The following is a 57303-nucleotide window of genomic DNA, read 5'->3' as shown; positions in this document are numbered from 1 at the left end:
TCAGCAGCTCGTCAACCACCTCTTCACAGGTTCCAATGGCTGACCCCATCAGCACAATTACCCGTTCCGCCTGCGGATGGCCGTAGTACTCAAACGGTTTGTACTCTCGGCCGGTTGCGGCGGCAAAGTCATTCATTGCCTGTTCAACATGATCGTAAACCGCGTTGTACCAGGGGTTCGTGGCCTCGCGGGACTGGAAATAGGTATCCGGGTTCGCCGATGTCCCGCGAATAACCGGGTGTTCAGGATTAAGAGCCCGGGCGCGATGCGCGTCGATTTCCGCCTGCGGCAGCAGATTCAGGATAGTATCGTCGGCCAGCGGGACGATTTTGTTGATTTCGTGAGAGGTGCGGAAACCATCAAAGAAGTGAATAAACGGCACGCGGCTTTTAAGCGTGGCGATATGCGAAATTAAGGCAAAGTCCTGGGCTTCCTGAACGCTGCTGGCGCACAGCATCGCGCAGCCGGTCTGGCGCACGGCCATCACGTCAGAGTGATCGCCAAAGATAGAGAGCGCGTGGGTGGCAACGGTACGCGCGGCAACATGCAGTACGAAGGGCGTCAGCTGGCCGGCGAGTTTGTAAAGCGTAGGGATCATTAACAGCAATCCCTGTGAGGAGGTAAACGACGTGGAAAGCGCACCGGTCTGAAGCGCACCGTGTACCGTGGCAATCGCACCGGCTTCAGACTGCATTTCAACCACTCTCGGGACATCGCCCCAGACGTTTTTTAACCCGTTACCCGCCCAGGCATCCGCCTGCTCGGCCATGGTAGAACTTGGCGTAATCGGGTAGATGGCGATAACTTCACTGGTGCGAAACGCGACTGAGGCAACTGCACCATTACCGTCAATAGTTTGCATAGGACAACACCCTTACATTGCGCAAAAAATAGGGGTCTGTATTACGGCAACAAACCCTGAATATTATCTGTGTATTCTAGCAAACGAGGGATTTTACGATTTTCGCTTTTGTGTCCTTGGTATTCTTGCCATCAATGAGTAGATCAAACTTTTGGCGAAAAAATTGCGAGAAATTGTTTCCGAAGCGCATAAATACGCACTTCCGCTCTCGACGACACGGGATGTGATGCCTATTATGCATAGGTTTCGCATTATTCATGGGGGAGAGAGCATGCGCTCAGCATTTTGGGTAGGGTGTGCCGCGTTATTGTTGTCGGCATGTAGCAGTGAGCCAGTCCAGCAGGCAACGGCAGCCCACGTGGCGCCGGGAATGAAAGCGGCAATGTCCAGTTCAGGTCAGGCCAACTGCGCGATGATTGGCGGTTCGCTGTCTGTCGCCCGCCAGCTTGATGGTTCTGCTATTGGGATGTGCGCCTTGCCAAACGGCAAACGCTGTAGCGAACAGTCGCTTGCCGTTGGAAGCTGCGGTAACTACTGATTATTCTACACGCTTAAACATCAGCGTTTTATCGGCTGTTGCCAGCGTTAACTGGTCCTCAGTCAGGTCGACCTGCGCCCCTTTGCGCAGCATGTCGCCGATGGTCTGATCCAGCTCATTCAGCTGCGGCTCAGTACAGAGCTTGCGGGTCATGGCCAGCGTTTTAACCTTCAGCTCGCCTTCGGACAATTTTCCCTGTCCGTTGAAGCGGTTACACATCTGGCCAGAAACGCTGATGTTATTCACCAGACTCATATCTGGCAGCGCGCTAAAACCGATCTCAGGTTGCGTTGTCGCGTTCTTCACGGTCTTACCGTTGACGTTTTCCAGCACAAAGCGATGGTTTTTAAGTTGCTCCGGCTGTACGGAGGCTTTGCCCGGATTAACGCACCCGGTAAGGACAAGACTAATAACGCTTAACGCAATGAGCTTTTTCATTTTTCTTCTCAAACTATAAAAACCGTGAATCTTTTTCCAGTGTAACGATACTCTGCCGTGCGTTAATGGGGTTTATCTGAAAGTGCGGGGAGAAGTACCGGGCAACGCAGCGGTTGCCCGGAATGACGTTAATGCGATTTAAATCCTGCCGCCGTCATCAGCATACGGAAGAGCATACTGACAGCAGCCAGCGCCAGTACGCTGCCGCCCCAGATAATGGCCAGCCACAGTAATCTTTTCCAGACCGGTTGTTGCATCAGTGATAACCCTCCCCATGCTGAACTTTGCCGCGAAACACGTAGTAGCTCCAGAAGGTGTAGACCAGAATAACGGGAATGATCAACAGCGCGCCCACCAGCATAAAGCCCTGGCTTTGCGTCGGGGCGGCGGCCTGCCACAGGGTGATCGACGGTGGAATAATATGCGGCCAGATGCTGATCCCAAGCCCGCTAAAGCCGAGGAATATCAGCCCCAGCGTCAGAATAAACGGACGGCTATGGCTGGCGGGATTATTCAGGCAGCGCCACTGGTACAGGCTAAAAATCACCACCAGAGCAGGGACCGGCAGCAGATAAAACAGATTCGGTAGCGTGAACCAGCGCGCAGCGATGGCCGGTTGCGCCAGCGGCGTCCAGAGGCTGATCGCCGCAATAAACGCCAGAAGGACGATTAACAGCGTTTTCGACACCTCACGCATCCGCTGCTGCAGCGCGTTTTCGCTTTTCATCACCAGCCAGGTAGAGCCTAACAGCGCATAAGCCACCACCAGCCCTACGCCGCAAAACAGGTTAAACGCGGTAAACCAGTCAAAGGGGCCGCCGGTATAGGCCCGGCCGGTGACGGTAAAGCCGTTAATGACGGCGCCTACCGTCACGCCCTGGGTGAACGTTGCCAGAATGGAACCGCCAATAAACGCCTTATCCCAGAAGGGGCGGTGGGCCGGCGTGGCTTTAAAGCGAAACTCAAATGCCACCCCGCGGAAAATAAGTCCGATCAGCATTAATGTTAGCGGAATGGTGAGGGCATCAACGATCACCGCATAGGCCAGCGGGAATGCGCCGAACAGGGCGGCACCGCCAAGCACCAGCCAGGTTTCATTTCCGTCCCAGACCGGCGCGACGCTGTTGACCATTACGTCGCGATCGTCGGCGTTCTGCGTGGCCGGGAACAGAATGCCAATCCCCAGATCAAAACCGTCCATCACGATATACATCAGCGTGGCGAAGACGATGATCACAAACCAGATAATGGAAAGGTCGATACCCATTATGGTTGCTCCTTATGTTCAGTTGTGACGGCAGAAAGCGGGCGCGCCGGACGTCCGTCGGACTCGGTAGCGAAAGTTTCATGCGGCTGCGGGCCTTTTCGGATGAGGCGCACCATATAGCTGTAGCCCACGCCGAATACCGAGGTATAGACGACGAAGAAGGCCAGCAGGCTCACGCTCATATGCAGGTCACCGTGGGCAGACACCGCATCCTTTGTTCGCTGGAGTCCGTAGACCACCCACGGCTGGCGGCCCACTTCGGTGGTGATCCACCCGGCCAGGATGGCAATCAGCCCGGTTGGCCCCATCAGCAGCGCAAACCACAGGAATGGGCGCGACGAATACACGCGTTTTTTGTAGCGCAGCCAGAGTGCCATCACCCCGAGCAGCAGCATCAGCATGCCCAGGCCCGCCATAATGCGGAATGACCAGAAGACGATGGTGGAATTCGGACGGTCTTCCTTCGGGAACTCTTTGAGGGCCGGAACCTGTTTATCCAGACTGTGCGTCAGGATAAGACTCCCCAGCGCCGGGATCTCCAGCCCAAAGCGGGTACGCTCCTGTTTCATATCCGGCCAGCCAAACAGCAGCAGCGGGGTAGGCTCACCCGGCGGATTTTCCCAGTGGCCTTCAATGGCGGCAATCTTGGCGGGCTGGTGCTTTAAGGTGTTCAACCCGTGCATATCGCCAACCATGGCCTGGATGGGGGCGACAATCAGCGTCATCCACAGCGCCATCGAAAACATTGCCCGTATCGCAGGGGTATTATTCCCGCGCAGTAGATGCCATGCCGCGGATGCGCCCACAAACAGGGCGCTGCTCAGGAATGCGGCTATCGACATATGCAGCAGGCGGTAAGGGAAGGAGGGGTTAAACACCACGGCGAACCAGTCCACCGGCACGACCTGACCGTTGACGATCTCATAGCCCTGCGGGGTCTGCATCCAGCTGTTCGATGAGAGGATCCAGAAGGTGGAGATAATGGTGCCCAGCGCCACCATACAGGTGGAGAAGAAGTGCAGACCCGGCCCGACTTTGTTCCAGCCGAACAGCATCACGCCGAGGAACCCGGCTTCGAGGAAGAAGGCGGTCAGCACTTCATACGTCAGCAGCGGGCCGGTAATGCTGCCCGCAAACTGTGAAAATCCGCTCCAGTTGGTGCCGAACTGGTAGGCCATCACCAGCCCGGAGACCACGCCCATGCCAAAGTTGACGGCAAAAATCTTCGACCAGAAATGGTACAGCGAGCGCCAGACCGGATTTTTGGTTTTAAGCCACAGCCCTTCGAGTACGGCGAGGTAGCTTGCGAGACCAATGGTGATGGCCGGGAAAATAATGTGAAAGGATACGGTAAAGGCAAACTGTATCCGTGCAAGGTGAAAAGCATCTAAACCAAACATGCACAGCCTCAATGTCAAACGGTGTGCTGTTATGGTATAGGGGCAACGTTCGGACTATCAGACGCAGAAAAGTGATTTTTAACCATAACAGTTGGCTTAAAACTCATGCTTTAGCCATCTGATATACCTCGTGTGAGGAATAAAAACCGTCTTTTTATGAATTTTACGCATAAAACTGCTTGCCTTGTCGTCTGCGTCGTGCGTTAATGACCCTCTGGTTTTGAGTCCAAATAAATATCTGACGTAGTTTTATAAAGCAGTTCTCATCACGTTGTGCCTCTCCGCAGCCTCTCTTGGGTCTTTATCTACTTTCCGATTCGTTTTGTTTAAAACCATTATTGCCCAATCGGCCCATTAGTAATTTACGTTTTTACGTTCACAGGAGAATCCTATGACTTCTTATATTCATTTCCGCTGCCCGTGCTGTCATGGCTCGCAGTACCGTACCTCAGTCTTTGATATGTCTGAGAAAAACCCTCTCGGGGCGAAATGCATCTTTTGCAAATCGTCGATGATCACGCTCGATCACCTGGCCGCCGCGCGTCAGGCGCAAAGCCACGTTACCGAGTACCGTAAGTAATTCGTTTCCCGAACCATAACAGTTAGCTAAATCTTCTCTTTTTCTCCTGCTGATATACACTGTCGGTCACAAGGAGAATTTGATGAAAAAATACCAGCGTCTGGCGCAACAAATTATCTCGCAGATTGAGCTTGGCGTATGGCTGCCGGGCGATAAGCTGCCTTCGCTGCGAGAGCAGGTGGCGAGCAGCGGCATGAGTTTTATGACCGTTGGCCACGCGTATCAGATGCTGGAAAGTCAGGGGCGCATTGTCGCCAGACCGCAGTCGGGCTATTACGTTGCCTCGCGCCCGACCGCACATCAGCCTGCTCCACCTGCCCAGGTGATGCGTGACGAAGTGGTGGATATTAATACCTACATCTTCGACGTCTTACAGGCCAGCCGCGACCCGTCCGTTGTTCCTTTTGCCTCCGCGTTTCCCGATCCCCGACTTTTCCCGCTGCAGCAGCTCAACCGCTCGCTGGCGAACGTCAGCAAAACCGCGACGGCGATGAGCGTGATTGAGAACCTGCCGCCGGGTAACGTCGATCTCCGCCACGCCATTGCCCGTCGCTACGCGCAGCAGGGGATGAACATCTCCCCGGAAGAGATTGTGATCACCGCAGGCGCGCTTGAAGCGCTCAATCTCAGCCTGCAGGCGGTAACCGAGCCGGGCGACTGGGTGATAGTCGAAAACCCATGTTTCTACGGCGCGCTGCAGGCGCTGGAACGCCTGAAGCTCAAAGCGTTGTCGATTGCGACGGATGTCCGCGACGGGATTGACCTCAATGCCCTTGAACAGGCGCTGAAGGAGTACCCGGTTAAAGCCTGCTGGATCATGACCAACAGTCAGAACCCGCTTGGCTTCACGCTGAGCGCGGAGAAAAAAGCGCAGCTTGTCGCGCTGTTAACGCAGCACAACGTCCCCCTGATTGAAGACGATGTCTACAGCGAGCTCTATTTTGGCCGCGAAAAGCCGCTCCCGGCGAAAGCATGGGATCGCCAGGACATGACGCTGCACTGCTCGTCCTTTTCAAAATGCCTGGTGGCCGGTTTTCGCATCGGCTGGGTTGCGGCAGGAAAACACGCGAGACGCATTCAGCAGCTGCAGCTGATGAGCACGCTCTCAACCAGCTCACCCGTGCAGCTGGCGCTGGTGGATTATCTGGCGACGAAACGCTACGACGCCCATCTGCGCCGCCTGCGGCGTACCCTCGCCGAGCGAAAACAGCAGGCCTGGCAGTCCCTTTTGCGCCATATGCCTGCCGGCGTCAAAATCCACCATAACGACAGCGGCTACTTTTTATGGCTGGAGCTTCCGGCGCAGCTGGATGCGGGTCTGCTCAGCGAAAAAGCCTTAACGCACCACATCAGCATTGCGCCCGGAAAGATGTTTTCCACCTCCGACGCGTGGACACCGTTCTTCCGGTTTAATACCTCCTGGGCCTGGGGAGAGCGGGAAGAGCAGGCGGTCATTCAGTTAGGTAAATTAATTAGCACGATGCTGGAATAAACTTTTCTACGTTATTTAAATAATCAATTCTTATCCTGATGACGGCGCTGCGAATATTTCGCGGTGCCCTGTCATAGGAAATCTGCATACCGTCTCTCGCGGCTAACTCCTTGTCTATAATCCAGTTAACGGGGAATGCGCCCTCGGTCACACCTTGATGAAATTTCCTGAAGCCGTACGGTGCGGCGCATTTGCGCGGTCTACGTTTAATAAGGGAGATATTTTTACGGCACGGCTGCCGCTAAATTTCATTGCGACAGGAGTAACTCTTATGAGCAAACATTTTGCCCGCAGCAGCCTGTGCGCGCTCGGCATGACTATCATGACAGCGCAAGCCGCAGAACCACCAAAGGCCATCGGCGACGGGGAAGGCCGGCTGGATATTATCGCCTGGCCGGGATACATCGAACGCGGACAGACGGATAAAAATTATGACTGGGTCACCCAGTTTGAAAAAGAGACCGGGTGTGCGGTCAACGTCAAAACGGCGGCCACGTCGGATGAAATGGTCAGCCTGATGGCGAAAGGGGGCTATGACCTGGTTACCGCCTCGGGTGACGCCTCCCTGCGCCTGATAATGGGTAAACGCGTTCAGCCCATTAACCCCGACCTCATCCCCAACTGGAAAACCCTCGACGCGCGGATTGTGAAAGGGGAATGGTTTAACGTCGGCGGGAAAGTCTACGGCACGCCGTATCAGTGGGGGCCAAACCTGCTGATGTACAACACCAAAACCTTCCCGACGCCGCCGGACAGCTGGAGCGTGGTCTTTACCAAACAGGATCTGCCGGACGGTAAAACCAATCAGGGACGCGTGCAGGCGTATGACGGCCCGATTTATATCGCCGATGCCGCGCTGTTCGTCAAAGCCACTCAGCCGCAGCTGGGTATCAAAGACCCGTACCAGCTCACCGAAAAACAGTATGCCGCCGTGCTGAAAGTGCTGCGCGACCAGCATGCGCTGATCCACCGCTACTGGCATGACACCACCGTCCAGATGAGCGACTTCAAAAATGAAGGCGTCGTGGCCTCCAGCGCCTGGCCGTATCAGGCGAATGCCCTGAAGGCTGAGAACCAGCCCGTTGCTACCGTCTTCCCGAAAGAGGGGGTGACCGGCTGGGCGGATACCACCATGCTGCACGCACAGGCAAAACACCCGATGTGCGCCTACAAATGGATGAACTGGTCGCTGACGCCGAAAGTGCAGGGCGATCTGGCGGCGTGGTTTGGCTCCCTGCCCGTGGTTGCAGAAGGGTGTAAGGCCAGCACGCTGCTGGGTGATAAAGGCTGCGAAACAAACGGTTATAACGAGTTCGACAAAATCATGTTCTGGAAAACCCCCATCGCCGAAGGCGGCAAATTTGTCCCTTACAGCCGCTGGACGCAGGATTACATCGCCATCATGGGCGGTCGTTAATTGCCCGGGAGCAGAACATGACGTACGCGGTAGAGTTTAACAACGTTTCCCGTCTGTACGGCGACGTACGGGCGGTGGATGGGGTCACCATTGCTATTCGTGATGGAGAGTTTTTCTCCATGCTGGGGCCTTCGGGCTCCGGCAAAACCACCTGCCTGCGTCTGATTGCCGGCTTTGAGCAGCTGTCAGGCGGCACGATTTCTATCTTCGGCAAAGAGGCGAGCGAACTGCCTCCCTGGGAGCGGGATGTGAACACCGTCTTTCAGGACTACGCGCTGTTCCCGCATATGTCGATTCTGGACAATGTTGCCTACGGGCTGATGGTCAAAGGCATCGACAAGAAAAAACGCCATGCGCAGGCCCTTGATGCCCTGGAAAAAGTGGACCTGAGCTTTGCCGTTGCCCGCAAACCTTCACAACTTTCCGGCGGCCAGCGGCAGCGTGTCGCCATCGCCCGGGCGCTGGTCAATGAGCCGCGCGTCCTGCTGCTGGATGAACCCTTAGGTGCGCTCGATCTCAAACTGCGTGAACAGATGCAGTTCGAGCTGAAGAAGCTTCAGCAGGAACTCGGCATCACCTTTATTTTTGTCACCCACGATCAGGGCGAGGCCCTTTCCATGTCAGACCGGGTGGCGGTGTTTAATAACGGGCGCATCGAGCAGGTGGATACCCCGCGCGATCTCTACATGCGTCCGCGCACGCCGTTTGTCGCCGGTTTTGTCGGCACGTCCAACGTCTTTGATGCAGGCCTTGCGCAGAAAATATGCGGCATGGAAGGCAGCTATTCCCTGCGCCCGGAACACATTCGCCTAAATGAGGGCGGAGACGTTCAGGTTCAGGGCATCGTGCAGGCCGTTCAGTATCAGGGGGCGGCCACGCGGCTGGAGCTGAAACTCGCCGATGGCGCCAAACTGCTGGTGAGCCAGGCCAATCTCAGTGAAACCTCGTCGCTGAGCGGCATTGCGCCGGGGCAGGCGGTGATGGCGTCGTGGTCACGCGAGGCGATGATTCGCCTGCACGAGGAGAGGTGAAATGGCTATGAGCGTTGCGCATCCTCCCGCCTCGCACGGCCGCTTAAGCCGCATGACGGCGCTGTTCTGGCGTAAACCGTCGCTCGGCCTGTTCCTGCTTCTGCTCGCGCCGCTCATGTGGTTTGGCATCGTCTATTTAGGATCGCTTCTGACCCTGCTGTGGCAAGGTTTTTACACCTTTGACGATTTCACCATGGCCGTCACGCCGGATCTGACGCTGGCGAACATTCAGGCGCTTTTCAACCCGGCAAACTACGACATCATCCTGCGCACGTTAACCATGGCGATTGCGGTGACGATTGCCAGCGCCATCCTGGCCTTCCCGATGGCCTGGTACATGGCGCGATACACCAGCGGCAAGTTGAAAGCGTTTTTCTATATCGCCGTGATGCTGCCGATGTGGGCGAGCTACATCGTCAAAGCCTACGCCTGGACGCTGCTGCTGGCGAAGGATGGGGTGGCGCAGTGGTTTCTCAACCATATGGGGCTGGAGCCGATCCTGACCTCATTCCTTACGCTCCCGGCGATTGGCGGCAACACCTTGTCCACCTCCGGGCTGGGGCGGTTTCTGGTCTTCGTCTATATCTGGCTGCCGTTTATGATCCTGCCCGTCCAGGCGGCGCTGGAACGCCTGCCTGCCTCGCTACTGCAGGCCTCAGCCGACCTCGGCGCGCGCCCTCGCCAGACCTTTCGCTACGTCGTTCTGCCGCTGGCGATCCCGGGTATTGCCGCGGGCTCAATATTCACCTTTTCCCTGACGCTGGGGGATTTCATCGTTCCACAGCTGGTGGGGCCGCCGGGCTACTTCATTGGTAACATGGTCTACTCGCAGCAGGGTGCCATTGGCAATATGCCCATGGCCGCCGCGTTCACGCTGGTGCCCATCGTGCTGATTTCACTCTATCTGGCGTTCGTGAAACGTCTGGGAGCATTCGATGCACTCTGAACGCGCACCGCTGTTCCTGAAAGTGGCAGCGTGGGGAGGCGTCATCTTCCTGCACTTCCCGCTGCTGATTATCGCGACCTATGCCTTTAATACCGAAGACGCGGCCTTCAGCTTTCCGCCGCAGGGGCTGACGCTGAAGTGGTTCAGCGTGGCGGCGGGGCGCGGCGATATTATTGAATCCGTGACGTTGTCACTTCAGATTGCCGCGCTCTCCACCGCGATTGCCCTTGTGCTTGGCACGCTTGCTGCAGCGGCGCTGTGGCGAAGCGAGTTTTTTGGCAAGAATGCGATCTCGCTGTTGCTGCTGTTGCCGATTGCGTTGCCGGGGATCATCACCGGTCTGGCGCTGCTGACGGCATTCAAAACGATTGACCTTGAGCCGGGCTTTTTCACCATCGTGGTCGGACACGCCACCTTTTGCGTGGTGGTGGTGTTTAACAACGTGATTGCCCGGTTCAGACGCACCTCCTGGAGCCTGGTGGAAGCGTCGATGGATCTCGGGGCCGACGGATGGCAAACCTTCCGCTATGTGGTGCTGCCCAATCTGGGTTCCGCGCTGCTGGCCGGGGGAATGCTGGCGTTTGCCCTGTCGTTTGACGAGATAATCGTCACAACGTTTACGGCGGGACACGAGCGCACGTTACCGCTGTGGTTGCTCAATCAGCTCGGTCGTCCGCGCGACGTGCCGGTCACCAACGTTGTAGCACTGCTGGTGATGCTGGTGACAACTATCCCCATTCTGGGAGCCTGGTGGCTAACCCGCGACGGCGAGAATATCGCCGGCAGCGGGAAATAACAGTGAATTCAACAGGAAAATGCTATGCAAACACAACTGCTGATAGAGGGAAAACTGGTAACCGGAGAGGGAGAAAAACAGCCGGTCTATAACCCGGCCACTGGAGAACTCCTGCTGGAGATTGCCGAGGCGTCAGCGGCTCAGGTCGACGCGGCGGTTCAGGCGGCCGACCGTGCTTTTGGTGAGTGGGGGCAAACCACGCCGAAAACCCGTGCCGAGTGCCTGCTGAAGCTGGCGGATGCGATTGAAGCGCATGGGGAGGACTTTGCCCGGCTCGAATCCCTGAACTGCGGCAAGCCGCTGCACTGTGCTCTGGGAGATGAAATTCCGGCGGTGGTCGACGTTTTCCGTTTCTTTGCCGGGGCCGCCCGCTGTCTGAACGGGCTGGCCGCCGGGGAGTACCTTGACGGCCACACGTCGATGATCCGCCGCGATCCGGTGGGCGTGGTTGCCTCTATTGCCCCCTGGAACTATCCGCTGATGATGGCGGCCTGGAAGCTGGCACCCGCGCTGGCGGCAGGAAACTGCGTGGTGATTAAGCCCTCAGAGATCACGCCCCTGACCGCGCTGAAGCTGGGAGAGCTGGCAAAAGATATCTTCCCGGCAGGCGTTCTGAACGTCCTGTTTGGCCGGGGGAAAACGGTCGGTGACCCGCTTACCGGGCATGAAAAAGTCCGTATGGTCTCGCTGACCGGTTCGATTGCTACCGGGGAACATATCATCGGCCATACCGCGTCCTCCATTAAACGCACCCACATGGAACTGGGCGGTAAAGCGCCGGTTATCGTCTTTGATGATGCCGACCTGGATGCGGTTGTCGAAGGGGTGCGGACGTTTGGTTTCTACAATGCCGGGCAGGACTGTACGGCAGCCTGCCGGATTTATGCCCAGAAGGGCATCTATGCCGCGCTGGTGGAAAAGCTGGGCGCAGCGGTCGCTAGCCTCAAAATGGGTGCGCCGGAGGATGACTCTACCGAACTGGGACCACTCAGCTCGGCCGCCCATCTTTCACGCGTCTGTCAGGCGGTCGATGAGGCGAAAGCGCTCGGTCATATCCGCGTTGTCACGGGTGGGAGCAAAAAAGAGGGGGCGGGCTACTACTTCCAGCCAACCCTGCTGGCGGGTGCAAAGCAGGACGACGCTATCGTTCAGCGCGAGGTGTTTGGCCCGGTGGTGAGCGTCACCGAGTTTGATGACGAGGCGCAGGTGCTGGCCTGGGCGAACGATTCGCAGTATGGCCTGGCGTCATCGGTCTGGACCAAAGACGTGGGCCGCGCCCATCGTCTGAGCGCGCGCCTGCAGTACGGCTGCACCTGGGTGAATACCCATTTTATGCTGGTGAGCGAAATGCCGCACGGCGGCATGAAATTATCCGGCTACGGCAAAGATATGTCGGTCTACGGGCTTGAGGATTATACGGTCGTGCGGCATGTCATGATCAAACACTAAGCCCGTCATGCCTGGTCGTATTCGCGGCCAGGCATTCGCCACGCCCGCCAGAAGTGTTATGCAAGATACTCAATTGTTATTACCCATAAGTTTTAAGTGGTTATTCTGTAACGAAAAAACTTGATCTGTATCAACATATGACGCATATTGCGTGCGGTTATTTTTTCGGCTCTGGTATACAGAATGACGTTGTATCAAAAGATGTTGGTTTTTTACGCAATCATGGCTTCCATCTGCGCATTAATTACCTGGTTCCTCTCTAAAGACCGCAAACGTATCCGCCTGCTCAGCGCTTTTCTGGTGGGGTCAACTTGGCCAATGAGCTTTCCCGTTGCGCTGCTGGTCTCGCTTTTCTGAAGTACGCTTCCATTTTTAAAAGATGAATATGGCATTCCAGATACGGTAACTGTATAAATACACAGTGCATCGTAAAAGGAGTGCTTATGAACAGTTTTTACTCGCAGCAGGCCGGTTGTACCGTGCGCTGGCATGACCTGCCCGGCACCGGCGATCCCGTGGTGTTCATTCACGGGCTGGGCTGCGCCTCTTCCTATGAATATCCCCGTGTCGTTCATGACCCGCTGTTTGGCGCGCGCAGAGCGATCCTCATCGACTTGCCCGGCAGCGGCTACAGCGACAAGCCTGAGCACTACAGCTATAAAACCACCGACCAGGCGCACGTTGTGGCGGAGCTGATTGACCACCTTAAGCTGGATGCTTTCTGGTTATACGGCCACAGCATGGGCGGCAGCATTGCAATCGAAACGGCGGGGCTGCTGGCATCGCGCGTGAAGGGGCTGATGGTGTCAGAGCCCAATTTTCATGCGGGTGGGGGGATGTTCAGCCGGTCTATTGCAGCGCAAACCGAGCAGCAGTTTCTGACGCAGGGCTATGACGCCATGCTCAGCGCGGAAAAAACGGCGTGGGCGGGGTGTCTGCAGAGTAATGCGCCGTATGCCGTCTGGCGGGGTGCATCGAGCCTGGTGGCGGGCGTTGAGCCCGAATGGGAATCGCAGTTCCTGTCACTTCCTTGCCCGGTAACGTTGATTTTCGGCGAGCTGTCTCTGCCGGATGACGATGTGGACAATCTGAAGCAAAAGGGCGTTGAGGTAAAAATCATCCCTGCGGCGGGGCACTCGATGTCGTGGGAGAATCCGTCTGCACTGGCACAGACGTTAGCCGGGTGTATGACGATGTGATTATTGTGCAATTTATCATCGTTGCGAAATGTAGGCCGGGTAAGCGCAGCGCCACCCGGCAACAAGGGCGGCTACTTTATCAAAGCCCGTAGTGCCTGGCGAGCGTCAGGCTGAACATCATGCGGATGCTGGTAATCAATGTTCTCTATCGCGCGGCTATAGAGTGCGACCAGCCAGTCGTATACGTACGCGGTGGCCGCATGCACAGGCTGTTCTCCCAGGCGCGTCAAGCGAGGCTCGGTGCTGCTGACCACTGGCGTGACGAAGATTGCCTGCCCCTTGCGGATGCGGCTTGCCGGACGTGTTGCCACAGGCGTCTGGTCGTAACCCAGCCAGCCAATGAAATTGCCCATCACGGCATGCAGCTGTGCCGCGCTGCTTTTATCCGCTTCGACGATACGCTGAAGCTGTTGAGGCAGATCGAGCCGGTAGCTGGTGACCACCAGCACATCCGCGATTTGCTGTAACACCGCAGGCTCCAGCCCAAGGCGCGCGGCTGTGGCCTCATTGCGGCTCCACTGACGCAGATGATTTATCCAGACTCTGTGCGCCAGACGCGCTTTGTCTTTTGTCTGGAACAGGCCGGTGCTTTCCTGGGTATTCTCGGCAAACAGGTCAATAGTGTCCGTAAACAGCCCGTTCACCTGCTCCTCGCGCGGCTGCTGAACGGCGAGCAGCGTTTCAAAGGCTTTCAGCGGCGGCAGGAGGCCTTCAAGCAGTTCGCCGTGGCGGGCGGCGCTGTTTTGCAGCGTGCGCACCATGCTTTCGGCCTGAGCGCGTCTTGTCCCCGGTTCTTCAACCAGCGGTGCCAGATAGCTCTGCATCAGCGATGAGAGCTCCTGTCGCAGCAAGCCTTTCAGCGTGCTGAGACGCTTCTGTCGCTGGGCGGGCAGCGTGGCCTGAGACAGCCATTCGATGACGCGCTGCATGCTGTGGCTGTCCAGCGCCTGAAGCGTGCCCCAGCGTAAACCCGGCTTTCCGAGCAGATGCTGTACGGCTTCATCGAGATTCTGTCGGGTGGTAAAGCGGGCGTCGTGAGGGGTAATCGCCCATACCAGCCCCGGCAGGGCAGATTCTTCAGCAGGCTGCGTCTCCTTGACCCAGTTCATCAACACTTTTGCTTTTTTTGCCGTCTGCTCGTGCTGCGCTGTCGCATTGCAAATCACCAGCACATCCGGCTGAAGCTGTTGACGGTAATGCTCGAGCAGCCACTGGGACTTCGCCTGACGTAGCGGGTCGGCACGGTTATCTTCAAAAACAGGAATATCAATAATATCGACGTTATCCAGCGCGCCGTTCTCAACCGGCAGCACCAGCTCGCGGGTCAGGAAGGCCAGCACGTCGACGGGGATGCTGATGGCGTTAAGCATTTCACCGCTATTCAGCGGATGAAGCAGCGTCTCCTGCGCGTCCTGAAGATCTAACGTGCCGTCGTGCGTCAGGAACCCTTCACCCGGCAGGCCAAAGCTGTCCACCAGCAGGCTAAGCGGGGCGGCAAGCTCGCCGGCATGGCTGGTCTGGTGCAGCACATGGGCCAGTTTTAACCACTGCTGGGTCAACTCCTGCTGCTCGCCCCACAGCAGCGACCAGACGCTGGCCCGCGTGCTGAGATCGAGAGAAGGCACCAGCCGGGCGAACTCATGCCACAGGGCATCATCAATTTGCTGCTTAGCGGCGGGTACGGTGCTTTGCCAGAAGCGGGCTATCGCACCCACTTCCTGAGCCGTTATGCCGGGCACGCCCTGCGGCTGGCGCAGCCCGCGCCATTTCTCCAGACGTGTCTCAATGACCGCCTTGTCTACCGCGCGCATCTGCGGATGCAGCGTCGAGCGGGCAATAAACAGCTGTACCAGCTCTGCCTCGGTGACCAGACTCAAACGCAGCGGGAACGCCTCATCCGCCACCTCCGGGCTTTCCCGGGTGAAGCGGACGGCCATGTTGGTCAGGGCATGTCCCGGATTGATATGCGAAAAATAGTCAAAGGTGCGCTGGCCCGGCGTCACGTTCAGGCGTCCATTACCGCTGCCGCACAGGGATAACAGCAGATGGGCTTTCGCGCTCTGCGAATGACCGTAAAGCCCAATGCTGCTCTGGCGGGTCATGGCGCGTTCAATGGCCTGCTCCCGCGCCTGCGCCGCGTTGATGCGAGCAAGCAGGGCGTCAGCATCGTTATCCAGCACAGGGGCGTTCAGGCGCGTCTCATTAATCCACCCGATTAAGGCCTGAGTGATGGTCGTCGTCGCTGTCATTTCAGGTATACGCTCCCGCTGTCGATCCAGTAGTGGCTACCGCTGTGTCGGCGATCGGCCAAAGTATTCAGTTTGAAGGTTAATGCGTCAGGGGCAACCGGCGTGCCGTCCTGCAGCCAGGCATCGCTCAGCTCGAAGGCTTCAGGGCCTTCCTGCTTGCTGCCGCCGCAGAGCTTCAGCCGCACGTTCAGCACGCCGTCACCGGCAATGGCTTTCGCCAGTTCAGCCGAGTTGATGCTGAGCGTGTAGAGCGGCGTGGCGGGCCAGCGCGCGTTCGCCAGCTGGCGGAAGCCGAGGGTAACGTTACCGCGCAGCGGGAAGTGCAGACGCGCGTCGAGCTTCGCGCCCGGCTTATCGAGGTCGATATCCTGATACCAGACGTTTTCCTCGCGCAGGGTATTAACGGTGTTATCCAGCACGCCGAGATACCGCACGGTTGAATACGCGCCAATGTCCGCTGCTTTAAAGTTGAAGCGCGGCAGACGCAGGTCGAGCGCCAGGCTGCAGAGCATGGCTCCCACCGCGGCCGTTGATTTCGGGTTGCCAATGCGCCCCTGCTGGCTGAACGGATACCACTCGTGCACCTGGTATTTATCCAGCCAGACGATGCGGTTGACCGGCACCGGCTGCAGATGACGAATCAGCGCCTGAACGCCAGGCAGGCAGCCGGGGCGTCCGGTGATCAGCAGAATATCGCAGCTGTAATGGGATATCGCCTCGCACACCGCGTGGAGCGGCGAGGCCAGCGTAAACTGACCGGCCAGCATCGCATCCTGCATTTCGCGGAAGTTCACGTGCAGCGGCACGGCGAACAGGTCAAACGCGTCTGAACCCGCAGGCAGGGCATGATCGATCGCCTGCTGCAGGTAATTCATGACGTTGCGGGTCGGTTTCTGCGGCAGGAGATCGCCAAAGGTGGCATGCAGACCGGCCAGCGGATCGTCAACGTCGCTCGATTCCCACGCGGCAAGAATGGCGTGGCCAATCGGCATAAACAGCTGAAGCGCCGTCTGCTGGCGGAGTACGGCCTGGGTGTCAATACGCCCGGAGTCGCCGAAGAGTGACGCCATCAGCAGCGAGGCGTCCGCGATACCGGATTTCTGCAGCTGCGTTTGCAGGGCAGGCAACACGTAGCGCTGAATCACGTCCAGAAGCGTATCGTCGCCCGCGACCTTAAAGCCTTCACGGAACAGCAGCTGCGGGGTGATCTTGACGTTATTGCCGGAACCGTCATCCAGCTGATAATGGGTGATCGCCATATCCGTTGTGCCGCCGCCAATATCGATGGACGCGACGCGCAGCGCGCGCCCCGGCTGGCTACCCGGCTCTGGTACACGGTCCGGGCGGGCCAGGGAGGCGAAGAAGGCTTCGGTCTGACCGCCAAAGCGGGAGATCGCTTCGTTATACAGCCAGACCAGTTGACCACAGCTGGCTTCATCCCACTCCATCTGGATTTCAGGCACCGGCACCACGCTTTTATCCTGCTGTTTGCGGGTGACAAAATCCTCATCCTGCGGGTGCCAGCCCATCGCTTTCCAGACGATGGCGATGGCTTCAAACATGCGGCGACGGAAAATCTCGCGCTCCTGCTTTGGCATGGCCGAGGGCAGCGTCAGGATCAGGGTGCGCAGCTGGCGCGGCGACGCCGGGAAGCCCAAACGTAAGCGCGTGGCAACGCTGTTGATCTGCCCCAGCGCCTGCGCCAGCAGCTCGCACAGCATGTGCGTCATCAGCGTGCTGCGGCTGTACTGCGGCGAGAAGACTGGCAGCCGTTCGTCCTGCGGCAGCGTGAAGAGCGGTTCGCCGTCATCGTTCATCAGGTTCATCAGCGGAAACGCGGTGGCAAGCGGTTCACGCTGGGTTTTGCTGTTCATCTGGCTAAAGCGCCAGTCCTGCACGACCGGCGTTTCATCCCACAGGTAGCGACGCGGGCTGGAGATGCCGCTGTTGCCTTCGGTCCCCAGACGCTGCATCGCCAGCTTGCGGGCTTCATCGCCCACGCGAACAATCGACGGCCAGACAAAGGCATCTTCGCGACCGCTTTCAACCGAGAAGTGCTGCTTGCCAAAGCGCGCTTCCGAAAACTCAAGACGGCTGGTGAACAGCGGCGCATTCAGGAACTGCGGCTCGCTTAGCGAGCGGACCTGCAGCTCGGCGGTCTGGCGCAGGCCATCGTTCGCATCGCCGTGGTCTTCAATAATGACGCCGCAGGTGTGGGTATTGCCCACGTCGAGGATCAGATCGACCGGAATGGCAGGCGTGCTGAGCGTATGGGTAACAAATTTTACTTCCGGCACGGTGAGCTGTTCACCGAGCATGGTCATCAGGTTGAGCCAGTGGGCCTGATATTCAAAACCGCGCATCGCCTGCTGGAGATCGCGTTCCGAGCGGTTTTCAACGCCGTCGGCATACCGGGTAAATGCCTCGCGCAGCCAGCCGTCAATCCAGGTCTGGTCGAGGAAACTGTCAACCTCATTGTCTCGCCAGGCCAGCGCGAAACGGGTCCCGTTCAGAATATCGTTTTCAACCGGGGACAGGGCGGACGTGGCGTGTTCAGCTATCTGGCTGTCAAGGGCGAGAGTCACGCGGTGCGTATTGCCTGCCGTATCGGGTGTATCCAGCCTGCGCACCTGAACGCGGGCCCAGTTATCCGGCCCCTCAACAAAGGTTCGCGGTGGATTGAAGCGCAGGAAAGGAACCGGAAGCCAGACGCCGTCCAGCACCGTCAGAGACTGATGCAGCGGAATGGTGGTTTCCGGTTTGACCACTTCAGGCTGCCCGCCGTTCGTCCCCGGCACGGTATAACGTCCGTTGACCAGGTCGAAATCGAGTCGCAAAAGCGGGCCGTTCGCGGTTTTGCGTACGAAGCGCCCGTTGCTGGCGGTGTCCTGCGGCGTCAGACCAAAATCAAGGAACTGCACGCCGCTGTTGGCAATAAGCGTGACGCTTTGTTTATAGTCGCAAAGATTAACCAGCATAGGATCAGGCACCTGCTTTCTTGAACGTCAGTGGAACGACGGTATTGGCATCATAACGGGCGCGACATTCTGCGATATCGCTGGCGCCTGCTTTACAGGCAACCTCCGGCATCGGGTAGCGGGAGCCGTCGGTGCAGCGGGCAGTACCGCGACTTTTAATCATCAGCTCGCCATTGCTGTGCAGGCCGGAGAACACTTCCGCGCGGCAGACAACGTTGTCGCCATGGACAACCCGGGCGAAGCCCTTATTGTTCTGGATCTGATAGCGCATTGACGGCGGCTTGCCGGTGACCGGATCTTTCACGTCCAGAACTGCACGCCAGGTGCCGTTCAGGAAACGCGTCGATCCCGCTTTCACCTGATTCGCTTCCATCACCATGGCATCTTTCGGGATGGCGACAATCACCACCGGGGCAGGCTGTGGCGCAGGCGCCAGAGCAGGCTCTTTTTCTTTGCTGGCCACGACCTCTGCCTGATGCAGCGGTAATTTCATGGCCAGCGGCTCAACCGCTTTGATCGGCTTTGGCGCAATCTCTACGGGCTGAGGTGCGGGCGCCGGGGCGGGCTCAGCTGAAGGCGACTGTTTTGGCCACAGCAGCGGTGCGGCAATCGCGGCAACGATCGCGACGGCAACCGGCAGCGTCCACAGGGGGATACGGCGCTTTTTCGCGACGCTCGGTACAGCCGGTTCCTGAACGGGTTGCGCAACGGCCGGGGCCGGCTCAGGCTCATACAGATCTTCCGGCGTGATGCGCACCACCGTGGAAGGGGCGATCAGCGGTTCGTCGGCGTGTTCAAAGGCCACCACCGGTTCTGGCTCAGGCTCGGGTTCAGGATCTTCAATCACAACGGGGGCGGGCTCAGGGACCAGCGATTCACGCAGGCAGTCGAGAACATCGTCGCGCGCATTCTCGTTCAGGTTGACGAACCCCCAGAAGCTGATGACCGGCTTTCCGTCCACCAGGAAGAGGAAGTTTTCACCCGGGAACTGAAACGCCTTTGACAGCAGAGAACCAAAAAGCTGCTGCGCGGTTTTGGGCGACTGGAGGCATTTCTTGCTTAACGACTCAACGCTGGCTAGCGTGTTTTCCAGATAGCGCAGGGCGCGATAACGGTCATCTTCATCGGCCGATTTCCAGCTGGTTACGCTCCCTTCAACGGGGGAATACCAGTCCACGCGGTCACCGCTGTCGTTGACCTGAGGAATAGCCAGACAGTCGACGATGGCCTGTTGTTTGCGCAACCGGAGCGCTTCCCGGATTTGTAACGCTGATTCAAAAACGGCTTGTCCGCCGCCGCCAACGGCCTGAAAGTCATCCAGGTTACCGCTGCGTAAAAGAGTTTTTGCCACGATTTGATCCCATATACTTCTTCACACCGTTACTTTAACGAAACCAGGAAGCAACCAAACGGGGGAAGAGACGCTAAAAGGACCGATTTCTTGCGGCATAGAAAGTGACGGTTGTGCTTGACGAATAACGGCCCTTAAGGCAAATCACCTTTGTCGGGCGCTGGCTGTTAAAACACCAAAAAACGCGGCTTTAGAATAACCTGATAGTGTTTCGTTATTTGCCAGGTCATATCGCCTGTGCTGTTATTACTGTCTTATATAATAAAACTATCAGGGTTATAACCATGTCTACAGGGAAAACACTGCTCGCCCTTGCGCTGAGCGCGCTGTTACCAGCCGGTGCCGCATGGGCGGCGAACAACGACACCCTTATTTACTGTTCTGAAGCGTCCCCCGAGTCCTTCAACCCGCAAATCGCCAGCTCTGGCCCGTCTTTTGTGGCCAGTTCTCAGGTACTGTACAACCGCCTGATCAATTTTGACCCGGTGAAAAACACCCCGGTCCCGTCGCTGGCGGAGTCCTGGACGATTTCGCCGGACGGCAAGACCTATACCTTTGCCCTGCGCAAAGGGGTGAAGTTCAACAGCAATAAATACTTCAAACCGACGCGCGACTTTAACGCCGATGACGTTATTTTCTCGGTTCTGCGTCAGAAAGACCCTAAACACCCGTATCACAACGTGTCGCAGGGCAACTACGAATACTTTAACGACGTCGGGCTCGATAAGCTGATTCAGGACGTGAAAAAGGTCGACGACTATCACGTTCAGTTCACCCTCAGCGAGCCTAACGCCGCGTTTCTGGCCGACTGGGGGATGGATTTCGCCTCGATTCTCTCAGCCGAATACGCCGACGCGATGCTGAAAAAAGGCACGCCTGAAAACGTAGACACCTGGCCGATTGGCACCGGGCCTTATGTCCTGCAGCAGTACAAGGTGGATTCGCTGATCCGCTACGTTGCTAACCCGAACTACTGGGAAGGCGAGGTGCCGACGAAGCATCTCATCTTCTCCATCACGCCGAACGTGGAAACCCGTCTGGCGAAGCTACAGACCAACGAGTGCCAGATTATTCCTGCACCGTCCCCGGTTCAGTTTGACGCCATCAAGAACAACAAAGACCTGACGCTGCACTCGGTCGATGCGCTGAACGTCGGCTATCTGGCGTTTAACACCGAGAAAAAACCGTTTGATAACGTGCTGGTGCGCCAGGCGCTTAACTACGCGACCGACAAGAAGGCTATCGTCAATGCGGTCTTTATGGGTTCCGGTACGGTGGCAAAATCGCCGATCCCGCCAAATATGCTGGGCTTTAATAAAGACCTGAAGGACTACAGCTACGATCCTGAAAAAGCGAAAGCGCTGCTGAAGCAGGCGGGGCTGGAGAAGGGGGTGGAAGTCACGCTGTGGTCAATGCCGGTTCAGCGTCCGTACAACCCGAACTCGCGTCGTATCGCGGAGATGATCCAGAGCGACTGGGCGAAAGTCGGCGTGAAGGCCAAAATTGTCTCTTACGAGTGGGGCGAATATCTCTCCGGAATGCGTAAAGGCGAACATGACTCCGCGCTGTTTGGCTGGATGTCCGATAACGGCGACCCGGACAACTTTGCCGACGTGCTGCTGGGCTGCAACAGCATTAAAACCGGATCAAACGCCGCGCGCTGGTGTGATAAGGGTTATGATGATCTGGTGCAAAAAGCGAAGCTGACCAGCAGCCCGGCCGAGCGCGCGAAACTCTACGGCCAGGCGCAGGAGATTTTCTATCAGCAGGCGCCGTGGATCGCACTGGCAAACGGGAAAACGTTCTATGCAACCCGCAGCAACGTGACCGGATACAGCGTCAGCCTGATGGGCAGCGATTTCTCTAAGGCGAAGCTTAACTAATATGTTGCCCGGTGGCGCTGCGCTTACCGTGCCTACGGTTCCCCTGTAGGCCGGGTAAGGCGCAGCCGCCACCCGGCGATTCACAAGGAGTGACAATGTCACATTTAAATGAAGTTACCGCCCGAGTGGATGCCGCCATTGAAGAGGGCGTCATTACCCATATGAATGAACTGCTGATCGAATTAAGCGATGATGTAGATCTTAGCCGTGAAGAACGCTACACCCAGCAGCAGCGTCTGCGTACCGCGATTTCGCACCACGGTAAGCAGCATAAAGAGGAGTTGGACGCGCGTGAGGAACAGCTGACCAAAGGCGGCACCATACTGTAACGTTCAAAACTGGCGTCGCGCCACCAGCCAGGCCCCGACGACCAGCATCACCGCGCCGCACACCGGGCCAATCAGGGCGCGGAGCGGAACGCCGTGGCTCCTCAGCACGTCCATCACCAGCCCGCCAATCAGCTGGCTCGCCACCAGCACGGCGATAGTCGTCGCCGCGCCAACGTTTTGATACCCGCTGATGCTGGCAAACACGAAAAATGACCCCAGCAGCCCCGGGATAAGCGTCCACCAGCGCACCGTTGCGGCCAGCTCGCTGAATCCGGCGACGCCCTGTTTCAGCAGCAGAATGCTGACAAACAGCACAATGCCGACCAGGGAGTTCAGCAGCATCGCGATAAGGATCGTGGAGGAGGACTGGGTGATACGCACCATTAAGGTATTTTGCACCACCAGACCTATTCCCGCCGCCACCAGAAACGCCAGGGTCAGTGACTGATTCATGGGATGGCGTCCGGATCGCTGCGCTCGTCCAGCTGCAGCTGCATAAAGGTTAAGTCCAGCCAGCGGCCAAACTTGGTTCCCACCTGCGGCATCTGCCCCGTGGTGACAAAACCAAGCGTTTCGTGGAGATGAATCGAGGCATGGTTTTGCGCTTCAATACCGGCCACCATCACGTGTTTACCGATGGCGCGGGCCTCGTTAATCAGCGCGATCATCAGCGTGCGGCCAATGCCTTTTCCCTGATGGTCCGGGTGGACGTAGACCGAATGCTCAACCGTATGACGGAAACCGTCGAAGGCGCGCCAGTCGCCAAAAGAGGCGTAACCGGTGATAACGCCGTCTTCCTCGCTCACCAGAACCGGGTAACCCGCGAGCGTGCGCGCCTCAAACCAGGCGATTCGGTTATCGGTATCGACGGTTTTATCGTTCCAGATCGCGGCAGTATGCAGCACCGCGTGGTTGTAGATTTCTCCTATCGCGGCGCAGTCTTCCTTGCAGGCATGACGAACGATCATGATTAACCCTCTGTGTGTTGTTCACTATAGTATTACGCTACTCCTACGATATTACACAATCGTATCGCCCGATCGCTACGGCATAAGCCATATTTTTTTGTTATCAAAAGCCCATTGAAATGCCGTTCATACACTATAGTATGACGTCATGAACACCATAACAGACACGATGAATCAACGGATTAGCGCAAGAATTCGCCTTGAACGCGAATCTCGCGGATGGTCCCTGAGCGAGCTTGCTGACCGGGCAGGGGTCTCGCGCGCGATGATCCACAAGATTGAACGCGGAGACAGCAGCCCGACGGCCACCTTGCTTGCCCGCCTGTCCGGCGCGTTTGGCATCAGCATGTCAACGCTTATTGCCCGGGCCGAAATGCAGGAGGGCAAGCTGCTGCGCCTTGCAAACCAGCCCGTCTGGCGCGACCCTCAGACGCACTACCTCCGCCGCCATGTTTCTCCACGCACCGATCTGCCCATCGACCTTGTTCAGGTTGAACTGCCGCGGCAGCGATGTTCCGATGCCTGCATCTTCTTACGCGCTGGCACGTCAGCTTATCTGGCTTCAGTCCGGCGAGCTGGTGTTTCAGGAGGGCGATACGCGCCACGAGATGCGCGCCGGAGATTGTCTCGAGCTGGGGCCGCCAAATGACTGCCGGTTCATCAACGAAACGAATGAAACCTGCATCTATCTGGTCGTACGGCTTAACCAGTCTGCCTCGTAATGCTAATGCGATAACGCCGATCGTGAGCCAGGCTGTAATGACATTTGTACCAGAAGGAGATCCCGATGAATCAACCTGTTTCGCAAAATCGCCGCTGGGTACTGGCCTCTCGTCCTCAGGGTGCGCCGGTCGCGGAAAATTTTCGTCTCGAAACGCAGCCTGTTCCCGCCCCGGCTGAAGGGCAGCTTTTGCTGCGCACCGTCTGGCTGTCGCTGGACCCGTACATGCGGGGGCGCATGAGCGATGCGCCATCCTATTCACCACCGGTTGAGCTGGGCGCGGTGATGGTAGGGGGGACGGTTAGCCGCGTTGAGCAGTCAAATCATCCCGACTTCAAAGCCGGTGAGTGGGTGCTGGGCTACAGCGGCTGGCAGGAGTATGAACTCTCAGACGGCAGCGGCCTGGTGAAGCTGGGCGAAAATCCGTCACATCCTTCCTGGGCGCTGGGTATTCTGGGCATGCCGGGCTTTACCGCCTATATGGGATTGCTGGATATCGGGCAGCCAAAAGCGGGCGAAACGCTGGTGGTCGCCGCGGCGACAGGCCCGGTAGGCGCGACCGTCGGGCAGATCGGCAAAATTAAAGGTTGCCGGGTGGTCGGCGTCGCCGGTGGGGCTGAAAAATGCCGCCATGCCGTTGAAGTCCTCGGGTTTGACCTGTGTCTGGATCATCACGCGGCCGACTTTGCCGAACAGCTGAAACGCGCCTGCCCGCAAGGAATTGACGTCTATTATGAAAACGTCGGCGGGAAAGTATTTGACGCCGTGCTGCCGTTACTGAATACCTCCGCGCGCGTGCCGGTGTGCGGCCTGGTGAGCGGCTACAATGCGACGGGCCTGCCCGAGGGGCCGGATCGCCTGCCGCTCCTGATGGCGACCATCCTGAAGAAACGCATTCGTATGCAGGGCTTTATCATCGGCCAGGATTACGGTCACCGCATTAAGGAGTTCCAGGAAGCAATGGGACGCTGGGTGCAGGAGGGCAAAATCCACTATCGTGAACAGATAACGGACGGGCTTGAGAACGCGCCCGAGGCGCTGATTGGCCTGCTCGAAGGGCGTAACTTCGGCAAAGTCGTGATTCGCGTCGCGAGTGACAATAAATAAACAGCACTATGGCGGGGTTTCCCGCCATATTTATTTGTGAAGATACGATATATTGTCTTTAATTAATGGACATGGCATTTCGCGCCCGCTTCCCGGATGGGCCCGAAACCAATAAAAAAAACAAACTTTGCTTTTTTGATGTTTTTACGTACTTCCCACCACCAGGCATGACGATACAGGATATATCGGACCAGCGTCGTTTTATTAAAACTGGCGTTTAAAAATAGCATTAAGTTTTAGCTACAGGAATTGAACATGCTTGATTTGGACCACTTAGAAAAAGCCCAAAGGGTCAGTCTTACCATGCAAGTTGAACACAGTTTGAAAGGGGCGTTAATTACAGGCTCACTCAAACCTGGGGCACGACTGATTACGAAAGAGATCGCCGATAAATTAGGAACCAGTATTACCCCGGTTCGCGAGGCGCTGTTGCGCCTGGTGTCATCAGGGGCGTTACACGCCACGCCGGCGCAGGCATTTCTGGTTCCGGAGGTCACGCTGGAGCGCTATAACGAGATTAACGCCATTCGCAAGCAGCTTGAGCCGATGGCGGTCGCCGCAGCCTGTCAGAATATGTCTGATAGCAAACTGGAGGCGTTGCGCAAATTGTCGGATGCCTTTCATGAGGCCATGCGCAACGGGAACGTCCAGCAGGCATTGCATGCGAATCGCGTCTTCCGGTTTACGCTTTATCAGTATGCGGAAATGCCTACGCTTAATGCATTAATTGAGCAGCTGTGGGTGCGCATCGGGCCCTGTATGAACTATCTGCATCAGGAGCTTAACGACATCAAAGCCTCGACATATCACTATGACGAACTGCTTTCCGCCCTGGAGCGAAGAGATGTTGTTGCCTGCCAGAAGGCGATTGATAAGGTGATTGATGAAGCGAATTTGCTTTTACAGCGACAATATTTTAACTAAGAGATTATTTAGCAGAGCGACTATATTTCGCCCCTAATTATTTATCTGGTGAATAACTCCTGATGGTTTATTGCCATCAGGAGCGTTATTTCATTAATTAAATAAACTTTTCTTATCGCTTACTCGAAGCGATAAGAGACTGACAGCCCGACCCCGTAGTTACGGCCTGGTGCAGGCTCGTAATAACGACCGTTAGACTCGTTGACAATAACCGAGCCCGCGTACTCTTTATCGAACAGGTTATCGACGCGGCCAAAGACGTCCATGCCCCAGCTGCCGTAGTTGAATTTGTACCCGGTGTTCAGCCCGACCACCGTATACGATGGCGCTTTCGCCGTATTCTCGTCGTCGGCCATAATGTCGCTCATGTAGCGCACGTCAGAGCCCGCGTACCAGCCTTCCTCCGGCTGCCAGCCAAACGAGGCGTAACCCATGTTGCGGGCAATGCCCGGCATGCGGTTACCGTTACAGTCTGCGTCGCTGCAGACGTTAGTCCGGTAGGTGGCATCCAGATACGTCCACGCCATCTTCAGCTTCCAGTTCTCGGCAAACTGCTGGTCGAGGGAGACTTCCACCCCCTGACGACGGGTTTTACCGGCATTTTTATAGCTGGTACGCCCGCCAGAGCTGGCATCCACCACGATCTCATCATCCGTATCGGTGCGGAACAGCGCCGCGGTCAGCAGACCATTGCCGATGCGGGTTTTGCTGCCCACTTCATACGTGTTGTTGGTGGACGGCTGCAGGCCGATGTTCAGGCCGCCCTGGTTATCGGCGCGATAGGAAAGCTCGTTGATGGTTGGCGTTTCGAATCCACGCCCTGCAGCAGCGTACAGGTTCCATGCGTCCGTCACCGCATACTTCACGGAACCGGCCGGGAGCCACTTGTGATAGCTCGCGTCACCGCTGTCATCGCCGTTGCCCGGCGTAACGTAATGGTCGTTGGAATCAAACCAGACCGAGCTGTAGCGCACTCCCGCATCCACCGACAGTTTCTGCGTCAGCTGCCAGCTGGTTTGCAGGTAAGGGTCAACGTTCCACATCAGGTTACGTTCGTTTCGACGCTTGTCACCCTTCACGCCGTAATCCGGCACGCCGTTGTTCATCACGAAATTCTCGTATCCGCGACGATCTTCGCTCAGGTTTTCGTAGTTCAGGCCGGTGGTAAACGTTACCGGCACCAGCAGCTCGCCGCGGTGCGTCCAGCGGGTATCGATACCCTGATAATGACGCTGCATATCAATCACGCCGCCGGAGTGGGAGGCTTTCAGCTGCGGCTGATACGGAATCGACTGGTACTGCGTCATTTCACGTTCGCCGGCGTACATCATCACGCTGAGGTCGTCCTGAGTGCTGAGCTGACGATCGTAGCGCAGACCGGCCTGGGTCTGCTTGATGGTCTTGCGGGTGTTGTACTGATCGCCGCGCGGAGACTGACGCGGATTGTTCTGCCACTCCTGATAGCTCAGCCCGCCCGGATCGTTGGCCTTCATGTCCACGCTGTTGAAAATCAGCGTCAGCTTGCTGACGTCATCAATGCGCACGCCCAGTTTGGCGTTAGCGAGGTTTTTGCGCGCGCCGCTGTGGTCGCGGTAGCCTTTGGTGGTGAAGCGGGTGGTAGAAACGGTGTAATCCACATCGCCCGCGTGGGTGCCGTCACCCATCGCGCCGGTGGCTTTCATGCCGTAGCGCCAGGTACCGTAGCTGCCGTAATAGCTGCTGGCTTCAATGGTCGGCGGCTGCTGCCCGGTCTGGGTGTTGATGTTAATCACGCCGCCGGAGGCGTTGCCGTACAGGGCAGAGAAGGGGCCGCGCAGCACTTCAACGCTCTCCACGCTGGAGAGATCGATGTTGGAGGTCTGGCCCTGTCCGTCCGGCATGGTGGCGGGGATACCGTCGACATACATACGGATACCGCGCACGCCAAACGTTGAGCGGGCACCAAACCCACGCATTGAAAGCTGGAGATCCTGGGCATAGTTCTGGCGGTTCTGAATTTGCAGTCCCGGGACGCTGCCCAGAGATTCAGACAGGTTGATGCGCGGCGCGGCGTGGCGCATGTCATCGCCATTGACGACGCTGACCGCGGCCGGGGTATCCAGTTCCGATACGGTTTGCGGCGTGGCGCTGACGATCATGGTCTGTTCCTCCGCGCTCATTGCGGTTAGCGGCGCGAAAATAACGGGAACCAGCAGCAGCGGGAGAGAAGCCTTACGGGCAGAAATGATTTTCATGAATAAAACCGGTTGTGGTGTATAAACGAACCAAATGGAACATGACCATACATGTTAAAGGTTTTGTAAATGTTTTGAAAACTATAACCGCACATTGCGTTAATGAAAGGCGAGACGCGAAAGAAAAACTCCACATTCAGTTCATTAATGATTACTATTCTCATTATCAAAAGGCAATGCCATGACGTTGCCTGCCGGAAGTGATGTCAGCCCAAACCCCTCTTTTCAGAAAAGGAATTGTTATGTCTTTACGTCATCTGTGCTCGCCGCGTCTGAGCCTGTCACTGCTGTCTGCCACTTTACTGCTTGCCGGGACGTTCCAGGTGCATGCCGCCGAAGAGGTGCTGCGTAAAGCGGTGGGCAAAGGGGCGTATGAAATGGCGGTCAGCCAGCAGGAGAATGCGCTGTGGGTGGCGACCTCGCAAAGCCGCAAAACCGATAAGGGCGGAGTTATCTATCGCCTTGACCCGGTCACGCTGGACGTGACGCAGGCGATTCATAGCGATCTCAAACCCTTTGGCGCCACGCTCGACGGCGCGACGCAAACCCTGTGGTTTGGCAACACCATCAACGGCGCGGTGACGGCCATCGATGCGAAAACGGGCGACGTGAAAGGGCGTCTGGTGCTTGATAATCGCCAGCGCAGTGAAACCGTCAAACCGCTGCAGCCGCGCCAGCTGGTGGCGGATGACGCGAGCAACACGATTTACATCACCGGCGTCGGCAAAGAGAGCGTGATTTGGGTGGTGGATGGCGCCACGCTGAAGCTGAAAGAGACCATTGCCAATACCGGTACGTACAGCACCGGTCTGGCGCTGGATGCGCAGGCAAAACGTCTGTACACCACGAATGCGGACGGCGAGCTGGTAACCATTGATACGGCCACCAATAAAATCCTGAGCCGCAAAAAGGTGCAGGATGACGGTAAAGAGCACTTCTACCTGAACCTCAGCCTCGATACCGCCGGCCAGCGCGCGTTCCTGACCGATTCAAAACAGCCGGAAGTGTTGGTGGTGAGCCTGAAAGACGGCAGCGTGATGGAGAAGATCGCCGCGCCTGAATCACTGGCCGTCCTGTTTAACCCAACGCGCAATGAGGTTTACGTGACGCACCGTGAAGCCGGTAAGGTGAGCGTGATTGACGCGAAAACGTATAAGGTCACAAAAACCTTCGATACGCCGGTCTACCCGAACAGCCTGGCGCTCTCTGCGGATGGCAAAACCCTGTACGTGACGGTGAAACAAAAATCCACTCGCCAGCAGGAAGCCACCCAGCCTGACGACGTCATTCGTATCGCGCTGTAAATAAAAAAGGGAAGGCATTTGCCTTCCCTTTTTAATACTTACCGGATGCTTAACGCGAGGTTTCTTCCACCAGCGGTGCGTCGTGTTTTTCATCGTCGTGATGAACCGGCGCGGTGCTGTGAATTTCGTGAACGCGCTTACGCACGCCGAACCAGCCGGCAATCAGCAGTACGGCCAGCAGAGGAATGGTCGCGATGGTGTAGGTACCGTTCGGGTAGTCGAACGCCATCAGCACCAGCACGCTGAACAGGAACAGCAGGGTGAGCCAGGAGGTCACCGGTGCGCCCGGCATCTTGAAGCTCACATCAGCCGCTTTGCCTTCTTTGATCGCTTTGCGCAGACGCATCTGGCAGACCACGATGAAGGCCCAGGAGGCGATAATCCCCAGTGCAGCCACATTCAGAACGATCTCAAATACGCGGGACGGCACCAGATAGTTCAGGAACACGCCAAAAACGTAAACCACCAGCGTTGCCAGAATCCCCGCATAGGGAACCTGCTGCTTGCTCATCTTCGACATGAACTTCGGCGCAGAACCGCCCATCGACATGGAGCGCAGGATACGACCGGTAGAGTAAAGACCGGAGTTCAGGCTGGAGAGCGCCGCCGTCAGGACCACGATGTTCATGATGCTGCCAACGTAAGGCACGCCGAGCTTAGAGAAGAAGGTCACAAACGGACTCTGACCTGCCTGATAGGCAGTCCACGGGAGCAGCAGAACCAGCAGCACCACGGAACCGACGTAGAACAGACCGATACGCCAGATCACGCTGTTAATGGCTTTTGGCACCATGGTCTGCGGATCTTTACATTCACCTGCTGCGGTACCCACCAGTTCGATGGAGGCGAAGGCGAACACCACGCCCTGAACCAGGACCAGCGCAGGCAGCAGACCGTGCGGGAAGAATCCGCCGTTATCGGTTATCAGATGGAAGCCGGTGGCATTGCCGTCCAGCGGTTTACCGCTGCCGAGGAAGACGGTACCCACGACCAGGAACACCACGATGGCCAGCACTTTTACCAGCGCAAACCAGAACTCCATCTCCGCGAACCACTTCACGCCGATCATGTTCATGGTGCCGACAATCGCCAGCGCGCCAAGCGCAAAGACCCACTGCGGCACATCGCCAAACGCGCCCCAGTAGTGCATATACAGCGCAACGGCGGTGATATCGACAATACCGGTCATCGCCCAGTTGACGAAGTACATCCAGCCCGCAACGTAGGCCGCTTTTTCACCGAGGAATTCACGGGCGTAAGAGACGAAGCTTCCGCTGGAAGGGCGATGCAGTACCAGTTCGCCCAGCGCACGAAGAATGAAGAAAGAGAAGATCCCGCACACCAGATAGACCAGGGCGAGAGCCGGGCCAGCCATTTGCAGACGCGCACCCGCACCTAAAAACAGCCCCGTTCCGATAGCGCCGCCGATGGCGATCATTTGAACCTGACGGTTGCCCATCGCTTTGTGGTAGCCCTCTTCGTGGGAGTTCAACCAGCGACGTTTAGCAGCATGATGATCGGCTGCGCTTTTATTGCTTGTTTTCATTGAGTTACCTGTTTGCCTGTCTGAACCATTATCGTGATAGTCCTGCCTGGCAGAGCGCAATACAAACGATTGCTTCTGCGCAAACACATGTCGCCTTCCCAGTCATTCTGCGTATGGATAAGGCGAAACATGGCGAGGCATCCTACCTGCAATTCATAAGCGACGCAAAATATAACCGTGCCGAAAGTGATGCACGTCGAAGGAAATCGTGTGGTCAGAGCAGACGGCGATCACAACACGCTGAATCGTGATGAGTTTTTAGACAAAACATTTGGCGGGTTGATTATTTAATCATCAGAATCTCTTAATTATTACCAGGTGGTAAAGATTTTGATTGTTACAGAGCATCCGCCTGTAACCTGAAAGCGGTAACAGGCTGACGACGGCTCTGCGATAACGCACTAAAATGGGCTCAGACTTCAAAACTCCAGCGGCTAACCGCCAAAAACGGCAATCGCCTGCTGCAGGCGCGTCGTGCGCTGCGTCAGGTGATTCGCCGCGTGAGTGACGTTATCCACCATCCCCGTATTGTTGTGGGTCATTGCGCCGATACGGGAGATGGATGCGTTGATGAGCGTCAGCGCCTGGGTTTGCTCCTGCGTGGCGTGGCCGATCTCCTTAATCAGGGAGGAGACCCGCAGCACGTTGTCGATCATAACCGTCAGCTGCGTTTCGGTTTGTTCTACCTTCTCCACGCCAGCGTTGACGCTGGCGACGTTTTTCTCAATCAGCGCTTTGATCTCTTTCGCCGCCGTCGCGGAGTGCTGCGCAAGATTGCGCACCTCGGCCGCCACCACGGCAAATCCGCGCCCGGCTTCACCTGCGCGCGCCGCTTCTACGGCCGCATTCAGCGCAAGAATGTTGGTCTGGAAGGCGATACGATCGATAACGCTGATAATATCGACGATCTGGCTGTTATCCTGCGACACGGATTGCATCATACCGATGGTTTCTTTCATCATCGCTTCACCGCGGTGGGCGCTGTCGCGGGTGCGATCCGCCATCTCCGTGGCTTCTTTCGCGGTTTCTGCCGTCTGCTCCACCGCGCTGGCGATCTCTTCCACCGCGGACGCGGTTTGCTGCAGGAAGTCTGCGGTCTCTTCTGAACGCGTCTGCAGCGCCGCACCTTCTTTCGCGACCTGCTGGCTGATGGTGCCAATCCCGCTGATTTGCGCCCCGACATCGTCAACCAGCGAATTGAGGTTCAAGCCTGATTGATTCACCAGGCGCATCATCAGCCCGATGTCGTCGATCCTGTCAAAATGGTAATAGTCCGTTTTACGTCCTGAAACCACGCGCTGCATCTGTTGCACAATAGATTTTACCGGACGGGCGATCTGCGCATGAAGATAATAGGTCAGGGCAATAAACAGCAGCGCCAGACTTCCCGACTGCACAAGTTTATCAGGGAATAAATACACCGCCAGGCAGGAGAGTAACGCCGTCGTCGCAATACCCAGATGGATACGTTTACTGGTGCTGAGACATTTAAAGAGCGACATAAACGAAAATAAACCGCGCCGAACCAGTAACCCTTTATAAAAGCGGTAATGTTTTAATTCGTTATTACGCACTTTTGCATACAGTTTTTCACTGGCCGCAATCTCTTCCCGTGCGGGTATATTTCGCACGGAAATATACCCCGTCAGGGATCCACCCAGCCAGACAGGCGTTACGTTTGCCCGCACCCAGTAGTGGTCGCCATTATGACGACGGTTCTTCACCAGCCCCGTCCAGGTCTCACCTTGCTGCAGGGTAAACCACATGTCGCCAAACGCTTCGGCAGGCATGTCGGGATGGCGGATGAGGTTATGCGGCTCACCCAGAAGATGTTCTTCTTTATATCCGCTGGCTTCAATAAAAGCGGAATTAGCATAGGTAATATGGCTTTTGGTATCGGTGGTCGACATTAACGTCGAACCATCGTTAAGTAAATACTCGTTTTGTGTAACGGGACTGTTACGCCTCATGAGTAACTCCATGATGATGTGCAAGAATAAAAAATGCCCGGAAAATGGTCCGGCAAGATTAATGTGTTTATTTTTATATAACGGCCTGCTGCATATTCTCTCTGAAATTCTGACTGCCTGAAATACCCGTTGTTCATTATTTTTAATCTGTTAATGCTGGCAAATGTAATAAAAATGAAAATATTTTCAGGTGCGTTTTTTTGAATCACTGCAAATAAACGACATAACCCAAACTGAAAGAGGGAGATCGTCTCTCAGGAAAAATTGCCATGCTGAAATAGCGTTTCGTTAACAGGATGAAAACGCTATGATTTGGTCAATTTTCGTTAACACAGTGAGGCTGAGGTGAAAATTAACGTCATCGGGACCAGCGGGAGCGGAAAAAGCACGCTGGCGAAGCAGATTGCGACCGAACTGGCTATTCCCTATATCGAGATGGACAGACTCTACTGGCGACCTGACTGGCAGGGAACGCCGGACGATGTGTTTCAGGAAAAGCTGGAGCAGGCGCTACAGGCTTCGCCAGACTGGGTGCTTGACGGCAACTATAACCGCACGCGGCCGGTGAAATGGCGTGATGTCGACGTTGTGGTGTGGGTAGATTATGGCTTTGCCCGCACCCTCTGGCAGGCCGTCATCAGGGCAATCAAACGGGCCTGGCATAAGCACGAGCTTTGGCCCGGCACCGGGAACAAAGAGAGTTTCCGGCGCGCGTTTTTCAGCAGAGAGTCCATTCTCATCTGGACGATGAAAACCTGGCGTAACAACCGCACGCGTTATGAAGCCGATCTGCAAAACCCGCAGTATGGGCATATTCGCTTCGTCCGTATTACCCGGCGCGAGCAGGGGAAAACGCTGATTGCCGACTTAAAGTCTTATTCTTAGCATGGTTTTATATATCTGATTTCCGGCAAACTAAATGTAAATTAATTGTTTCTCAGTGGTGAAATGCGCCTTTAATAATGTCGACATGTTAAGTCAAACGAGAACGCAACATGTCATGGCGAATCAGCATTCTGGATAAAAGCCCCATCGCTGAAAACGAAACGGCTGCCGATGCACTGGCGCGTACGCTGGCGCTGGCCCAGCAGGCAGAAAATCTGGGCTATCACCGCTTCTGGATTGCCGAACACCACAACACTCCCCACCTTGCCAGCCCCTCGCCGGAGCTGCTGATTGCCTGGATCCTCGGGCAGACAACGCGCATCCGCGTCGGATCCGGCGGCGTGATGCTCCAGCACTACAGCCCTTATAAAGTCGCCGAGAATTTCAATGTGCTGGCCGCGCTGGCGCCCGGCCGCGTGGATCTCGGTGTCGGAAAAGCCCCCGGCGGGCTGCCGCTCTCAACCCGCGCGCTGCAGCAGGGGCTGAATCAACAGGAAAAGGGCAGCTTCGCCGAACAGCTGGCCCAGCTCGATCGCTGGATCCGCCCTGAGCATCAGTCTCATGAAGAGGCCGTTCGCGCCACGCCGCTGCCGCCGCTGCCAGCAGAAGGTTTTCTGCTTGGCGCGAGTACCGATAGCGCGCTGCTGGCCGCCGGGCTCGGCTGGCACTTTGTATTTGCCGCGCATCTGAACGGTGACCCTGATCTGCTGCGCGAGGTGGTATCGACCTGGCGTAAGAACAGCACACGGGACGTGATTGTGGCGGTACAGGCGATTGTCGCGCCGACGCAGGCCGAGGCAGAAGCCCTGGCGCAGAAGGTCGAAGTGTGGGGCGTTGAGCTGGCAAACGGCCAGCGTGTCACCGTGGCCAGCGAAGAGCAGGCTTATGCCTTTGCGCGTCAGGCGGGTAGCGAGCCGGTGCGCATTGCGCGCCGGGCGCAGTCGCTGCTGGCGGGTACGGCTGAGTCGGTACTGGAACAGCTCAACGCGCTGCACCAGCAGTGGGGCATTGACGAATTTATCATCGACACGCCGGTAGCGGAGGGAGCAACGCGCGTCGCGTCGCTGCGCCTGCTGGCCGAGGCGCGTCTTAACAGGGAGGTTACCGTATGAGCTTTGGCGAACAGCTGATTGCCTGGCGTCGCGAGCTGCACCAGAACCCGGAGTTGTCCGGCCAGGAGGTGGAGACCACAACGCGCCTGCGCCAGTGGCTGACGAATGCCGGGATTACCCCGCAGCCTTACGACCTGTCTACCGGACTGGTGGCCGAGATCGGCTCGGGCAACAAACTGATTGCGCTGCGGGCGGATATCGACGCTCTGCCGATTGAAGAGCGCAGCGGCGTGCCGTTTAGCTCGCAGCGTGCAGGCGTAATGCATGCCTGCGGACACGATATCCACACCAGCGTGATCCTCGGCGCCGCGTTAAAGCTGAAAGAGCGGGAAGCGTCGCTTAACGGCCGGGTGCGGATCCTGTTTCAGCCTGCCGAAGAGAACTTTGGCGGTGCGAAGAGCATGGTGCGGGCCGGTGCCCTGCGTGACGTCAGCGCCATCTTCGGCATGCATAACGAGCCCGGCCTGCCGGTCGGTGAGTTCGCTACCCGCGGCGGGCCGTTTTATGCCAACGTCGATCGCTTTGTGATCCGCATTACCGGTAAGGGCGCGCACGCCGCACGTCCGCACGAAGGTAACGACGCCATCGTGCTGGCGAGCCAGCTGGTGACGGCGCTGCAAAGCGTCGCCAGCCGCAACGTCAATACGCTGGATTCGGTGGTGCTGAGCGTGACGCGCATTGCAGGCGGTAACACCTGGAACGTGCTGCCGGAAAGCGTCGAGCTGGAAGGCACGCTGCGCACCCACCGCACGGAGGTGCAGCAGAATGTGAAAGCCCGCGTGGGCGAAATCGCCGCCGGGTTTGCCAGCGCCTTTAGCGCGCAGATTGATATCACCTGGTATGCCGGGCCCACCGCGCTGGTGAACGACGAGCGCTGGGCCGATTTCGCCACCTCGGTCGCCAGAGAAGCAGGCTACGAAACCCGGCACGCCGAGCTGCATATGGGCGGGGAAGATTTCGCGGTCTATCTGCAGCAGATCCCGGGGGCGTTTGTCAGCATCGGCAGCAACAGCCCGTACGGTTTACACCATCCGGCATTCAATCCGGATGAAGCATTAATTGAGCCCGCTGCCCGCTATTTTGCACAGCTTGCGGAAAAAGCCCTGCAACACGTTTAATTCTGGAGAGGTGAATATGTCTGCACATCGTCAACTGCGGCTCGGGACCATTTTGCATGGTGCATCGGGAAATATGTCCGCCTGGCGTCACCCTGAGGCCGTCGCCGATGCCAGCATCAATTTTGATTTCGTCAAAGCGACGGCGTTAAAGGCGGAGGAGGGCAAACTCGATTTTTTATTCGTTGCCGACGGTCTCTATATCAACGAGAAATCGATCCCGCATTTTTTAAATCGCTTTGAACCGCTGACGGTGTTATCCGCTCTCGCCAGCATCACCTCGCGCCTGGGGCTGGTGGGAACCTTATCCACCTCCTACAGCGAGCCCTTCACCACGGCGCGCCAGTTCGCCAGCCTCGACCACCTGAGCAACGGTCGCGCGGGCTGGAACGTGGTGACTTCCCCGCTGGAAGGATCAGCGAAGAACTTTTCCCGTGAAAAACATCCCGAGCACGCGCTGCGCTATCGCATTGCGGATGAGTATCTCGACGTGGTGAAAGGGCTGTGGGATTCCTGGGAAGGCGACGCCTTTGTGCGCAATAAAGAGAGCGGTCAGTTTTTTGACCCGGCAAAATTGCATACCCTGGACCACCACGGTGATTTCTTCCAGGTCGCCGGGCCGCTGAATATTGGTCGAACGCCGCAGGGGCGGCCGATTGTCTTTCAGGCGGGCGCGTCGGACGACGGGAAAAAGCTGGCGGCGAAACATGCCGACGCCATTTTTACCCATCACGAGACCCTCGATGAGGCAAAAGCGTTTTATCGCGACGTGAAGCAGCAGCTGGAAAGTAACGGACGCCGCGCGTCAGATTTACATATTTTCCAGGGCGTCAGCGTGATTGTGGGTAAAGACGCCGATGACGTGGAAAACCAGTATCAAACCACGGCGGCGCTGGTGTCGATTAACGATGCCCTCAACTACCTCGGACGCTATTTCGAACATCACGATTTCAGCCAGTACCCGCTCGACGAGCCGTTCCCGGATATCGGCGACTTAGGCAAAAACAGCTTCCGCAGCACCACCGATGAAATCAAGCGTAATGCCCACGAGCGCAGCTTAACCCTGCGTCAGGTGGCGCTGGAAGCCGCATCACCTCGTCCGCGCTTTTCCGGTACGCCGGAAGAGGTGGCCGACGGTCTGCAGGCCTGGTTTGAAGGCTATGCCGCAGACGGCTTCATCATTCAGGGCGGCACGCCGGATACCTTCCCGCGCTTTGTTGACCGGGTGGTGCCTGTTTTACAGGCGCGCGGCCTGTTCCGTACCGACTACCCTGGCACCACGCTGCGCGAAAGTCTCGGCTTAGACGAACCTAAAAACCAATTCACACAACAATAAAAGAGAACCCCGCTATGCAGAAAACAACGCTTATTCTGGCGCTCGCGCTGGCCTTTACCCCTGCCGTCTGGGCAGAGAACGTGAATATTAACGGCACCGGCGTGAGCATTGAGGCCAATAAAACGCCGGTTAATACCGCCAAAAACAACGATGCGGTGGCACAGCTGCCTAAAGACTATCGCTTCGCCGTGCCGGGCAAATTTACCGTGGCGGTGGCGGGCCTCAATCAACCGCCGCTGACGGTTTTCTCCGACGACAACAAAACGCTGCTGGGAAGCGAGGTTGACGTCGCCCGTCTGGTCGCAGACAGCCTCGGGCTGGAGCTGAACGTGGTGCCGACCTCCTGGGAAGACTGGCCGCTGGGCGTGGCCTCCGGGAAATATGATGCCGCCATCAGCAACATCACCGTCACCAAAGAGCGTAAAGAGAAGTTTGATTTCGCCACCTACCGCAAAGATTCCCTCGGGTTCTACGTGAAATCAACCAGCCCGATCAAGTCGCTGCAGAAGGCGGAAGACATCGCCGGGCTCCGGATTATCGTCGGCTCCGGCACCAACCAGGAGGCCATCCTGCTGGCCTGGAATGCCGAAAACCTCAAGAAGGGGCTGAAGCCCTTTACCCCGATCTACACCAAAGACGATGCGGCGCAAACGCTGGCGCTGCAGTCCGGGCGCGCGGATGCCTACTTTGGTCCGAACGTGATTGGTGCCTGGAAAGCGGCGCTGAACGGGAAAACTAAGCTGGTGGGGAGCGTCGACGGCGGCTGGCCGAAGGCGGCGCACATCGCGGTCACGCTGAAGAAAGGCAGCGGGCTGGTTGAGCCGGTGCAAACCGCGCTGAACGGCGTCATCAAAAACGGCGACTACGACAAAGTGCTGAACCGCTGGGGGGAAGGCGTTGAGCGTATTCCTCAGTCAGAAGTGAACCCGGCTGGCCTGGGCGATTAAGGAGGCGTGATGAGCGAACGATTTCGTGATGTTTCACCGGAAGACGCCGAGCTTCAGCCCATTATCGAAGGGCTGTTCGGTGAATATGCCGCCCGCTACGGGGACTACTTCTCCAAAGACGCGGAGGTTGAGCTCACCGAATGGTATTTAGCGCCGCAGGGGCTGTTTATCGTGCTGGAGCGCGACGGGAAGATTATCGCCACCGGCGCGTACAAACCTTTCGACGAACGCACCGCGGAAATCAAACGCATCTGGACGGACAAAACCCTGCGTCAGCAGGGGCTTGCCGGGCGCGTGGTGCAGGAACTTGAGCGCAGGGCGGTGCTGGCAGGATACAGCCAAATTTATCTGACAACCGGCTTTCGCCAGCCGGAAGCGGTACGGCTCTATCTCAGCCAGGGCTATCAGGCGCAGTTCGATCTGAACCGCGATCCGGAAGAGTACAGCCAGCCGCCGTTTGACGGCCGGCTGCGTTTCACCAAAACGCTGGTACGCGAAGCGTTCAGTAAAACCGCATGAGGAACGACGATGAGCAACGTTGAAACCATTAAGGTGGTCCCGGCGCGTTATCCGCTGCGGGCCGTCGGCGCCGCGGTGGCGCTGTTTGTCCTGGCGGTCGTGATTCAGTCCGTGGCCTTTAACCCGCGCTGGGAGTGGGCGGTGTTTGCCCGCTGGTTCTTTGACCCGGTGATCCTTGAAGGTGTCGGGCAGACCCTGCTGCTGACGCTGATCGGCACCGCGCTGAGCGTGGTGTTTGGCGGCATGCTGGCGCTGGCGAGACTGTCCTCGTCATGGCTTCTGAGCAGCCTGGCCTGGGGATACATCTGGCTGTTTCGATCGCTGCCGCTGATCGTGGTGCTGATCATTCTCTACAACTTTTCCTATCTCTACGACACGCTCTCGCTCGGCGTGCCGTTCACCGGGATCACCTGGGGCAGCTTTGAAACCATCAACGTGCTGGGGCAGTTTTCTACCGCCGTGGTGGGGCTCACCCTGGTGCAGAGCGCCTATACCGCCGAGATCGTTCGCGGCGGATTCCTCGGGGTCGATCACGGCCAGTATGAGGCCGCCGCCGCGCTCGGCCTGCCGGCCTGGAGACGCACGGTGCGCATCATTTTGCCTCAGGCGCTGCGCACCATTCTGCCGTCGGGGTTCAATGAAATCATCAGCCTCGCCAAGGGCACGGCGATGGTGTACGTCCTGGCGATGCCGGAACTGTTCTATACCATCCAGATGATCTACAACCGCACGCAGGAGGTGATCCCGCTGCTGATGGTCGGTGCCGCGTGGTATCTGGCGATCACCACCGTCCTGTCCGCTATCCAGTATGGCGTCGAACGCGCGCTTGCCCGCAGCGAACGCCGCTCTGCCGTTAACCAGAACCGTGCCGCCCTTCGTACCCGTTCTGTCACCACCACGCCAGCACAGGAGCCCGTCCATGCAAGCCTCTCCTGAAGGACATATTTCGATTACCGGCGTCAGCAAGTTTTTTGGTCGCCATAAGGCGCTCGACAACGTTTCTCTGGAGATCCCCCCCGGGTCCGTGACGGTGATCCTCGGGCCGTCCGGCTCCGGTAAATCGACGCTGCTGCGCACTATTAACCACCTGGAGCGCGTCGATGAAGGCTTTATTCAGATCGACGGAGACTACATTGGCTACCGTCGTCAGGGCGACAGGCTGTATGAACTGAAGGAGAAGGAGATCCTCAAGCAGCGCGTCAACGTGGGCTACGTGTTCCAGAACTTCAATCTCTTTCCGCACCTCACGGTGCTGGAAAACCTGATTGAGGCGCCCATCGCGCATAAAAAGCTCAGCAAAAAAGAGGCGGTGGAAAGGGCGTACAGCCTGCTGGACGTGGTCGGGCTGCGTGATAAAGCCGATGCCTGGTCGCGCCATCTTTCCGGCGGTCAGCAGCAGCGTATTGCCATTGCCCGCGCGCTGGCGCTGCGTCCCCGCGTGATGCTGTTTGATGAGCCCACCTCGGCGCTGGATCCGGAGCTGGTGGGGGAAGTGCTGGACGTGATCAAAAAACTGGCCCGGTCCGGCACCACGCTGGTGGTGGTGACGCACGAGATCGGCTTTGCCCGGGAAGTGGCGGATCAGGTGGTGTTTATGGTCGACGGAAAAATTGTCGAGCAGGGAAGCAGTGACGAGGTATTAAACCGTCCGTCACATGCGCGAACGCGCCAGTTCTTGTCAAAAGTGCTGTAAGGAGCGCCAATGAAATATGGACTTCTGGCGGGGTTGGTCTTCACGACGGTGAGCCACGCCAGCATTGATTTGAAAGCCAACGAGCAGCCGCTGCCGGTGACGGTGGATCGGCAGGCCGTGGCGAAGATCCCCGCCAATTACAAATTCGTTGAGCCGGGTACGCTGACGGTCGCCGTTTCGGCGCTGAATTCTCCGCCGCTGGCGCTGCTGGCCAGCGATAACCGCACGCGCATTGGCAGCGACCCGGATATCGCCCGCCTGCTGGCGGGCAGCCTGGGACTAAAGCTGAAGCTGGTGCCGACGGCGTGGGAAGACTGGCCGCTGGGGATCGCCTCCGGGCGCTACGACGTGGCGCTGGTGAACATTGCGGTGACCGAACAGCGTAAAGAGAAGTTTGATTTTGCGACCTACCGCGTCGATTCGCTGGCGTTTTCGGTGAAATCCACCAGCGATATTCAGTCAATCAAAAGCGCGGAAGATCTGGCCGGGAAAAAAGTGATTGTCGGCTCTGGTACCAATCAGGAGCGCATTCTGCTGGGCTGGAACGAAGAGAACAAAAAGGCAGGGCGGGCGCCTGCGCTGCCGGTCTATCTCCACGACGATGCCTCGGGCAATCTCTATATTCAGTCCGGCAGGGCGGACGTGTTCTTTGGCCCGCAGTCGGTCTCGGCTTATAAAGCAGCGCTCACCGGCAAGACCCACGTGGTCGGTTTAGGGCCGAAAAAAGCCTATGTCGCCACCACCACCAAAAAGGGCAATGAGCTGGTGTACGCGCTGCAGGCCGCGCTGGACGGCGCGATTAAGCGCGGAGATTACCAGAAGGTGCTGGCGCGCTGGGGCGAGCAGGGCGAAGCGGTGGCGCAGTCGGAGGTCAACCCGCCTGGGATAACCTACTAATGTTGCTCTACACTTAGGGTTTTCATCCCGCAGGGGGCAACATGATTAAACTCTATGGCGTACCCGGCTGGGGCTCGGCAATCGGTGAAGTGCTGCTAACCCTGGCCGATATCCCTTATCAATTTATCAACGTGGACGGGTTTGACCAGCCCGGCCCGCAGCGTGAGCTGCTGCAAAAGCTCAACCCGCTGTGTCAGGTACCTACGCTGGAGCTGGAAAATGGCGCCATCATGACCGAAACGGCGGCGATTGCCCTGATGGTGCTCGACAGATGTCCCGATCTTGCGCCGCCCGTGGGGCAGGCCGAACGCCAGCAGTTTCAGCGTCTGCTGATCTGGTTTGTGGCCAACGTCTATCCCACGTTTACGTATGCAGACTATCCCGAACGCTGGGTGCCGGATGCGCCGGAACAGCTGCGGAAAAACTGCATCGAATACCGGAAATCCCTCTACTTGTGGTTTGAAAGCCAGCTTAAGGCTGCCCCGTTTGCACTGGGGGAACGGCTGACGCTGCTGGACGTGTATATTGCGGTGGCGCGCACCTGGGGGCCACGCCATGACTGGTTTGCAACCAATACGCCGAGGTTTACGGCTATTGCGGACACCGTATGTCAGCTGCCGGAACTGCACAAGGTGTTAAAGGCCAACGGTATTATCTGATAACGTGGAGCCCTGAATCACAACTGGAAGCCTGCATATGCCACACGTAGATATCAAATGTTTTCCCCGCGATTTGAACGACGAACAAAAAACCGCACTGGCCGAGGATATTGCTGAGGTCATTATTCGCCATTTCAACAGCAAAGACAGCTCGGTGTCCGTTGCGTTGAATCAGGTGAACCAGGAGGACTGGAAAGCGCAGGTCTGGGATACCGAAATAGGACCGAAGCTGGACGAATTAATCAAAAAGCCAGGCTATTCAATGTAAGCACAATTGCCGGGGGGAACTCTCCTCCCCGGTTTTTCCCGTCTCGTCTTCCCGCTTTTTCGCAAAAATCGATAAAAATGCGTTTTATCTTCTCCGTTACACTTTACGTTTCTGACTGACATTTCATACATCCTTAGGAAAGATCTCAAACAGAATCAATTAAGGACAGACACGCTAAAGGATAATTTCCTCATGACAAAATTACCCCGTTTTTCACTCGCCTTTCTTCACCCTCGTTACTGGCTAAGCTGGGCTGGCATCGCCGCGCTGTGGCTCATCATGCTGCTCCCTTATCCGCTGCTGTTCCGAATCGGCCACAGTCTTGGACGGCTGGCGATGCGCCTGCTTCCGCGCCGCGTTGAGATTGCCCGCCGCAACCTGGAACTCTGTTTTCCGGAGATGAAAAAGGCGGAGCGAGAGTCGCTGCTGCAGCGTAATTTTGAATCGGTAGGAATGGGGGTAATCGAAACCGGGATGGCATGGTTCTGGCCTGCGTGGCGGGTGAAGAAATGCTTTACCGTGACGGGTTATGAGCACATGGAAAAGGCGCGGGCAAAGGGCAATGGCGTGGTGCTCGTTGGCATGCATTTTCTCACCCTTGAGCTGGGCGCGCGGATCTTTGGCATGCTTAATCCCGGCATTGGGGTGTATCGTCCGAATAATAACGCGCTGCTGGACTGGCTTCAGACGCGCGGACGCCTGCGCTCCAATAAAACCATGCTCGATCGTCATGATTTAAAGGGCATGATCCGCTCGCTGAAGCAGAATGAAATTTTGTGGTACGCCCCGGACCATGACTATGGCAAATCCAATAGCGTCTTTGTGCCGTTTTTTGCGGTTCCGGATGCCGCCACGACCGCTGGAAGCTATATGCTGGTCAAAAGCGCTAAGCCTGCCGTCATTCCCTTTGTGCCGCGCCGCAGGGCGAACGGTACCGGCTACGAACTGATTATTCTGGAGGATATCAGCGAGTCGCTGCAGGGGGGCGATAAAGAATCTGTTGCGACGCAGATGAACAGGGCGATTGAGCAGGCGGTACGGATGGCGCCAGAACAGTATATGTGGCTGCATCGGCGCTTCAAAACGCGTCCTGAAGGTCAGCCTGACCGGTATGCCCGCCGCAAGAGCGTGGCACCACGGACTGATATCCTGTCTACCGCCGATCTCTCTGACCGGTCAGGCGTCCAGCACTGAGGCAGCAATCCTGCCCTCACCGTGCAGTGAGGGCAGGGTCGAGGCTTACAGCGCAGACCTGCGGTACGGCGCATAGTCCGCCTGCCACCAGGTCTTCTCAATACGCGCCATCAGCGTCTCATCATCTATCGCCGGAGCCACGCCCTGTTCAATCGCGGCCCGGGCGACGGCGACGGCAATCTGGCGTGAGACCGTCTCAATCTGATCTACCGGCGGCAGCAATCCGCCTTTTTCCGTGGTGACCAGCGGAGACTGCGCGGCCAGGCTGCGGCTTGCTGCCATCAGCATCTCTTCCGTTACCCGGCGCGCGTTGCAGGCCAGCACGCCCAGCCCCAGGCCCGGGAAAATATAGGCGTTGTTACACTGGGCGATCTCGTAGTGTTCATTCTCCCAGAATACCGGGGCGAACGGGCTGCCGGTGGCCACCAGCGCGGCACCCTGGGTCCAGGTGATAAGATCCTGCGGCTGGGCTTCCGCCCGCGAGGTCGGGTTCGAGAGCGGCATGATGATTGGGCGCGGACAGTGGCGATGCATCTCTTTGACAATCTCTTCGCTGAACAGCCCCGGCTGGCCTGAAACGCCGATCATCACCGTAGGATGCGCGTTCTTCACCACGTCCAGCAGGGAAATATTTTGCGAGTCTACCTGCCAGCTGCAAACGGCGTCGCGCGCGGTAAGCAGGTTTTTCTGGAAATCGAGCACATTGGTCATGTCGTCGGTCAGCAGGCCGAAGCGATCGACCATAAAGATCCGGCTGCGCGCTTCCGGCTCGGTCAGGCCGTCATCCACCATCAGCGCCACAATTTTTTCAGCTATTCCGCATCCGGCAGAGCCGCTGCCCAGGAAGACCACGCGCTGGTCGCGAATGCGCGTGCCCGCGGCATGGGCCGCCGCCATCAGCGTACCGGCGGTGACGGCAGCCGTGCCCTGGATATCATCATTGAAGCAGCACAGCTGGTCGCGGTAGCGCTGAAGCAGCCTGGTGGCGTTTTTCTGCGCAAAGTCTTCAAATTGCAGGAGTACATTGGGCCAGCGCGCTTTAACGGTGCTGACAAACATATCCATAAACTCAGCGTACTGATCGTCGCTGATGCGCGGGTGGCGCCAGCCCATGTACATCGGGTCGTCGAGGTGCTGCTGATTATTGGTGCCGACATCCAGCATAATCGGGAGAGTAGAGGCCGGATGGATCCCTCCGCAGGCGGTATACAGCGACAGCTTGCCAATTGGGATACCCATTCCGCCGATACCCTGATCGCCAAGCCCTAAAATACGTTCCCCGTCCGTCACCACAATCACGCGAACGTCGTTGCGCGAAAAGCTTTGCAGCATCTCATCAATACGATGGCGATTAGGCCATGAAATAAACAGGCCGCGCGCGCGTCGATAAATCGTGGAGAAATGCTCGCAGGCTTCACCGACCGTCGGGGTATAGATAATCGGTAGCGTCTCTTTCAGGTGCGAACGCAGGAGGTTATAAAAGAGCGTTTCATTGGTGTCCTGAATATTTCGCAGGTAAACATGACGCGAAATATCGCTTTTAAAATGGCAGAACTGCACCCAGGCGCGCTCGGTTTGTTCTTCAATGGTTTCAACGTTGTGCGGCAATAACCCATGCAGGTTAAAATTGTCACGCTCTTCTTTAATAAATGCGAGCCCTTTATTAAGCAGCGGGTTTTCCAGCAATACGGCCCCGTTATAGGGGGTGTACAGAACTTCTTTCCGGGACATGGTTAACTCCTGAATTTTTTATATAAAGCAGATTAAGAGATGAAATAGATCATAATGCCTTCGGTCACGACCCCGACGGCAGTGCCAATTAATATGGAAGAGGATGCGGTATCAATATAGGTATCGCTGCGTAAGGCAAACATCCCCGCGGCAATCGCGGAAGGCGTTGCGCCAATAATGACGACCTGTTGCAATAAGGTATGGCTCAGGCCAAAGGCGATCCCCGCGGCGGCCATCATTGCCGGCTGAATCAGGTTTTTAATACTGATATTGGTAAACGTCTGCACGTTCAGTTTTGGACGCTCACCGTAAAACAGCAGGCCGAGGGCAAACAGGGACAGTCCGCCTGAAACCTTGCCAACCATCTCAATAGGCATGCTGAGAATGGAAGGGATTTGCACGCCGGCCAGACTGAGCAATACGCCGGAGACCGGGATCCAGACGATAGGATTGCGTGCCGCCTTGATGAGGTTTTGCACGATCATCGCGCCCGGGTGCAGTGCCTCCAGGCCATCTTGACCGTTTTTATCACCCATACGAATCAGGACGATAGTCAGGGGGATCATGATAACGCTGGTAATAATATTGCCAATCAGCACGCCGATAAATCCTTCCGGCCCAATCAATACCGCCAGGACCGGTGCGCCAAAGTAGGCCATATCAGGAAAGGCGCAAACCAGAGACTGAATGGCGCTGGTTTTGATATCGTGGCGAAAAACGTAGCGAGAAATAAATAGCGTCAGTAAATACGACCCCATTAAACCGACAACTAAAACGGCCATAAAGGTCAGGTTCTTAATTTTATTGGGATCGGTATGCAATGCACCGATAAAAAGATGGAAAGGAAGGGCGAAACGAATCACCACGGTTGCCATAACGTTTGCATCTTCACGCCGGGAATATCCCAGCTTTCCACTTAGCCATCCAAGTAACATTATAAAGACGAGCGGAAACAGTGACTGTAATAGTAATGAAGGCATAGTATTTCCTGTAGGGTATTATATGTGTTTTATTGCAGCGCTAATCTAGCGCTTAGAAAGCAGGGCAGGAGTGACAAGGGTCACACTCTCTCTGGTTTTATTAATTTCAAAAAGATTGCATTAGTTGGATAAGTAATACTTCCGTCAAATCTTGATAAGACGCAAAAAAGCAGTGTTAGCCGTTATAAATAACTTTAGTTACTTAATGCTGAATTAAGTTATTTAAAAGCAAAGAGCCGGATTGTTCACATTTCTCCCGGCAGGCTCGTGTTAATTTCATGTTGAGCCTGTTTTTAGAAAAGGCCATCTAAGCCTTTATTTATATTTAAAAACATTTATTCGTATCAGGAACAGTTTCAGTTATTCCTTTCTCTGTTTATCCGAACACAAATTCAGGTGATTATATGAAAGATAATCCTGTACCGACTTCTGAACTGTCGACCTCGCGTTTTGCCTTTGGGCTCAACAATACCGAGGTGGGCACGGTCCCGTTGATGCTGTTCGTCGGGATTGCCGCGATTGTGGCGACGTCCGCCTGGGCAGGGCTGCTGCCAAAAAATATGATTGGTGGACTCGCGGTCATCATGACCCTCGGCTTCGCGTTTGCCAAAGTAGGACGTCAAATCCCGGTGCTGAAAGATATCGGCGGCCCGGCGATCCTGTGCCTGATGGTCCCCTCCGTGCTGGTCTATTTTGGCGTATTCGGGAAACATACCCTTGATACCGTGCATCTGCTGATGAAAGAGGCGAATCTGCTCTATTTCGTCATCGCCTGCCTGGTGGTCGGCAGCATTCTGGGGATGAACCGGTTGCTGCTGATCCAGGGGATGATGCGCATGTTTGTTCCGCTGGTGGCGGGAACATGCATGGCCGTGCTGAGCGGCCTCATTGTGGGCTCACTGTTTGGTTATACGCCTTACCACACCTTCTTCTTCATCATTGTGCCCATCATCGGCGGCGGGATCGGCGAGGGGATTTTGCCGCTGTCCCTGGCCTATTCGGCAATACTGGGGCAGACGCCGGACGTCTACGTTGCGCAGCTGGCACCCGCTGCGGTCGTCGGGAATATCTTCGCCATTATTTGTGCGGGATCGCTGGCGCGTCTCGGCGCGAAACGCCCTGCGCTTTCGGGAAATGGCATGCTCACGCGGAGTAAAGACGACGCCAGCCTGTTTGCCGGGGCGCAAAGCACGCAGCAGACGGATTTTCATCTGATGGGGGGCGGATTGCTGATGGTGTGCGCGTTTTTCATCGTCGGCGGATTGTTTGAAAAACTGGTACACATTCCCGGCCCGGTGCTGATGATCCTGATTGCCGTCCTGTGTAAATACTTCAGGGTTATCCCGGCCTCAATGGAGCAGGGCGCGCACAGTTGCTATAAATTCGTCTCGGCTGCGCTGGTCTGGCCGCTGATGATCGGCCTCGGGATGTTATACGTGCCGCTTGAAAGCGTGGTGTCGGTCTTCTCGGTGGGATACGTGGTGGTATGCGGTTCGGTCGTGATTGCGATGGCGCTGAGCGGCTACTTTATCGCGTCGCGACTGAATATGTATCCTGTGGAAGCGGCCATTGTGACCTGCTGCCACAGCGGGCTGGGCGGAACGGGGGACGTGGCCATTTTGTCCGCGTCTAACCGGATGTCGCTGATGCCGTTCGCGCAGATCGCCACCCGCATCGGCGGCGCGTCGACGGTGATTTTCGCCACGCTGCTGATGGGCTGGATTATGGCGCACTGATCCGAAACGTCAGGATGCTGAATCGCAACGACATTTTCAGGGTGCCGCTGCGGTTCAGTCCTTTATAAAACTCACCGCGCTGTATAGAATTACCGCACCCACAGCGACGGGATACCACACGATGACCGGAAGAGTTGATTATCAGATTGAAAAATATCTCCTTACCGAAGCCGCCGAGCCGGAGCGCCTGACGCGCCAGTGGGCAGAGGTGATGGAGGAGTGTCGTGAGCAACAGTCCGGTGCAGAGGAGCGGCTGCGCCTCGCGTTGCTCAATGTGGATTACGTCACCAGCTTCGAGCTGCCCTTCAGGCTGCTCCTTACCCGTGCGCCCCAGCTGATAGACGTTGTTAGAAAAGAGCTGCAGCTCAGTCAGAAAAATGTTCTGTTTAACGGCAAGCGCTTTGGCTGCGTCTATAGCCTGAAAAGGGATCTCGACGGAATACCTGACGAATTTACCTATCAGCTGAAAACGCGTATCCAGCGCAGTGACGCGACAGGATGCAATGAAGTGCCTTACCGGCAAATTGCCCAGCAGGTTAAAGCCCCGAAGGAACGACTTAAGCTGGCGCTGGAAAACGGGCTGTCGGTGACGGCACTCGACGGGCTTTTCTGGTTTGGCATTCAGCGCATCGCGGCCGATGTGCAGAGATTACGCAAAACGGGGATGAGGATCGTGACGTCCGACGCCGAGGTGTTTGATACGCTCACCAAAACAACCCGGCGGATCCCTGTTTATAGCCTTGCTCGCCCGGAATGAGTATTCGCCGCTGACCGGTCGACGGCATCAAACATGACGGAAAATTGCGGCTAGTTTTTTTACAGCGTCTTCTATTTCCCTTTCCGTGTAAGCAGCAAATCCCATCAAAAAACCGGTGGACGCGGGGGGACCTGCATATAAATTGGTAAGACCAAGTATATCAACACCCGCGCGGCGGGCGGCGGTGGCTATTTCTTTCTCGGATATGCCGTGCTTCAGGTGACAAGGCATTTGCATTCCCCCCGCAGGCGTTTCACAGGTAACATATTCGGAGAGATATTCGTCCATCATGCTTGCCAGCGTGTCGCGACGAGCAACATAAATACTCCGCATCTTACGAACATAGGCGCCAAAATGGCCTCCCTCCAGAAATTTAGCCAGCGTCAGCTGGGTTATTGAGGCGGTGTGACCATCCATTAACGTCCTCGCCATGGTAAAGGGCTCTGTCAATTCTGAGGGAACGATGGTGTAGGCAATACGTAGCCCAGGGAACAGAGACTTGGTGAACGTGCCGATATAAATTGTCCGATTGGAAGTATCAAGCCCCTGAAGACTGGCCATAGGCTTACCTTCGTAGTGAAACTCGCTGTCATAGTCATCCTCAATAATCCAGGCTCCGTAACGGTTTGCCCATTTAACAACTGCCAGTCGTCGGTCAAGAGAGAGCGTCACCCCGGTGGGGTACTGATGAGAAGGCGTAAGGTAGATCGCCCTGGCAGGCTCGATCAGAGAATTAAGCCCGTCAACCGAGATGCCTTTTTCATCAAGAGGAACCGGAATACAGCGAAGCCCTGCAGCGCTGAACGCTTTGTGTGCCCCTTGATAGGAGGGATCTTCAATGACAATGCCATCCCCGGCGTCCATCAGCACGTGGGAACAGAGCGCAAGCGCCTGTTGAGAACTTGTCAGAACGATGACCTGTTCTGCCCTCGCACGCGTTCCGCGCTCAAGGTTGACATATTCCGCAATTGCCCGTCGCAGGCGCTCTATACCCTGGGGTGGACTTTGCTCTAACGCCTGGTGCTGAAACTCCTTCAGTACCTGTCGCTGAAGACGCTCCCAGATCGGAATGGGAAACATGCGGGTTTCAGGAATGCCGGGCGCAAGGGGGCGAGGTGAAGAAAACTCGCGGATCCCGCCGCTTTCATAAACGATCTTTCCCCGGACGCTGAGTTTTGCTTTTCGTATCTCAGCGGTTGGCTGATGCTGTCGAGGACGGGGTTTTAAAAAACGCGCGCTGGAAGAGACGAAGCTCCCTCTGCCTGTTTGTCTCTCAATAAAACCTTCGGCATGCAGGCTGGAGTAGGCCGCTTCAATGGTGTCCCGGGAAACGCCGAGAGAAGCCGCCAGCGCGCGTGAAGCAGGAAGGGCCTTACCGTGAGATAATACCCCTTCCAGTATCAGCGTCCGTATTGCTCTCTGGATCCTTTCATGAAGCGGTAGCGATCCGTTAGCGGGATCGATAATCCATGCCTTAACCGTTTCTAGCTGCGCGTGCTTAAACATTACGTTGTCCACTTTCCCTCTGTATCTCTTGATTCTAAAGCAATAGTGCACGCAGCAGGATGAAAAATTGGTCTGCCTTGATGGCGAGAATTGGCGGGGAAAAACGTGCCATTCAGCGAATACACTCTTCCTGAAACGAATAAACGGATAAGCAAAGAGGCAATATGAATAATACGAGCGTGATAATTGAGGCAGTTAAAGAACGTGATTTTGAAAGCTGGATGCCGCTATGGGGAAAATATCAGGCGTTTTACAACGTCGATCTGTCCGGGACCATTACTGAACGAACCTGGCAACGATTTTTCAGCCCCGTTGAGCCGCTATTCTGCGTGGTGGCACGATGTAATGGAGACGTAGTAGGTTTTGCGCATTATCTTTTTCACCGTTCGACATGGGCTGAGAGCGATTACTGCTACCTCGAAGATTTATACGTCTGCGAAGCCGTAAGGGGCAAACACATTGGCAAACAGTTAATAGAATATGTTCAGAGAGAAGCCAGAAAACATCATGCCAGTCACCTTTACTGGCATACGCATGAAGCCAATTATCGCGGGCAACGATTGTACGACTGGATTGCGAAGAAAAGTGGAATGATTGAATATCGTATGCACGTAAGATAAATCCCTCTGCTGACATTATGCCCCTTACATCTTTAAGGGGCATTTTCCGGGCAAAACGGGCATGTCCTTACGATTTAGCCTGTAAAAGTATCGCCATCAGCCCCGGAAAGCGGGCATCCAGATCTTCTCTTCGCAACGAAATCATGTTCTCCCGCCCCTGCGGGCGCTGCCAGATAACGCCGCTGTCGCGCAGTACGCGCCAGTGGTGGGTCATTGTCGACTTCACTACATCTTCCGGGCGCAGAGCGTTACAGCTGAGTTCGCTGCCATCGGCCAGCCGGCGAATGATCGCAAGCCGGAGCGGGTTGCCGAGGGCAAACAGCACATTTTCCAGCAGTATTTGTTCAGTTTCAGGGTGGTTTGGGATCATCGTTTTCCTGCGTTTGGCGTCAGATTGAGCTATATCAACAATAGGTCAACCGTTAAAAAATAGTTCGATAATACTCGTACAATAGGACTATTATAGCAAACGAACGAATGCACGACCATCCTGGTCGTCACAGACAAGTCATAGTGACTAAGGAAATATCATGCCCCGACCCATCCCTCTCGAACGTTATCGCAACATCGGTATCTCCGCGCATATCGATGCCGGTAAAACCACCACCACTGAGCGCATCCTGTTTTACACCGGGATGAGCCACAAGCTGGGTGAAGTACACGATGGCGCGGCAACCACTGACTGGATGGCGCAGGAGCAAGAGCGCGGGATCACGATTACCTCCGCGGCCGTCAGCTGCTTCTGGCCGGGTATGGACAGAGGCTATGAGCCGCACCGGATCAACATCATTGACACCCCGGGGCACGTGGATTTCACCATTGAGGTGGAACGTTCCATGCGCGTGCTCGACGGCGCCGTGATGGTGTATGACTCCGTGGGCGGCGTGCAGCCGCAGTCGGAAACCGTCTGGCGTCAGGCCAATAAATATCACGTTCCGCGTCTGGCCTTCGTCAACAAAATGGACCGTCCGGGTGCCGATTTCTTCCGCGTCGTGCGGATGATGCAGGAGCGCCTGAAGGCCAATCCGGTGCCGATTGTCATCCCGGTGGGTGCAGAAGATCATTTCACCGGCGTGGTGGATCTCATCAAGATGCGCACCATTCTGTGGGACGACGCGACGCAGGGCATGGTGTTCACCTATGCGCCCGTGCCGGACGATTTGGTCAGTACCGCCCAGGAATGGCGGGAAAAAATGGTCTCTGCGGCGGCGGAAGCCAGCGACGAGCTGATGGACAAATACCTGGAAACCGGCGACCTGACGGAAGCGGAAATTATCAAAGGGCTGCGTATTCGCACCATCTCGGGTGAAATTCAGCCGATGCTGTGCGGCAGTGCGTTCAAAAATAAAGGCGTGCAGCGCATGCTCGATGCGGTCATTGAGCTCATGCCGTCGCCGCTGGACGTGCCTGCCATTGATGGCGTGGATGAAAAAGGGCAGCACGCGGAGCGTCATCCAAGCGATGATGAGCCGTTCTCGGCCCTGGCGTTCAAGCTGATGAGCGACCCGTACGTCGGTCAACTGACCTTTATCCGCGTGTACTCTGGCGTGCTGCGCAAAGGCGACGCGGTGTACAACCCGGTGAAAGAGAAGAAAGAGCGCATCGGGCGTATCGTGCTGATGCATGCCAACGATCGCCACGAGGTGGACGAACTGCGCGCCGGAGACATCGCGGCCTGCGTGGGGCTGAAGGATGTGACCACCGGCGACACGCTCACCGATCCGAATGCCGTGATCACGCTTGAACGCATGGAGTTCCCGGACCCGGTTATCTCGCTGGCGATCGAGCCGAAAACCAAAGGCGACCAGGAGAAAATGGGGATCGCGCTGCAGCGTCTGGCGGCGGAAGATCCCTCTTTCCGCCTGCATACTGACGAAGAGTCCGGCCAGACCATTATCTCCGGGATGGGTGAACTACATCTTGAGATCATCGTCGACCGCATGAAGCGCGAGTTTGGCGTCGAGGCGAACATTGGCCGCCCACAGGTAACCTACCGTGAAACACTGCGTAAAACGGTGAAGGATATCGAAGGTAAATTTGTTCGTCAGTCCGGCGGTAAAGGGCAGTACGGCCATGTGGTGCTGAGCCTGGAGCCGCTGGAGCCTGGAAGTGGCTTTAAATTTGAAGATGCCACCAAGGGCGGCGTGGTACCGCGCGAGTATATCCCGTCCGTTGAGAAAGGGCTGCGGGAAGCGATGAACAGCGGCGTGCTGGCGGGCTATCCGGTCGTTGATGTTAAAGCGACGCTGACGTTTGGCTCGTATCACGACGTCGACTCCTCGGAGATGGCGTTCCGCATGGCGGCGATCCTCGGCTTCAAAGAGGGCGCCCGCAGGGCGGATCCGGTGATTCTCGAACCGATCATGCACGTAGAGGTGGAAACGCCGGAAGAGTACGCCGGCAACATCATGGGCGATCTCTCCTCCCGGCGCGGCATGGTGCAGGGAATGGCAGAGCAGTACGGAAGCCAGATTATTCGCGCTGACGTGCCGCTGGCAGAGATGTTTGGTTATGCCACGACATTGCGCTCGATGTCCCAGGGACGCGCGACGTATACGATGGAGTTCCATCATTTTGCGGAAGCCCCGCGTAATGTTGCGGATGAGATTATTGCGCGGCGCGCGAAGTAATACGGTCACCCTCTCCCAATAGGGGGAGGGTTTTTCTCAATCCAGCGCCTTCACCATCTTCCCGCTCGCGACAAACGTCCCGGCACCAAGATGATGCAGCGTATTCAGCTTATCCCCGTCAAACTGCCAGCGCCCGGCGATAAACGCGCGTTCATCGGCTGCCGCTGAAACCACTTCACCAAACAGGGTATCGTATTTTTCTGCCGCGGAGGTGACGGGTAATAACCGACACTCCATCCACGCCAGACATTTTTCTTCTATCACCGGCAGGCCAAGTTCAGGACCGTTCACGACCGGGATCCCGTAGCAGTTGAATTTGTCTTCATCGCGCCCGCTGACGCTACCGACCGCGTATGTCCAGTTGGCCGCCGCCACGCCGGGGATGACGATGCCAAACTTCCCGCTGCGCTCAATCAGCTCGCGCGACCAGGTGCTTTTATCCACGACTATTGCGATGCGCGGCGGTTCAAACTCAACGGGCATTGACCATGCGGCGGCCATCACGTTGCGTCTGTCGAGGCTTTCATCCCGACTGGTGATAAGCACAGTAGGGCCGTGGTTCAGCAGACGGCTGGCATGACGTAATTCAACAGGGCGAAAGTAGCTCATAGGATCTCCTCATCTACACCGATGAGTATGACGAAAAAGCACGTAAATCAAAGTGGATGCGTAAAATTAGTTTATAAACAGAACATCTCAATCAAAGGAAACTGATGTATGTCCCCATTTCTGACCGCCTATTTTGCCCGCATCGGCTGGGCGCAACCGACGCGGGTGGATATCGATACCCTGCGCGCGCTGCATTTACATCACAACTGTGCGATCCCTTTTGAGAATATTGATGTCGTTCTGCCGCGCGAAATCCAGCTTGACGATCGGTGTCTGGTCGACAAGCTGGTCACCGCACGTCGCGGAGGGTACTGCTTTGAGCAAAACGGCCTGTTCGAGCGCGTCCTGCGTGAAGTCGGGTTTACGGTGCGTAGCGTGCTGGGGCGCGTGGTATTAGCGAATCCGCCGCAAATGCCTCCGCGCACGCACCGTCTGCTGCTGGTTGAGGTCAACGGTGAGCGCTGGATTGCCGATGTGGGCTTTGGCGGCCAGACGCTGACGGCGCCGATTCGACTGCTCGCTAATGAAGAACAGGTGACGCCGCACGGGCTGTATCGTCTGCTGAGCGAGGGGAACGACTGGGTGCTGCAGTTCCGTCACCACGAGCACTGGCAGTCGATGTACCAGTTTGACCTGACGACGCAGTATTTCAGCGATTACGTGATGGGGAATTTCTGGTCGGCGCACTGGCCGCAGTCGCATTTCCGTCATCACCTGTTGATGTGCCGCCATCTGCCGGACGGCGGCAAGCTGACGCTAACCAACTTCAACTTTACCCACTGGCAGAATGGTCACGTAGAAGAACAGATCCATCTGCCGGATGCTGAGGCGCTTTACCAGCTGATGCAGGAGCGCTTTGGGCTGGGGGTTGACGATCCGAAGCACGGCTTTACACTGGCGGAGCTGACGGCGGTAATGGCGGGCTTTGATACACATCCTCAGGCCGGGAAATAATGCGCAGGCCGGGTAAGGCGTCGCCGCTACCCGGCAACATCACTGCTTAGACGGCGTATTAAACAACTCGAGCGTGATTAATTTATCAAGATGGTTGTTAAAGGCGGCTTCGTCCATTTCGGGCATGTTTAAGATATACATTCCGTCAAGACCGCACACCAGACCAATCAAGCGCCAGGCAATATTTTCCGCCCGATCGCCCGGATTCAATGCCCCGGCCTCCGTTCCCGCTTTGATAAGCGCCACCGTTTCCTGATGCCACATCTCCATGGTCATCACATAGGCGCCCTTGATGTCGGCATCACGGCTGGCGAGGAGCTGCGCTTCACGCCACAGGCGAATATAGGGCTCAAACCTGCCGTCATCGCTGCCGAGCATGGCATGAAGCTGCTCCCGCCAGTCGGCCTGTTTACCCGCGACATCCGCATCCAGCAGCTCGCGAATTAGCCGTACGAAGGCCAGCGATTTTAGTTCGCCGCCGGACGTAAAATGATGATGCACCTGGCCGGTGGCGACTCCGGCCTCGGCGGCAATACGGCGTACCGTCATTGCAGCCAGTCCTTCAGCCAGCGCCACGCGCATGGCGGCCTGTAAGATGGCTTCCCGCCGTTCATCCTTGCTCAGATATCGCATGTTTACTCACTCTCAATGGGAATGAAACGAGTGTAACAAAAAGCTGGACATGCGTTCAACTTTACGTAGGATCGCATCCTGGACATGTGTCCATGTTTTAAAAGAAAAGGAAATTTATGTTTCGTCAGTGGTTAGCGTTAGTGATTATCGTGCTGGTGTATATCCCGGTGGCGATCGACGCGACGGTGCTGCACGTGGCGGCGCCGACATTGAGCATGACGCTGGGCGCCAGCGGCAATGAATTGCTGTGGATCATCGATATTTACTCGCTGGTGATGGCGGGAATGGTGCTGCCGATGGGCGCCCTGGGCGACCGCATTGGCTTTAAACGACTGCTCATGATTGGCAGCACGCTGTTTGGCCTGTCGTCGCTGGCGGCAGCGTTTGCCCCGTCAGCAGGGTGGCTCATTGCGGCGCGCGCCTCGCTGGCAATCGGCGCGGCGATGATCATTCCGGCTACGCTGGCAGGGATCCGCACGCTTTTTATCGACGCGCGGGATCGTAATATTGCGCTCGGCGTCTGGGCTGCGGTGGGGTCCGGTGGCGCGGCGTTTGGCCCGCTGATTGGCGGTATGCTGCTCGAGCATTTCTACTGGGGCTCGGTGTTTTTAATCAACGTGCCGATCGTGCTGGTGGTGGTTTCGCTGGCCGCGCGTTTTGTGCCTCCTCAGCAGGGCCGCCCGGAGCAGCCGCTGAATATCAGCCATGCCATTATGCTGATTGTGGCGATTTTACTGCTGGTCTACAGCGCAAAAACAGCCCTCAAAGGCGCACTGTCGCCGTGGGTGGTCGCGTCCGCGCTGGTGACCGGCTCGGTGCTGCTGTTTATCTTCGTGCGTATCCAGCTCCGCGCCCGCGTGCCGATGATCGACATGCGTCTGTTCTGCCATCGCATTATTTTGAGCGGCGTGGTGATGGCGATGACCGCCATGATTGCCCTGGTCGGGTTTGAGCTGCTGATGGCCCAGGAGCTGCAGTTTGTTCATGGCTTTACGCCGTTTGAAGCGGGAATGTTCATGCTGCCGCTGATGGTGGCGAGCGGGTTTAGCGGCCCGATCGCGGGTGTGCTGGTGGGACGTCTCGGTCTGCGCATTGTGGCGGCTGGCGGAATGGGGCTCAGCGCCGTCAGCTTTATCGGCCTGTCGATGCTTGATTTCAGCACGCAGCAGCTGCTGGCTTCTGCCCTGATGGTGCTGCTCGGCTTTAGCGCCGCCAGCGCGCTGCTGGCCTCGACCTCGGCGATTATGGCCGCCGCGCCGAAAGAGAAAGCCGCCGCTGCGGGGGCCATTGAAACCATGTCCTATGAACTGGGCGCCGGGCTGGGGATCGCCATCTTTGGTCTGCTGTTGACCCGCAGCTTCTCGGCGTCGATTGACCTGCCGCAGGGGCTGAACGCCTCGCTCGTCGATAAAGCCTCGTCATCCATTGGCGAGGCGATGAAGGTGGCGCAGGATCTGACCCCGACGCTGGCGGAGTCGGTGATTGAGGCGGCGAAAAGCGCGTTTATCACCTCGCACAGCGTCGCGCTGGGCAGCGCGGGCGG

At 56.8% G+C, this 57303-nt stretch carries 50 protein-coding genes and 2 pseudogenes (2 of these 52 running past the window's edge); 33 read left to right on the top strand and 19 right to left on the bottom strand.

Annotated elements, in window-relative coordinates; translation table 11 throughout:
- Positions 1-862: the start of a pyruvate:ferredoxin (flavodoxin) oxidoreductase gene (gene nifJ, locus ACZ6J2_RS03225; protein ID WP_471724780.1), read on the bottom strand. Its footprint begins 2663 nt before the window's first position; only the first 862 of its 3525 coding nucleotides appear in the window; the start codon lies at positions 860-862; its stop codon lies beyond the left edge, outside the window.
- A 271-nt stretch (positions 863-1133) separates the two neighbouring features.
- Between nifJ and ACZ6J2_RS03220 the strand changes: the two genes are divergently transcribed.
- Complete coding sequence (locus ACZ6J2_RS03220; protein WP_023312003.1) at positions 1134-1400, top strand: putative hemolysin; 267 nt, start codon at positions 1134-1136, stop codon at positions 1398-1400.
- Here the strand turns inward: ACZ6J2_RS03220 and hslJ are convergent, their stop codons facing one another.
- The 4 genes from hslJ to ACZ6J2_RS03200 all read right to left on the bottom strand — a co-directional run bounded on the left by hslJ (position 1401) and on the right by ACZ6J2_RS03200 (position 4505).
- Positions 1401-1838: a heat shock protein HslJ gene (gene hslJ / locus ACZ6J2_RS03215; RefSeq protein WP_471724779.1), complete on the bottom strand. Its 438-nt coding sequence runs from the start codon at positions 1836-1838 to the stop codon at positions 1401-1403.
- Between the two features lie 128 nt (positions 1839-1966).
- Positions 1967-2095 (bottom strand): DUF2474 domain-containing protein, encoded by a 129-nt coding sequence (locus ACZ6J2_RS03210; RefSeq protein WP_008501283.1) that lies wholly within the window; start codon positions 2093-2095, stop codon positions 1967-1969.
- Positions 2095-3105, bottom strand: a complete 1011-nt coding sequence (gene cydB / locus ACZ6J2_RS03205; protein ID WP_048977294.1) for a cytochrome d ubiquinol oxidase subunit II — start codon at positions 3103-3105, stop codon at positions 2095-2097. Before cydB ends, ACZ6J2_RS03210 begins: the two co-directional genes overlap by 1 nt.
- On the bottom strand, positions 3105-4505 hold the full coding sequence (locus ACZ6J2_RS03200) for a cytochrome ubiquinol oxidase subunit I (protein ID WP_320709741.1): 1401 nt from the start codon (positions 4503-4505) through the stop codon (positions 3105-3107). The genes cydB and ACZ6J2_RS03200 overlap by 1 nt, the downstream gene beginning before the upstream one ends.
- Before the next feature lie 391 nt (positions 4506-4896).
- On the opposite strand from ACZ6J2_RS03200, the gene ymcF reads away from it, so the two are divergent.
- The 9 genes from ymcF (at position 4897) to ACZ6J2_RS03155 (ending at position 13415) form a co-directional block, all read left to right on the top strand.
- Positions 4897-5085 carry a cold shock small protein YmcF gene (gene ymcF / locus ACZ6J2_RS03195; RefSeq protein ID WP_023335881.1) on the top strand — a complete coding sequence of 63 codons (189 nt, stop codon included), beginning with the start codon at positions 4897-4899 and terminating at the stop codon, positions 5083-5085.
- Positions 5086-5167: 82 nt separating this feature from the next.
- The gene (locus ACZ6J2_RS03190; protein WP_471724778.1) at positions 5168-6577 is read left to right on the top strand and encodes an aminotransferase-like domain-containing protein; all 1410 of its coding nucleotides are present in this window, start codon (positions 5168-5170) and stop codon (positions 6575-6577) included.
- Positions 6578-6848: 271 nt separating this feature from the next.
- Positions 6849-7994: a putative ABC transporter substrate-binding protein YdcS gene (gene ydcS / locus ACZ6J2_RS03185; protein ID WP_029741508.1), complete on the top strand. Its 1146-nt coding sequence runs from the start codon at positions 6849-6851 to the stop codon at positions 7992-7994.
- Between the two features lie 17 nt (positions 7995-8011).
- A complete protein-coding gene (locus tag ACZ6J2_RS03180) occupies positions 8012-9025 on the top strand; it encodes an ABC transporter ATP-binding protein (RefSeq protein ID WP_471724777.1) in 1014 nt (337 codons plus the stop codon).
- Position 9026: 1 nt separating this feature from the next.
- Positions 9027-9971 (top strand): ABC transporter permease, encoded by a 945-nt coding sequence (locus ACZ6J2_RS03175; RefSeq protein WP_471724776.1) that lies wholly within the window; start codon positions 9027-9029, stop codon positions 9969-9971.
- Positions 9961-10767 carry an ABC transporter permease gene (locus tag ACZ6J2_RS03170; RefSeq protein ID WP_029741505.1) on the top strand — a complete coding sequence of 269 codons (807 nt, stop codon included), beginning with the start codon at positions 9961-9963 and terminating at the stop codon, positions 10765-10767. Before ACZ6J2_RS03175 ends, ACZ6J2_RS03170 begins: the two co-directional genes overlap by 11 nt.
- Positions 10768-10791: 24 nt before the next feature.
- A complete protein-coding gene (gene patD / locus ACZ6J2_RS03165) occupies positions 10792-12216 on the top strand; it encodes an aminobutyraldehyde dehydrogenase (protein ID WP_471724775.1) in 1425 nt (474 codons plus the stop codon).
- A 183-nt stretch (positions 12217-12399) separates the two neighbouring features.
- The gene (locus ACZ6J2_RS03160) at positions 12400-12573 is read left to right on the top strand and encodes a GhoT/OrtT family toxin (protein ID WP_013096478.1); all 174 of its coding nucleotides are present in this window, start codon (positions 12400-12402) and stop codon (positions 12571-12573) included.
- A gap of 86 nt (positions 12574-12659) precedes the next feature.
- Complete coding sequence (locus tag ACZ6J2_RS03155; RefSeq protein WP_471724774.1) at positions 12660-13415, top strand: alpha/beta fold hydrolase; 756 nt, start codon at positions 12660-12662, stop codon at positions 13413-13415.
- 71 nt (positions 13416-13486) lie between these two features.
- Here the strand turns inward: ACZ6J2_RS03155 and ACZ6J2_RS03150 are convergent, their stop codons facing one another.
- From ACZ6J2_RS03150 to ACZ6J2_RS03140, 3 genes are read right to left on the bottom strand one after another with little or no spacing between them, the layout of a single operon-like run.
- Positions 13487-15664: a virulence factor SrfC family protein gene (locus ACZ6J2_RS03150; protein ID WP_471724773.1), complete on the bottom strand. Its 2178-nt coding sequence runs from the start codon at positions 15662-15664 to the stop codon at positions 13487-13489.
- Positions 15661-18642: a virulence factor SrfB gene (locus ACZ6J2_RS03145; protein ID WP_471724772.1), complete on the bottom strand. Its 2982-nt coding sequence runs from the start codon at positions 18640-18642 to the stop codon at positions 15661-15663. Before ACZ6J2_RS03145 ends, ACZ6J2_RS03150 begins: the two co-directional genes overlap by 4 nt.
- 4 nt (positions 18643-18646) lie before the next feature.
- Positions 18647-19993 (bottom strand): SrfA family protein, encoded by a 1347-nt coding sequence (locus ACZ6J2_RS03140; protein WP_471724771.1) that lies wholly within the window; start codon positions 19991-19993, stop codon positions 18647-18649.
- 284 nt (positions 19994-20277) lie between these two features.
- On the opposite strand from ACZ6J2_RS03140, the gene ACZ6J2_RS03135 reads away from it, so the two are divergent.
- A complete protein-coding gene (locus ACZ6J2_RS03135; RefSeq protein WP_471724770.1) occupies positions 20278-21876 on the top strand; it encodes an ABC transporter substrate-binding protein in 1599 nt (532 codons plus the stop codon).
- 95 nt (positions 21877-21971) lie between these two features.
- Positions 21972-22205, top strand: a complete 234-nt coding sequence (locus ACZ6J2_RS03130; protein ID WP_471724768.1) for a YdcY family protein — start codon at positions 21972-21974, stop codon at positions 22203-22205.
- 3 nt (positions 22206-22208) lie between these two features.
- On the opposite strand, the gene ACZ6J2_RS03125 is transcribed toward ACZ6J2_RS03130, so the two are convergent.
- Both ACZ6J2_RS03125 and ACZ6J2_RS03120 read right to left on the bottom strand, forming a co-directional pair.
- Positions 22209-22658, bottom strand: coding sequence for a DMT family transporter (locus ACZ6J2_RS03125; RefSeq protein WP_023335868.1), 450 nt, complete (start codon positions 22656-22658; stop codon positions 22209-22211).
- On the bottom strand, positions 22655-23173 hold the full coding sequence (locus ACZ6J2_RS03120) for a GNAT family N-acetyltransferase (RefSeq protein ID WP_033145680.1): 519 nt from the start codon (positions 23171-23173) through the stop codon (positions 22655-22657). The genes ACZ6J2_RS03125 and ACZ6J2_RS03120 overlap by 4 nt, the downstream gene beginning before the upstream one ends.
- 148 nt (positions 23174-23321) lie before the next feature.
- Here ACZ6J2_RS03120 and ACZ6J2_RS03115 point away from each other — a divergent pair.
- The 3 genes and pseudogenes from ACZ6J2_RS03115 (at position 23322) to ACZ6J2_RS03105 (ending at position 25925) form a co-directional block, all read left to right on the top strand.
- A pseudogene (locus ACZ6J2_RS03115) lies at positions 23322-23895 on the top strand (helix-turn-helix domain-containing protein).
- A 65-nt stretch (positions 23896-23960) separates the two neighbouring features.
- Positions 23961-25001: an NADP-dependent oxidoreductase gene (locus tag ACZ6J2_RS03110; RefSeq protein WP_033145679.1), complete on the top strand. Its 1041-nt coding sequence runs from the start codon at positions 23961-23963 to the stop codon at positions 24999-25001.
- A 255-nt stretch (positions 25002-25256) separates the two neighbouring features.
- A complete protein-coding gene (locus tag ACZ6J2_RS03105) occupies positions 25257-25925 on the top strand; it encodes a GntR family transcriptional regulator (RefSeq protein WP_023311981.1) in 669 nt (222 codons plus the stop codon).
- A gap of 119 nt (positions 25926-26044) precedes the next feature.
- On the opposite strand, the gene pqqU is transcribed toward ACZ6J2_RS03105, so the two are convergent.
- Entirely contained in the window at positions 26045-28159 is a 2115-nt protein-coding gene (pqqU, locus tag ACZ6J2_RS03100) for a TonB-dependent receptor PqqU (protein WP_126795563.1), read from the bottom strand.
- A 242-nt stretch (positions 28160-28401) separates the two neighbouring features.
- Here pqqU and yncE point away from each other — a divergent pair, with 242 nt between their 5' ends.
- Positions 28402-29463, top strand: a complete 1062-nt coding sequence (yncE, locus tag ACZ6J2_RS03095; protein ID WP_217073038.1) for a 7-bladed beta-propeller protein YncE — start codon at positions 28402-28404, stop codon at positions 29461-29463.
- A 49-nt stretch (positions 29464-29512) separates the two neighbouring features.
- Here the strand turns inward: yncE and ansP are convergent, their stop codons facing one another.
- Entirely contained in the window at positions 29513-31009 is a 1497-nt protein-coding gene (gene ansP, locus ACZ6J2_RS03090) for an L-asparagine permease (protein WP_023311978.1), read from the bottom strand.
- A gap of 434 nt (positions 31010-31443) precedes the next feature.
- Positions 31444-32979 (bottom strand): methyl-accepting chemotaxis protein, encoded by a 1536-nt coding sequence (locus tag ACZ6J2_RS03085; RefSeq protein WP_471724766.1) that lies wholly within the window; start codon positions 32977-32979, stop codon positions 31444-31446.
- A gap of 345 nt (positions 32980-33324) precedes the next feature.
- On the opposite strand from ACZ6J2_RS03085, the gene ACZ6J2_RS03080 reads away from it, so the two are divergent.
- The 11 genes and pseudogenes from ACZ6J2_RS03080 to ACZ6J2_RS03030 all read left to right on the top strand — a co-directional run bounded on the left by ACZ6J2_RS03080 (position 33325) and on the right by ACZ6J2_RS03030 (position 43604).
- Positions 33325-33864 (top strand): AAA family ATPase, encoded by a 540-nt coding sequence (locus ACZ6J2_RS03080; protein ID WP_471724765.1) that lies wholly within the window; start codon positions 33325-33327, stop codon positions 33862-33864.
- Positions 33865-33974: 110 nt separating this feature from the next.
- Positions 33975-34976: an LLM class flavin-dependent oxidoreductase gene (locus ACZ6J2_RS03075; RefSeq protein WP_471724764.1), complete on the top strand. Its 1002-nt coding sequence runs from the start codon at positions 33975-33977 to the stop codon at positions 34974-34976.
- Positions 34973-36094, top strand: coding sequence for a M20 peptidase aminoacylase family protein (locus ACZ6J2_RS03070; RefSeq protein ID WP_039262859.1), 1122 nt, complete (start codon positions 34973-34975; stop codon positions 36092-36094). Before ACZ6J2_RS03075 ends, ACZ6J2_RS03070 begins: the two co-directional genes overlap by 4 nt.
- A gap of 16 nt (positions 36095-36110) precedes the next feature.
- Positions 36111-38374, top strand: a pseudogene (locus ACZ6J2_RS03065) (NtaA/DmoA family FMN-dependent monooxygenase).
- Positions 38375-38383: 9 nt separating this feature from the next.
- Complete coding sequence (locus ACZ6J2_RS03060; protein ID WP_032656866.1) at positions 38384-38893, top strand: GNAT family N-acetyltransferase; 510 nt, start codon at positions 38384-38386, stop codon at positions 38891-38893.
- 9 nt (positions 38894-38902) lie between these two features.
- Positions 38903-39829: an amino acid ABC transporter permease gene (locus ACZ6J2_RS03055; protein ID WP_471724762.1), complete on the top strand. Its 927-nt coding sequence runs from the start codon at positions 38903-38905 to the stop codon at positions 39827-39829.
- On the top strand, positions 39813-40586 hold the full coding sequence (locus ACZ6J2_RS03050) for an amino acid ABC transporter ATP-binding protein (RefSeq protein WP_024909602.1): 774 nt from the start codon (positions 39813-39815) through the stop codon (positions 40584-40586). Before ACZ6J2_RS03055 ends, ACZ6J2_RS03050 begins: the two co-directional genes overlap by 17 nt.
- A 9-nt stretch (positions 40587-40595) precedes the next feature.
- Positions 40596-41483 (top strand): ABC transporter substrate-binding protein, encoded by an 888-nt coding sequence (locus tag ACZ6J2_RS03045; RefSeq protein WP_471724761.1) that lies wholly within the window; start codon positions 40596-40598, stop codon positions 41481-41483.
- 41 nt (positions 41484-41524) lie between these two features.
- Positions 41525-42142 carry a glutathione S-transferase family protein gene (locus ACZ6J2_RS03040; protein ID WP_471724759.1) on the top strand — a complete coding sequence of 206 codons (618 nt, stop codon included), beginning with the start codon at positions 41525-41527 and terminating at the stop codon, positions 42140-42142.
- 37 nt (positions 42143-42179) lie between these two features.
- On the top strand, positions 42180-42410 hold the full coding sequence (gene pptA / locus ACZ6J2_RS03035) for a tautomerase PptA (RefSeq protein ID WP_023335848.1): 231 nt from the start codon (positions 42180-42182) through the stop codon (positions 42408-42410).
- Positions 42411-42602: 192 nt separating this feature from the next.
- Positions 42603-43604 carry a Kdo(2)-lipid IV(A) acyltransferase gene (locus tag ACZ6J2_RS03030; RefSeq protein WP_471724758.1) on the top strand — a complete coding sequence of 334 codons (1002 nt, stop codon included), beginning with the start codon at positions 42603-42605 and terminating at the stop codon, positions 43602-43604.
- Positions 43605-43649: 45 nt separating this feature from the next.
- On the opposite strand, the gene ACZ6J2_RS03025 is transcribed toward ACZ6J2_RS03030, so the two are convergent.
- Together ACZ6J2_RS03025 and ACZ6J2_RS03020 are read right to left on the bottom strand one after the other, a co-directional pair.
- The gene (locus ACZ6J2_RS03025) at positions 43650-45335 is read right to left on the bottom strand and encodes an NAD-dependent malic enzyme (RefSeq protein WP_471724757.1); all 1686 of its coding nucleotides are present in this window, start codon (positions 45333-45335) and stop codon (positions 43650-43652) included.
- Positions 45336-45367: 32 nt separating this feature from the next.
- Positions 45368-46315, bottom strand: a complete 948-nt coding sequence (locus tag ACZ6J2_RS03020; RefSeq protein ID WP_023311961.1) for an AEC family transporter — start codon at positions 46313-46315, stop codon at positions 45368-45370.
- Positions 46316-46719: 404 nt separating this feature from the next.
- Between ACZ6J2_RS03020 and ACZ6J2_RS03015 the strand changes: the two genes are divergently transcribed.
- Both ACZ6J2_RS03015 and ACZ6J2_RS03010 read left to right on the top strand, forming a co-directional pair.
- A complete protein-coding gene (locus ACZ6J2_RS03015) occupies positions 46720-48051 on the top strand; it encodes a 2-hydroxycarboxylate transporter family protein (protein WP_471724756.1) in 1332 nt (443 codons plus the stop codon).
- A gap of 121 nt (positions 48052-48172) precedes the next feature.
- Entirely contained in the window at positions 48173-48808 is a 636-nt protein-coding gene (locus tag ACZ6J2_RS03010) for an ECs1377 family protein (RefSeq protein WP_471724755.1), read from the top strand.
- A 27-nt stretch (positions 48809-48835) separates the two neighbouring features.
- Here the strand turns inward: ACZ6J2_RS03010 and pdxR are convergent, their stop codons facing one another.
- Positions 48836-50314: a MocR-like pyridoxine biosynthesis transcription factor PdxR gene (pdxR, locus tag ACZ6J2_RS03005; RefSeq protein ID WP_471724754.1), complete on the bottom strand. Its 1479-nt coding sequence runs from the start codon at positions 50312-50314 to the stop codon at positions 48836-48838.
- A gap of 164 nt (positions 50315-50478) precedes the next feature.
- On the opposite strand from pdxR, the gene ACZ6J2_RS03000 reads away from it, so the two are divergent.
- Positions 50479-50934 (top strand): GNAT family N-acetyltransferase, encoded by a 456-nt coding sequence (locus ACZ6J2_RS03000; RefSeq protein WP_033145660.1) that lies wholly within the window; start codon positions 50479-50481, stop codon positions 50932-50934.
- A gap of 67 nt (positions 50935-51001) precedes the next feature.
- On the opposite strand, the gene ACZ6J2_RS02995 is transcribed toward ACZ6J2_RS03000, so the two are convergent.
- Complete coding sequence (locus ACZ6J2_RS02995; RefSeq protein WP_471724753.1) at positions 51002-51304, bottom strand: ArsR/SmtB family transcription factor; 303 nt, start codon at positions 51302-51304, stop codon at positions 51002-51004.
- 160 nt (positions 51305-51464) lie between these two features.
- On the opposite strand from ACZ6J2_RS02995, the gene fusA reads away from it, so the two are divergent.
- Positions 51465-53564: an elongation factor G gene (gene fusA, locus ACZ6J2_RS02990; RefSeq protein WP_471724752.1), complete on the top strand. Its 2100-nt coding sequence runs from the start codon at positions 51465-51467 to the stop codon at positions 53562-53564.
- A gap of 36 nt (positions 53565-53600) precedes the next feature.
- On the opposite strand, the gene ACZ6J2_RS02985 is transcribed toward fusA, so the two are convergent.
- On the bottom strand, positions 53601-54173 hold the full coding sequence (locus ACZ6J2_RS02985) for a flavin reductase family protein (protein ID WP_471724751.1): 573 nt from the start codon (positions 54171-54173) through the stop codon (positions 53601-53603).
- A 108-nt stretch (positions 54174-54281) separates the two neighbouring features.
- Between ACZ6J2_RS02985 and nhoA the strand changes: the two genes are divergently transcribed.
- Positions 54282-55127, top strand: coding sequence for an N-hydroxyarylamine O-acetyltransferase (gene nhoA, locus ACZ6J2_RS02980; protein ID WP_471724750.1), 846 nt, complete (start codon positions 54282-54284; stop codon positions 55125-55127).
- Positions 55128-55166: 39 nt separating this feature from the next.
- On the opposite strand, the gene ACZ6J2_RS02975 is transcribed toward nhoA, so the two are convergent.
- Complete coding sequence (locus ACZ6J2_RS02975; RefSeq protein ID WP_471724749.1) at positions 55167-55760, bottom strand: TetR family transcriptional regulator; 594 nt, start codon at positions 55758-55760, stop codon at positions 55167-55169.
- Between the two features lie 116 nt (positions 55761-55876).
- On the opposite strand from ACZ6J2_RS02975, the gene ACZ6J2_RS02970 reads away from it, so the two are divergent.
- Positions 55877-57303, top strand: the 5' portion of a protein-coding gene (locus tag ACZ6J2_RS02970) for a SmvA family efflux MFS transporter (protein ID WP_471724748.1). 61 nt of this gene lie beyond the right edge of the window; the window shows 1427 of its 1488 coding nt (coding positions 1-1427); the start codon lies at positions 55877-55879; its stop codon lies off the right edge, out of view.

This window comes from Enterobacter sp. E14S (genome assembly GCF_055666685.1).
Note: the sequence above shows the minus strand (reverse complement) of the source record. Positions and strands in the feature narration are given on the sequence as shown.

What these genes read in the sequence shown, in the direction of transcription:
- fusA (WP_471724752.1), top strand. Translation starts at nt 51,465, where the DNA reads ATGCCCCGACCCATCCCTCTCGAACGTTATCGCAACATCGGTATCTCC.
- ACZ6J2_RS03145 (WP_471724772.1), bottom strand. Translation starts at nt 18,642, where the DNA reads ATGCTGGTTAATCTTTGCGACTATAAACAAAGCGTCACGCTTATTGCC.
- pptA (WP_023335848.1), top strand. Translation starts at nt 42,180, where the DNA reads ATGCCACACGTAGATATCAAATGTTTTCCCCGCGATTTGAACGACGAA.
- ACZ6J2_RS03210 (WP_008501283.1), bottom strand. Translation starts at nt 2,095, where the DNA reads ATGCAACAACCGGTCTGGAAAAGATTACTGTGGCTGGCCATTATCTGG.
- ACZ6J2_RS03070 (WP_039262859.1), top strand. Translation starts at nt 34,973, where the DNA reads ATGAGCTTTGGCGAACAGCTGATTGCCTGGCGTCGCGAGCTGCACCAG.
- ACZ6J2_RS02975 (WP_471724749.1), bottom strand. Translation starts at nt 55,760, where the DNA reads ATGCGATATCTGAGCAAGGATGAACGGCGGGAAGCCATCTTACAGGCC.
- ACZ6J2_RS03045 (WP_471724761.1), top strand. Translation starts at nt 40,596, where the DNA reads ATGAAATATGGACTTCTGGCGGGGTTGGTCTTCACGACGGTGAGCCAC.
- ACZ6J2_RS03075 (WP_471724764.1), top strand. Translation starts at nt 33,975, where the DNA reads ATGTCATGGCGAATCAGCATTCTGGATAAAAGCCCCATCGCTGAAAAC.
- ACZ6J2_RS03085 (WP_471724766.1), bottom strand. Translation starts at nt 32,979, where the DNA reads ATGAGGCGTAACAGTCCCGTTACACAAAACGAGTATTTACTTAACGAT.
- ymcF (WP_023335881.1), top strand. Translation starts at nt 4,897, where the DNA reads ATGACTTCTTATATTCATTTCCGCTGCCCGTGCTGTCATGGCTCGCAG.
- patD (WP_471724775.1), top strand. Translation starts at nt 10,792, where the DNA reads ATGCAAACACAACTGCTGATAGAGGGAAAACTGGTAACCGGAGAGGGA.
- ACZ6J2_RS03160 (WP_013096478.1), top strand. Translation starts at nt 12,400, where the DNA reads ATGACGTTGTATCAAAAGATGTTGGTTTTTTACGCAATCATGGCTTCC.
- nhoA (WP_471724750.1), top strand. Translation starts at nt 54,282, where the DNA reads ATGTCCCCATTTCTGACCGCCTATTTTGCCCGCATCGGCTGGGCGCAA.
- ACZ6J2_RS03025 (WP_471724757.1), bottom strand. Translation starts at nt 45,335, where the DNA reads ATGTCCCGGAAAGAAGTTCTGTACACCCCCTATAACGGGGCCGTATTG.
- ACZ6J2_RS03105 (WP_023311981.1), top strand. Translation starts at nt 25,257, where the DNA reads ATGCTTGATTTGGACCACTTAGAAAAAGCCCAAAGGGTCAGTCTTACC.
- pqqU (WP_126795563.1), bottom strand. Translation starts at nt 28,159, where the DNA reads ATGAAAATCATTTCTGCCCGTAAGGCTTCTCTCCCGCTGCTGCTGGTT.
- ACZ6J2_RS03135 (WP_471724770.1), top strand. Translation starts at nt 20,278, where the DNA reads ATGTCTACAGGGAAAACACTGCTCGCCCTTGCGCTGAGCGCGCTGTTA.
- ACZ6J2_RS03060 (WP_032656866.1), top strand. Translation starts at nt 38,384, where the DNA reads ATGAGCGAACGATTTCGTGATGTTTCACCGGAAGACGCCGAGCTTCAG.
- ACZ6J2_RS03020 (WP_023311961.1), bottom strand. Translation starts at nt 46,315, where the DNA reads ATGCCTTCATTACTATTACAGTCACTGTTTCCGCTCGTCTTTATAATG.
- ACZ6J2_RS02985 (WP_471724751.1), bottom strand. Translation starts at nt 54,173, where the DNA reads ATGAGCTACTTTCGCCCTGTTGAATTACGTCATGCCAGCCGTCTGCTG.
- ACZ6J2_RS03125 (WP_023335868.1), bottom strand. Translation starts at nt 22,658, where the DNA reads ATGAATCAGTCACTGACCCTGGCGTTTCTGGTGGCGGCGGGAATAGGT.
- ACZ6J2_RS03170 (WP_029741505.1), top strand. Translation starts at nt 9,961, where the DNA reads ATGCACTCTGAACGCGCACCGCTGTTCCTGAAAGTGGCAGCGTGGGGA.
- ACZ6J2_RS03175 (WP_471724776.1), top strand. Translation starts at nt 9,027, where the DNA reads ATGGCTATGAGCGTTGCGCATCCTCCCGCCTCGCACGGCCGCTTAAGC.
- ACZ6J2_RS03190 (WP_471724778.1), top strand. Translation starts at nt 5,168, where the DNA reads ATGAAAAAATACCAGCGTCTGGCGCAACAAATTATCTCGCAGATTGAG.
- ACZ6J2_RS02995 (WP_471724753.1), bottom strand. Translation starts at nt 51,304, where the DNA reads ATGATCCCAAACCACCCTGAAACTGAACAAATACTGCTGGAAAATGTG.
- cydB (WP_048977294.1), bottom strand. Translation starts at nt 3,105, where the DNA reads ATGGGTATCGACCTTTCCATTATCTGGTTTGTGATCATCGTCTTCGCC.
- yncE (WP_217073038.1), top strand. Translation starts at nt 28,402, where the DNA reads ATGTCTTTACGTCATCTGTGCTCGCCGCGTCTGAGCCTGTCACTGCTG.
- ACZ6J2_RS03110 (WP_033145679.1), top strand. Translation starts at nt 23,961, where the DNA reads ATGAATCAACCTGTTTCGCAAAATCGCCGCTGGGTACTGGCCTCTCGT.
- ACZ6J2_RS03055 (WP_471724762.1), top strand. Translation starts at nt 38,903, where the DNA reads ATGAGCAACGTTGAAACCATTAAGGTGGTCCCGGCGCGTTATCCGCTG.
- ACZ6J2_RS03220 (WP_023312003.1), top strand. Translation starts at nt 1,134, where the DNA reads ATGCGCTCAGCATTTTGGGTAGGGTGTGCCGCGTTATTGTTGTCGGCA.
- ACZ6J2_RS03000 (WP_033145660.1), top strand. Translation starts at nt 50,479, where the DNA reads ATGAATAATACGAGCGTGATAATTGAGGCAGTTAAAGAACGTGATTTT.
- ansP (WP_023311978.1), bottom strand. Translation starts at nt 31,009, where the DNA reads ATGAAAACAAGCAATAAAAGCGCAGCCGATCATCATGCTGCTAAACGT.
- ACZ6J2_RS03150 (WP_471724773.1), bottom strand. Translation starts at nt 15,664, where the DNA reads ATGACAGCGACGACGACCATCACTCAGGCCTTAATCGGGTGGATTAAT.
- ACZ6J2_RS03200 (WP_320709741.1), bottom strand. Translation starts at nt 4,505, where the DNA reads ATGTTTGGTTTAGATGCTTTTCACCTTGCACGGATACAGTTTGCCTTT.
- pdxR (WP_471724754.1), bottom strand. Translation starts at nt 50,314, where the DNA reads ATGTTTAAGCACGCGCAGCTAGAAACGGTTAAGGCATGGATTATCGAT.
- ACZ6J2_RS03030 (WP_471724758.1), top strand. Translation starts at nt 42,603, where the DNA reads ATGACAAAATTACCCCGTTTTTCACTCGCCTTTCTTCACCCTCGTTAC.
- ACZ6J2_RS03130 (WP_471724768.1), top strand. Translation starts at nt 21,972, where the DNA reads ATGTCACATTTAAATGAAGTTACCGCCCGAGTGGATGCCGCCATTGAA.
- ACZ6J2_RS03010 (WP_471724755.1), top strand. Translation starts at nt 48,173, where the DNA reads ATGACCGGAAGAGTTGATTATCAGATTGAAAAATATCTCCTTACCGAA.
- ACZ6J2_RS03040 (WP_471724759.1), top strand. Translation starts at nt 41,525, where the DNA reads ATGATTAAACTCTATGGCGTACCCGGCTGGGGCTCGGCAATCGGTGAA.
- ACZ6J2_RS03120 (WP_033145680.1), bottom strand. Translation starts at nt 23,173, where the DNA reads ATGATCGTTCGTCATGCCTGCAAGGAAGACTGCGCCGCGATAGGAGAA.
- ACZ6J2_RS03180 (WP_471724777.1), top strand. Translation starts at nt 8,012, where the DNA reads ATGACGTACGCGGTAGAGTTTAACAACGTTTCCCGTCTGTACGGCGAC.
- ACZ6J2_RS03050 (WP_024909602.1), top strand. Translation starts at nt 39,813, where the DNA reads ATGCAAGCCTCTCCTGAAGGACATATTTCGATTACCGGCGTCAGCAAG.
- ACZ6J2_RS03155 (WP_471724774.1), top strand. Translation starts at nt 12,660, where the DNA reads ATGAACAGTTTTTACTCGCAGCAGGCCGGTTGTACCGTGCGCTGGCAT.
- hslJ (WP_471724779.1), bottom strand. Translation starts at nt 1,838, where the DNA reads ATGAAAAAGCTCATTGCGTTAAGCGTTATTAGTCTTGTCCTTACCGGG.
- ydcS (WP_029741508.1), top strand. Translation starts at nt 6,849, where the DNA reads ATGAGCAAACATTTTGCCCGCAGCAGCCTGTGCGCGCTCGGCATGACT.
- ACZ6J2_RS03015 (WP_471724756.1), top strand. Translation starts at nt 46,720, where the DNA reads ATGAAAGATAATCCTGTACCGACTTCTGAACTGTCGACCTCGCGTTTT.